Below are 55,922 nucleotides of genomic sequence, written 5' to 3'. Positions count from 1 at the left end.
TTGGATGATGGCGCTGAACTCCAGGTGTTGGGCCATGCCCTGCTGGACGCTGTTGACCAGGGCCAGTTCGGCGCTGCGCTGCGCCAGTCCGGCGTGGCGCTCGGCCAGCTGGACGTGCAGGGCTTCGATGGCGCGCAGCTGGGCGAGTGCGGCGGCAGCCTGGTCGGCCAGCCTGGCCAGCAGTTCGCGCTGTGCGGGCTCGAAGCGGCCGTGCCGCCCTTCGATGTCGGCGTAGAGGTAGCCCAGCAGCTGGCGCTGCGCCAGCAGTGGCGCGACCAGGCAAGAGCGCTGCTCGGCGCGCGGGGCGCCTTGCGGCCCGTGGCGCAGGCTGGCCTTGCGGCTGCGCCGCGCTTCGGAAAGCCAGGGTGCGATGGCGCGCAGCAGGTCTTGCGCCTCTTCGCCGCGCGGCAGCCGGGCACCGAGGATGTACGGGCCATGGTGCGCGTCTTGCACCAGCAGCACCCGCTGCGCGCCGATGAGTGCGGCGGCTTCTTCCAGCAACAGCTTGTGGAGCGCGCGCTCGTCGCGCGCCGCGGCCAGCCGCAGCCCGCTTTCGATCAGCCGGTCCCTGGGGTCGGGACTCGTTCTTGCGCCGGTACTGCGCGAGCCGGGGGTGGCCACCGATGGCCGCGGGCTGGACTGAGCCATGAGGAAGCAAACTCCTTGGGGCGAATGATGCGCATGGGTGCGCACCCGGCAGTCTAGCGGCGAAGAGCTTGCGCCGGCTAAGCCGCCACGACGATCGGAAAGCGGGTATTCCAGCCGTCGGCGCTGCGCTCGAAAGGCCGGGTCAGCGCCGCCCGGTCTTCCTCGGACAGGCTGCGCCACAAGAAGTCGCGCCCGTTGCCCGGCGCGCCTTGCACATAGAGCTGGGTGGTGAGCAGTTCGCGCGGGCCGAGCTTGACCTTGACGTGGATGTGCGGCGTGCGGCCGGTGTAGGGCACTGGCCGGATGGTGCGAAAGCGCCAGCGGCCCTGCGCATCGACCATCACCCGCCCAAAGCCCTGGAAGGCGCGGTCGGCGCGGTCGCCATCGCCCGGATGGTGGTAGTGGCCGGCCTGGTCGCACTGCCAGATTTCCACTGCCGCGCCGGCCAGCGGCTTGCCGTCCAGGTCGGTCACGGTCCCCTCGACCCAGGCTGCTTCGCCGGCGCCGTACCGCAGCGCGCCATTGCGCAGCAGGTCGTTGTCGCTGTCGGCGGGCAGCTTCGCCGGGTAGAAGGGGCCTTCGGTCTGCGCCGGCGTCAGTCGGCGCGCGGCCGGCGCCTGGGCGCGGGCCAGGCCGGTCCAGAGCGCGGGAAAGCCGATCAGCGCAGCAGTGACGCTGCGCCGCGGCAGGCCGCGGGGGTTGGTGCGACGGGGGCTGGCTTGCATGATGGGCGCCAGCATGGCCTGTTGCGTGGCCGCCATCAAGTGGCCGGCCACTTGCCCCTACTTGAGCTTGCGGTCTTCCTGCTTGGCTTCCGCCATGGCCTCGGGTTCCAGTTCCTCGGCGTAGCGGTTCATGCGGATGAACAGGCCCCAGCCGGCCAGGAGCAGGCCCACCGCGCCGATCAGCGCGGCCGCGTGCAGCATCAGCATGGGTTCGGAACGCGCCTTGAAGATGGCCACCAGCGCCTCGACCGCGATCGCCACCACGATCACCACCATGAAGCGCGACAGGAAGCGGCGCACCCGGGTCGGTGCGCTGATGTGGGCGCCACGGACCACTTCCTCCTCGGTGATGGTCTGCGAGATCTGGATCGCCACCACCGCGGCGGCAAGCACGCCCACCGCCTCGATCATGGCCTCGGAGGCCGCGTAGTCCCAGTCGCCGGTGCTGGCCAGCCAGCCGGCACGCGCCGCCGACACCACCAGCATCAGGCCGGCGCCGGCAAAGAGCAGGGCCATGAGGGCCTGGGCCATGGCGTAGAGTCGAAGCACGTATTTCATGGCGCGTCCTCCGTCGCGTCCGACAGCCAGGCGGATGCCGGTGCCAGGTCGCGCAGCCAGGCGTCCCAGGCCGATTCACGCCGCAACGGGTCGCCGCGCAGCAGCGCGGAAGGGTGCAGGGTGACCAGCATGGGCGGGCCGAAGCGGCTGTCCAGCCACTGGCCGCGAAGCTGCATGATCGACAGCGGGCGGCCGAGCAGCGCGCGTGCCGCCGTCGCGCCGAGCGCGATGAAGGCCCGCGGCCGGACCAGCTGCACTTCGCTTTCCAGCCAGTGCAAACAGGCTTGCGCCTCGCGCTGCCCGGGCGTCTTGTGCATGCGGCGCTTGCCGCGCAGCTCGAACTTGAAGTGCTTGACCGCATTGGTCAGGTAGAGCTGGTCGCGCGGCCAGCCGAGCTCGTCGAAGGCGCGGCCCAGCAATTGCCCGGCCGGCCCGACGAAGGGGCGGCCCTGCCGGTCTTCCTGGTCGCCCGGCTGCTCACCGACCAGCATCAGGGCCGCAGGCAGCGGGCCTTCACCGATCACCGACTGGGTGGCGTGCTCGCCGATGGGACATTCCCGGCAGGCGTCGGTGGCCCGCCGCAAGGCCTGGTGCGACGCGGCGGGCTTCAGCGGACGCGGGTTGGCGGACACCCGCTCATTACATCCGCCCCGCGCACGGCCGCGTTGCCGGAGAAGACCGACGCAGCGCGTCGGCGGCCACGCTAGACCAAACAGGCCCTAGTCCTTGTAGCCCGGATCGACGCGGTCCAGCTTGCGCAAGAGCGCCGGCCAGGCGAACTGGCCGCCCATGCCGCCGGTCTGCACCTTCAAGGCTTGCGCCACGCCTTGCACGATGCGCGGGTCGACCTGCACGAGCTCGCTGCCGCCGGACTGCGCGGCAATCTGGATCTGGCAGGTGCTCTCGAACACGTACATCGAGAGGAAGGCATCGGCGATGCTCGGGCCCACCGTCAAGAGGCCGTGATTGCGCAGCATCAGGAAGTTGGCGTTGCCCAGATCGGCCTGCAGGCGCGGCTTTTCGTCATCGCGGAAAGCCACGCCTTCGTAGTCGTGATAGGCGAGCGACGCCAGGACGAAGGTGGATTGCTGGCTGATCGGCAGCACGCCCGCCTTTTGCGCGCTGACCGCCACGCCGGCACGGGTGTGGGTGTGCAGCACGCATTGCGCGTCTTCGCGCACTGCATGCACCGCGCTGTGGATGACGAAGCCGGCCGGGTTCACCGGGTAGGGCGAGTCGATCAGCTTGTTGCAGTTCTGGTCCACCTTCACCAGGCTGGAGGCGGTGATCTCGTCGAACATCAGCCCGTAGGGGTTGATCAGGAAGTGGTGCTCCGGCCCCGGGATGCGCGCGCTGATGTGGGTGAACACCAGGTCGCTCCAGCCGTACATGGCCACCAGGCGGTAGCAGGCGGCGAGGTCGGTGCGCAGCTGCCACTCCTCGGGCGATACCTGGGTCTTCAAAGAGGTCGTGTTCATGGGCTTTGTCTCCTTCAGGCGGCTTGTTGATCCATGGCCGATTGGTACACGGTCTTGCGCGGTTTGGCAAAGACGCGGCGCAGCATCGGCTCGAAACGGGTGATCGGCAAGGTCTCGCCCTTGGGATCGAAAGCAGGGTTGTCGTAGAGCGCGCAGAACTCGGCCGTGCGCTCATAAGAGGGATGCGCCTTGAACTGGTCGCGCATGTCGCGGTCCATGCCGACGTGGTGAAAGAAGTAGTGGCCCTGGAAGATGCCGTGGTGCTTGACCATCCAGAGGTTTTCTTCCGAGACGAAGGGCTGCAGGATGGCGGCCGCCACGTCCGGATGATTGAAGCTGCCCAGCGTGTCGCCGATGTCATGCAGCAGCGCGCACACCACGTATTCCTCGTCGCGGCCGTCCTGCAGGGCCAGGGTGGCGGTTTGCAGGCAGTGGTGGTAGCGGTCGATCGGAAAGCCGCCAAAATCGCCCTGCAGCAGCTTCAGGTGGGCCAGGATGCGATCCGGCAGGCCCTGGGCCATGTGCATGAACTCGGCGCCGAGAATCTGCCAGTCTTCGCGGGTGCTCTGGTCCATGCGGGTGAAGCGGGCCTGGGGGCGTGGCGTATCGTGGCTCATGGTTCTTGGCAGTGGTTGCGGGAAGAGGGGCGATGATGCAAAGCACTGACCGCGCGAGACTGTCAGCTTCTTATCAATGCAGGGTTTGTCCCTGGCGCCTTCTCATTCCTCATGCAAGTTTTCGCCGACAACCCCTGGTTCCGCTGCCTGCCGCCCGGGCAGGCGCAGGCGTTGCTGGCCGTGGCCCAGCCGATCAGGGTGCCGGCAGGCACGGTGCTGTATCGCCAGGGCGACGTGCTGGCGCCATCTTCCGCCGCCTTCTTCGGCGTGGCGCGCGGCGCGCTCAAGCTGTCCATCCTGCATGGCGACGGCAAGGAGGGCATCCTCACGGTGATCGAACCGGGCAACTGGATCGGCGAGGTCGCCTTGCTCGACACCATGCAGCGCGCGCACACCGCCACCGCGCTGGAGGACAGCGAGCTGTACGCCGTCAGCGCCAGGAACTTCGAGGCCCTGATGCAGGGCGCCGACTTCGCGCGCGCCGTGGCCCGGCTGGTGGCCGGCCGGCTGCGCATGGCCTACGAGGCGCTGGCCGGCCTTGCCCTGCAAAGCACGCGCGAGCGGCTGGCGCGGCGCCTGGTGGCCATGGCGCATGGCGACGTGACGCAGTCGGCCGACCAACGCCGCCACATCAGCACCTCGCAGGACAACCTGGCGATGATGCTGGGCGTCAGCCGGCCCACGCTCAACAAGGAACTGCAGGCACTGGCCAAGCTGGGCGCCCTGAGCCTGCGCTACGGGCGCATCGAGATCCTGGACATGCAGCGCCTGCAGGAATGCGCCCGCATGGGCTGAATCAGGCCGCGGCGGCGACGCTTTTCTGCCCACGCGTGACCCAGACGCCGAAGGCGGCGGCAGTGAAGAACATGATCAGGCTGTAGATCGCGGCCGGCACCGACATGGCGCTGTTGTTCAGCACCGCCAGCGCCAGGTAGATGGCCAGCGTGCCGTTGTGAATGCCGATCTCGAAGGCGATGGCGCGGCTCTGGGCTTCGCCCAGGCGCGTCAGCCGGCCCACGTAGTAGCCGATGAACATGCTGGCCAGATTGAAGATCAGCGCGGCCAGGCCGGCCTGGCGGAAGTAGTCGGCCATGTGGGCGCGCTCGCGCAGCAGGATGGCCAGGATCAGCACCAGGAGGATCAGCGCCGAGGCGATCTTCACCGGCTTGTCCATCTTGCGCGAGACGGCGGGGAACCTGGCGTTGATGAGCATGCCCACCGCCACCGGCGCCAGGATCAGCACGATCACCTCCAGCGTCTTGCGAAACTGAAGCGGCACGTACTGCTGCTGGCCCATGAACAGCTCCAGCGCCAGGTTGACGATGATCGGAATGGAGACGATCGCCAGCACGCTGTTGATGGCGGTGAGCGAGATGTTGAGCGCGACGTCGCCCTTGAACAGGTGCGAGTACAGGTTGGCGGTGGTGCCGCCCGGCGAGGCTGCCAGCAGCATCATGCCTACCGCCAGCTCGGGCGGCATGGCAAAGGCCTTGACGAGGCCAAAGCACAGTGCCGGCAGCAGGATGACCTGGCAGCCCAGGCCGATCAGCATGGCGCGGGGCTCGCGCCAGATGCGGCGGAAGTCGTCCACCCGAAGGTGCAAGCCCAGCCCCAGCATGATGATGGCCAGGGCGATGGGCAGGCCGATGGTGGAAAGTGCGCTCTCTTGCATGTGCTCTTGTCTCGTCGTCGTTGTGGGACCGATCCGGGCGACGCCCGGATCGGTGGCGCGACTTTAAAGAGGCAGCGGGGCGCGAACTGTCAGCTTCTTATCAGTTAGGGGTATGTACCGAGCGATCGAGCGGGTCGGCTTGCAGCCTTACTGCGCGTCCTGCTCGCGCAAGCGGTGCCGGTTGAGCGCATCGAGCAGCGGGCCGACGATGTCCAGGGGCAGCGGAAAGACGATGGTCGAGTTCTTGTCGGCGGCGATCACCGTCAGCGTTTCCAGGTAGCGCAGCTGCAGCGCCTGCGGCTCGCGCGCCAGGATCTGCGCGGCCTGGGCCAGCTTCTCGGAGGCCTGCAGCTCGCCTTCGGCATGGATCACCTTGGCGCGCCGCTCGCGCTCTGCCTCGGCCTGGCGGGCGATGGCGCGCACCATCGATTCGTTGAGGTCGACATGCTTGATCTCGACGTTGGTCACCTTGATGCCCCAGGCATCGGTCTGGCTGTCCAGGATCTTCTGCAGGTCGAGGTTGAGGCGCTCGCGCTCGGACAGCATCTCGTCCAGCGAGTGCTTGCCCAGCACCGCGCGCAAGGTGGTCTGCGCCAGCTGGCTGGTGGCGGCCAGGAAATGCTCGACCTGGATCACCGCGCGCTCCGGGTCGACCACCCGGAAGTACAGCACCGCGTTGACTTTGAGCGTGACGTTGTCGCGCGAGATCACGTCTTGCGCAGGAACATCCATCACCACGATGCGCAGGTCGATGCGCACCATCTGCTGGATGCCCGGGATCAGGATCACCAGGCCCGGCCCCTTGACGCGCCAGAAGCGCCCTAGCTGAAAGACAACGCCGCGCTCGTATTCGCGCAGGATGCGCAGCGAGCTGGCGGCCAGCAGCACCAGCAGCAGAAGAAGCAGGGGAGGCGCAATCAGTTGGGTCATGGCGTACTCGCTTGTTGTTGCTGTTCATGGTTTGCGCCGGTGAGTGCTGGCGATGCGGCGGCGGGCCGCACCTCGAGCACCAGGCCGTCCACCCGCGCCACGTGGACGTGCTGCGCGTTTGCCAACGGCTGATCGGCGCGAATGCGCCAGCGCTCGCCCTCGAGCTCGGCCCAGCCTTCCCCGCTTTGCGGATCGAACTCGATCACCTGCGCGCCGGCGCCGATCAGGCGCTGCGTGCCGCTCACGACCGGCCGCGTATGGGCGCGCACAGCCATGCGGGCCACGATGATCACGAAGGCGGCCGAGAGCAGCGCCAATCCGCCGATCAGGGGCAGCGGAATGCCGAATCCCGGCAGTTCGCTGTCGATCAAGAGCAGCGCGCCGAACACGAAAGCCGCGATGCCGCCCAGCCCCAGCGCGCCGTAGCTGGGCATGAAGGCTTCGGCGACGAAGAAGGCGATGCCCAGCAGGATCAGCGCCAGGCCGGTGTAATTGATGGGCAGCATCTGCAGCCCCCACAGCGCCAGCAGCAGGCACACGCCGCCGATCACGCCGGGCGCGACGAAGCCCGGGTTCATGAACTCGAAGAGGAGGCCGTAGACGCCCACCATCATCAAGAGCAGCGCCAGGCTCGGGTCGCTCAGGGCGCTCAGCAGCCGGTCGCGCCAGTCGGGCTCCAGCAGCAGCACCGGCGCATTGCGGGTGGCGAGCTTCGCCGCCGGGACGCCGGCAGCCTCGAGCTCGCGCCCGTCGAGTTGGCGCAAGAGCTCGGTGCGGTCGGCGGCCACGAGGTCGATCACCTTGCGCGACAGCGCCTCGCTGGCCGACAGGCTGGCCGATTCGCGCACCGCCTGCTCGGCCCAGGCGACATCGCGCCCGCGCAGCTGCGCCAGGCTGCGCAAATAGGCGCTGGCGTCCTGCAGGCGCTTGGCGCTCATGGCGTCGCGGTCCGGCTTCTTGCCCTCCGCCTTGCCGGGCTCGTCCTTGTCTTTGTCCTTGTCCTTCGGGCGGGGCAGCGGCGGGCCGCCATCGTCGTCGCCACCGCCCGGGGCGCCCGGCATCCCGACGGCCACCGGCGTGGCGGCGCCCAGGTTGGTGGCTGGCGCCATCGCCGCCACATGGCAGGCAAAGAGGATGTAGGTGCCGGCGCTGGCGGCGCGCGCGCCCTGCGGCGCCACGTAGCCGGCCACCGGCACCGGCGAGGCCAGGATGGCTTGCACGATGCTGCGCATGGACGTGTCCAAGCCGCCCGGGGTGTTCATCTCCAGCACCACCAGTTGCGCCTTCTCGCGCACGGCGCGCTCCAGCGCGCGCTTGAGCTGGTCGGCCGTGGCCGGGCCGATGGCGCCGTCGATGCGCAGCACCAGTACTGCCGACGGGGCAGCGGCTTGCTCCCGCTGCGGTTCGACCGCCGCGGCGGCGACGTCCGGCAGCAGCGCCAACAGCAGCGCGAGCGCGCCGGCAAGGAAGCGGGAACGAAGCGTCACGGCAACCTCCGCGGCCAGCGTACACCGGCGGGCGTCAGCGTGCTACCCGGTCCGGGATTCCGGACACGGGGCAGGTGTTACATCGGGGGGAAAAGGGAGAAGCGAGAGAAGCCGAGAGAGGCGAGAAGCCTCAGGCCGTTTCCACGTCGTCCGGGAATCGGCTCTGGCCCTGTGCGGCGAGCGAGGCCTTGCGCAGGCTGGTGACCCACAGCCGGGCGTGGCGCTGCTCGCGGCTTTCGAAGCGTTCGGTGAACTTGCGGATGGCCGGGCGCTCGATCGCGGCCATGGTCATCCAGTCGGTGCCGGCGAAGGAGGGCGCGTCGTTGCTGCGTTGCGCCAGCGCGGGACGCAGGGCCATCACCCACTCGGTGGGCACGTGAGGATCCTTGTCCAGCATGCGCAGAGCGATCTTTGCCGCCTTGGGGCTGAGTACCTGTACCTTTTGATAGATGAAATCCAGATCCATTCTGCGCACGTAAGTTCGGGTGCGCGAGGATACGGGCAGGGTGTGGGGCGCGATATCGTGGTTCCACCCTACGAAGTTTGGCGATCAGCCGAAAGTATGGATGTGCCACTGAAGTGGCCTGCCCGGAGGGGATCGAACCCCCGACAACCTGCTTAGAAGGCAGGTGCTCTATCCAACTGAGCTACGGGCAGACAAGCCCGCAATTTTGCCATGCGACAGGAAGACCAGCCCGATGACGCAGCAAGAAGACGATCCTTACCACCTCGAACGCTTCACCAGCGCCCAGGCGCCGGTCTATGCGCAGGTGTGCGCCGAACTGGGCGCGGACGAGAAGCGCAGCCATTGGATGTGGTTCGTGTTTCCGCAGCTGGCGGCGCTGGGCCGCAGCGCCACCGCCAAGCATTACGGCATCGGTTCGCGCGCCGAGGCGCTGGCCTATTGGACGCATCCGGTGCTGGGGCCGCGGCTGGCGCAGTGCACGTCGCTGGTGCTGGCGGTGCAGGGACGCAGCGCCTTGCAGATCTTCCAGACGCCGGACGATCTCAAGTTCAGATCCTGCATGACCTTGTTCCATGCGCTGGTGCCGGACGAGCCGCTGTTCGGGCAGGCGCTGCACAAGTACTTTGGCGGACAAGGCGACCCGCTGACGCTGGAATTGCTGGACGCCATGGATTGAGCAGGGGAGGCGCGTGTCACGCACGCAGCTGCCAAGTAAAAAAGGCGGACGCAGAAAAAGAAGAAGCCGGGACCCTGGCCGCTTTGAAGAACAGACCAGACAGCCATCGACGCGAACGGATTCCTCAACCCCAGCCCCGGATCAGCCGCCAAACACCGGCTTGCGCTTCTCGACAAAGGCCGCAACGGCTTCATGATGATCCGCCGTCTGATGCGACATCACCTGGAACGCCGCCGACATCTCCAGCAGCGTGTCGAGGCGCGAATGCAGGGCCTCGCGCAGCAGGCGCTTGGCCAGCCGCACCGCATGCGGTGGGTTGGCGGCAATCTGCTCGGCGATCTCCCTTGCCGTGGGCAGCAGCTGATCGCGCGGCACCACGCGCGAAACCAGATTCCACTCCGCTGCCTGGCGCGCATCGATGGTCTGCCCGGTCAAGGTGAGTTCGGTCGCGCGCGACAAACCGATGATGCGCGGCAGCAGCCACGCACCGCCATCGCCCGGAATGATTCCCAGCTTGACGAAGCTCTCGGCAAACTTGGCTTCCTCCGCAGCCACGCGGATGTCGCACATGCAGGCCAGGTCCAGCCCGGCCCCAATGGCGTGACCGTTGACCGCCGCGATCACCGGCACCTCGAGGTTGAACAGCGCCAGCGGCAGCTTCTGAATGCCCAGGCGGTACTCGCGGCGCAGCTCCATGGCGGGCATCTCGGCATAGCGGCCCATGTCGCGCACGTTGCCGCCCGAAGAGAAGCTCGAGCCCGCGCCCGTCAGAATCACCGCGCGCACCGAATGATCGGCATGGATGCGGTCGATGGCCGCCAGGAACTCCGGAACCGCCGTGTTGCCGGTGAGCGGATTGCGGCGCTCGGGGTCGTTCATCGTCAGGGTGACGATGTGGCCCGCCTGCTCGTAGTTCAGAAAATTGCTCATGCCAGGATCTCCTCCATCACGAATTGCAGCACCGAGGGTGCGGTGCCGCCGAGCATCGTCTCGCCGACGACGCGGTTCCAATAGGCCTCCGAGCCGTCGGCCATGCGCCATTCGTGCAGGCGGCGGCTGTAGAGCTGGAGGTCGAATTCCTCGGTGACGCCGATGGCGCCGTGCAGCGCATGCGCCGTGGCTGCAACCAGCGGCACCGACGCACTGGTGCGCGCCTTCGCGGTGGCAGCGGCGAGCAGGGGCGGGATCTTCTTTCCGGCCTTGAAAGCCAGCTCGGCGGCCACACCCGCACACGCCACGTGCTCGGCCATCACGCTCAGCTGGTGCTGGATCGCCTGGAACTTGCCGATGGCCTTGCCGAACTGCACCCGGTCGTTGCAGTAGCCCAGCGTCATCGAGAACATCCGTTCCATGGCGCCCGCGATGGCGGCGGCGTGCAGCGCTGCGCTGAACACCGCCACCTGGTCCCCGTTGTCGCCGACCGGCGTTCCGATGGCATCGGAGGTCCAGTGCAGCGATGCGGCCAGGCTGCCGCGAATGCCGGTGAGCGTGCGCTGCGCGCCGGCGCAGGCTAGCAGTACGAGTTGCCCTTCAATGTTGGCGACCGCGTGGTCGGCGATCGCGCCAAAGGCGACGTTGCCGGCGCTGACCGAACCGTCGTCCGAACGCCGCGCGTGGCCGATGAGCGTGACCATGCCTTGCGGCGCGGCCACGTCACCCAGCAGTGCGCGTGCCGCGATGCTCTGCGCCGCCGGCACCGGCACCGCGTGCCGGCCAAAGGCCACGAAGATCGGGAAGATCGCCTCCAGGTCGAGCCCGGCGCCGCCCGCCTCCTCGCTGGCCATCAGTTCGAGAAATCCGCTCTCGGCCAGCGCGCCCCACAGCGGGGTGGCCGATCCGCCGTTCTCGATGGCCCGGATGGCGGCGGGCGCGCACTGGTCAACGAGGATCGCCTCGATGGCTTCTGTAAACATGTCGTTGTCTCCTTGATGCTGCGGGCTCAGCGCAGGCCCAGGCCGCGCGCGATCATGCCGCGCAGGATCTCGCGCGTGCCGCCGCGCAGCGAGAAGGTCGGCGAGATCTGGCTCAGGTAGGCGATGGTGCGATGCAGCTCGGCATCGTCAGCCGCGTTGCGTGTCGGGTCGGCCGCGACGGCCGCTTCGATCGCGGCCGGGATGGCCTGCTCGAACTCGGTGCCGATGTCCTTGACCAGCGCCGCCTCGACCACGGGGCTTTCGCCGCGCGCGAGCTTGGTGGTCACGGCCACCGACAAGCTGCGCAAGGTGGCGAGCTGGGTCGTGAAGCCGCCCAGCAGGGTGGCGTCAGTCGGCGAGAAGCCGGTCTTGCGCAGGCTCTGCATCCAGGTGTCCAGCAGCACCACGCTCGAGTACAGGCGCTCGGGGCCGCTGCGCTCGAAGGCCAATTCGGCGTTCACCTGCATCCAGCCGCTGCCCTCGTCGCCGATCAACGCGTCTTCCTTCAGGAAGACATCGTCGAAGGTCACTTCCGAGAAATGCGCATCGCCCGTCAGGTCGACGATCGGCCGCACGTGCACCCCTGGCGCCGACAGGTCGACGATCAGTTGCGACAGGCCGCCTTGACGGTCTTCCGGCGCTCCGGAGGTGCGCACCAGCGCGATCATGTAGTGCGAGCGCTGCGCATTGGTCGTCCAGATCTTGCGCCCCGTCAGGCGCCATCCGCCATCTACGCGCGTGGCACGCGTGCGCACGCTGGCCAAGTCGGAGCCCGAGTTGGGCTCGCTCATCCCGATGCAAAAGAATGCCTCGCCACGGCAGATTCGCGGAAGGTAGAAGTCCTTCTGCGCCTCGGTGCCGAACTTGTTGAGCAGCGGGCCGCTTTGTCGGTCAGCAATCCAATGGGCGGCAACGGGCGCGCCCGCGGCCAGCATTTCCTCCACCAGCACGAAGCGGCGGAAGGCGTCGAGCCCGGCGCCGCCGTATTGAGAGGGCAGGGTGATGCCGACCCAGCCGCGCTCGGCCAGCCGCCGGCTGAAGGCCGCGTCGAAGCCCATCCATGTGCGCGCGCGCACGGCCGGCGCCGCAGGTTCCAGGTGGGCCGCCAGGAATTCGCGCACCTCCTGGCGGAAGGCCTCGGCCTCGTCGGGGAGCCTGGCGAGGCGAAAGGCTTCGAGCAATTGGCTCATCTCAGGCCTCCGCAGCAGGAATTTCGCCGGTGGTCAGCGCGTTGGGCGCGGCCTTCTTCACCAGTTCGGGGATCAGGCCACCGAGTTCCAGGACCGTCCAGCGGCCTTGCTTCTCGATACGCGGACCGGCATGCCAGCCCTCGGCCACCGTGATGCGGCCGCCGCGTGCACCGAACACGCGCCCAGTGATGCCGCGCGATTCGCTGCTGCCCAGCCAGGCCACCAGCGGCGCGACGTTCGACGGGTCGAGCGGATCGAAGCCGGGCGCCTCGTTGCGGATCGCCTGCCACTTGGGGCTGGCGAAGATGTCTTCGGTCAGGCGGCTCATCGCCGTGGGATAGATGGCGTTCACCGTCACGCCGTAGCGGTCCAGCTCGCGCGAGGCGATCACCGACAGCGCGGCGATGCCGGCCTTGGCCGCGCCATAGTTCGACTGGCCGGCATTGCAGTACAGGCCCGAAGACGAGCTGGTGTTGATGATGCGCGCGTCGCGCTGGCGGCCGGCCTTCGATTCGTTGCGCCAGTAGGCCGCTGCATGGCGCGAGGGCGCGAAGGTGCCGCGCATGTGCACGCGGATCACCGCGTCCCAGTCTTCCTCTTCCATGTTGACCAGCGTGCGATCGCGCAGGATGCCGGCGTTGTTGACCAGCACGTCCAGGCCACCGAAGGCCTCGATGGCGGCGTCGATCATGCGCTTGGCGCCGGCCCAGTCGGCGACGTCGTCGCCGCTGGCAATCGCCTGGCCGCCCAGGGCCTCGATCTCGGAAACCACTTCCAGCGCCGGGCCGGTGGCCGAGCCGGGGGCGCCGTCGCCGCGCCCGCCCAGGTCATTGACCACCACCTTGGCGCCCTGGCGTGCGAACTCGAGCGCGTACTCGCGGCCGATGCCGCGGCCCGCGCCGGTGATGACGACCACGCGGTCCTTGCAAAGCTGATTCATCTCGTGTCCTCTTTCACTTCTGCGAGAGGTCGACCTGCTTTGACAGAGCGCGGTAGCGCGCGCTCTCCGAAGCGATCATCTCGCCCATTTCCTTGCTGCCGACGGTGTAGACCTCGGCGCCCGCCGTCTCGGTGACGTAGGTCTTGAATTCGGGCTGCGTCATGGCCTTGAGCAGCGCCGCTTCCAGCGTCTTCACCGCGGGTTCCGGCGTCTTGGCGGCAACGCCCAGGCCGATCCACACATACAGGTCGTAGTTCGGCTGGCCTCTCTCGCGCACCGTCGGCACGTTGGCCAGCTTGGGGTGGCGCTCCTTGCCGGTTACGGCCAGCGGACGCACCTTGCCCGCGGCGATCAGCGGCAGCGCGCCGCCAACGTCGAGCAGCGCCAGGTCGACCTGGCCGCCCATCAGGTCGGTCTGCACCTGGCCGGGCGACTTGTAGGGGATGTAGTTGAACTCGACGCCTGCGCCTTGCTGCAGCATCAGCGCGCCGATGCGGTAGTGGTTGCTGTAGCTGGCCATGCTGACCGTCTTGGGACTCTTCTTCGCCGCCGCCATCGCCTCGGCATAGGTCTTGTAGGGCGATGAAGCACCGGTCACCAGCACCGCGGCGCTGCGCAGCATGGTGGCCAGCGGGCGCAGGTCCTTCTGCGCGTCGTAGGGCAGGCTGTCGTTGATGAGCGGGTTGATCACCATCGACGAGGGCGAGAGCATCAGCACGCTGTAGCCGTCGGCCGGCGAGGCCAGCAGGCTCTGCACCGCCAGCACGGTGTCGCCACCTGGCTTGTTCTCGATGAAGGTGGATTGGCCATTGAGCTCCGGCGTGACCAGCCTGGCGACCAGGCGCGTGATCGTGTCCGAGCCGCTGCCCGGGCCGAGCGGCACGATGAAGCGCACCGGGCGCGAAGGGAAGGAGTCGGCGGCCTGCGCTTGCGGCAGGGCCACGGCCAGCAGCGAAGTCAGTGCGGCGCCCAGCAGGCGAAGGGTGTTGCGGCGGTTCATGCTTTGTCTCCGTTCGAGTTTGAAATCACAGGCGGGCCAGCCGCGCGGCTTGCGCGTCTGCGTCGCCGAACAACTGGTCGAGCACGTGGATGCGGCGCAGGCAGTGGCCCACGGCGTATTCCTCCGTCATGCCGATGCCGCCGTGCGACTGGATCGCCTGCTGGCACAACGCGCGCGCGTGGCGGCCGATGGCCAGCTTGGCGCGCGGCAGGTCGGTGGCAGCGTTGTCCGAGGCTGGGTCGTCGACGGCCACCGCAGCGGCGATGGCCATGCTGCGTGCCATCTCGAGCGCGACGGCCATCTCGGCCACGCGGTGGCGCAGCGCCTGGTATTCGCCGATGAGCCGGCCGAACTGCTTGCGCGTGTTGACGTAGGCGGTGGTGAGCGCGAAGGCGCTTTCCATGGTGCCGACCATCTCGGCGCAGACGGCGGCGGTGCCAGCCGCCAAGGTGGCGCGAATGGCGGCTGCGGCGCGTGCGGTGTCGCCGGTGTCGCCGGCATCGCCCAAGAGCTCGGCCGGGGCGCCGTCGAATGTCAGCTCGCCGGCCGGCGTGTCGTCGATCAGGCGGTAGCTGCGCAACTGCGCAGCGCCGGCATCGATCAGGAACAGCGCCAGGCCTTCTTCGTCGCCGGGCTGGCCGCTCACGCGCGCGCTCACCACGAAGCGGCTGGCCGCGCCCGCGTGCAGCACGAGCGACTTGGCACCCGACAGGCGCCATTGGCCGCCGTCGCGCGTTGCACGGGTCTGCACCCACAGCGCGTCGTGGCGCGCCTGGGCTTCGTCATGCGCCCAGGCCATGCGCATTTCGCCATGGGCCAGGGCCGGCAAGAGGCTGTCCTTCTGTGTCTCGTTCCCAGCCGTCAGCACGGCGGTCGCGGCGAGCACGTTGGAGGCCAGGTAGGGTTCCAGCAGCAGCGCGCGGCCAAAGGCCTGCATCACCGGCAGCCGGTCGCCCGCGCCGCCGCCCAGCCCGCCGAAGGCTTCGGGAATGCCCATCGCCATCACGCCCAGCTCGGCCAGCTGGCCCCAGGCGGCTTCGCTCCAGCCGGCTTGCGAGGCCGCGATGGCGCGGCGCTTCTCGAAGCCGCAGTGGTCGTCCAGCAGGCGCGCGAGGCTTTGCGCCAGGGCCTGCTGTTCTTCGTTCAGTTCAAATTGCATGGCTTATCCCAGGAGCGTCTTGGCCAGGATGTCCTTCTGCACCTCGCTGGAGCCGCCGTAGATGGTGGCTGCGCGGTAGAAGAAGTAGCGCGAGGCGGCGGCCGCCAGCGGATGCAACGCGGCATCGCCTTCGGCATCGCGGCGCTCGAGGCCGGCCGGGCCGGCGATGCGTGCGATCAGCGCGGTGAGCTCCTGCATCAGCTCCGAGCCCTTGAGCTTGAGCACGGAGGCAAAGCCCGGGTTCTTGCGGCTGATCTCGGGGTCGAGCAGGAAGCGCCAGTTGGTCAGTTCCAGCGCGCGAATATCCGCGCCCAGGGCAGCCAGCTCCGCAGCCAGCTTGGGATCGTCCTGCAGGCAGCGTTCGCCCTGGCGGGTCTGCGACGCCAGTTCGTGCGCGTACGCCAGGCGCTCCCAGCACAGGCCCACGTTGGCGATGTTGGTGCGCTCGCTGGCCAGCAGGTACTTGGCGCAGTCCCAGCCGCGACCTTCCTGGCCGACCAGGTTGGCCACCGGCACGCGCGCGTTGTCGAAGAAGACCTCATTGAGGTGGTGCTGCCCGTCGATGGAGACGATGGGCCGTACCGACACGCCCGGGGTCTTCATGTCGATCAGCAGGAAGGAGATGCCGTCCTGCTTGCGCGCCGCCTGCTCGGTGCGCACCAGCGCGAAGATCCAGTCGGCGTGGTGGGCCGAGGTAGTCCAGATCTTCTGGCCATTGACCACGTACTCGTCGCCCTCGCGAACCGCGCGGGTGCGCAGCGACGCCAGGTCCGAGCCTGAATCCGGCTCCGAGAAGCCCTGGCAGAACCACAGGTCGAGCCGGGCCAGCTTGGGCAGGAAGAAGCGCTTCTGCTCCTCGGTGCCGAAGCGCAGCAGCACCGGGCCGAGCATTGCGACGTTGAAGGGCAGGGGATGCGGCGCCGCGGCGCGTTGCAGCTCCTCGACCAGGATCAGCCGTTCAGCCGTGCCGAGCCCGGCGCCGCCGTATTCGCGCGGCCAGTGCGGCGCGGCCCAGCCGCGCTCGTGCAGGATGCGCTGCCAGGCCACGATGTCCTGCTTGCGGCCTGGGTGGCCCCGGTGCAGCCGCTCGCGGATCTCGGCGGGCAGGCGCTCGCGGATGAAGGCGCGCACCTCGTCGCGAAACGCGGCTTCGCTTGGGCTGAGCTGCAAGTCCATGTCAGTTCTTGCCGTACAGGGTCACCACGCAGGCGCCGCCCAGGCCCACGTTGTGCTGCAGGCCCAGGCGCGCACCTTCGACCTGGCGCTGGTCCGCGCTGCCGCGCAGCTGGTGCGTCAGCTCGTAGCACTGCGCCAGGCCGGTGGCGCCCAGCGGGTGGCCCTTGGACAGCAGGCCGCCCGAGGGGTTGACCACGACCTTGCCGCCGTAGGTGTTGTCGCCGTCATTGACGAACTTCTCGGCGCCGCCTTCCGGGCAGAAGCCCAGCGTCTCGTAGCTGATCACTTCGTTCTGCGCAAAGCAGTCGTGCAGTTCGCATACGTCGATGTCCTCGGGGCCGACGCCGGCGGCTTCGTAGACGCGCTTGACCGCGGCACTCGTCATGTGCGTGCCGATCCAGCTCAGCATCGAGGGCGGCTCGAAGGACTGCACCGGGTCGGTGACCATGGCTTGCGACAGGATCTGCACATCGCTGCGCAGGCCGTGCTTCTTGGCGAAGCGCTCCGACACCAAGAGTGCCGCCGCCCCTCCGCATGTCGGCGGGCAGGCCATCAAGCGCGTCATCACGCCGGGCAGGATCACCTGGTCGTTCATCACGTCCTCGGTCGTGACGATCTTGCGGAACAGGGCGAGCGGGTTGTTGGCCGCGTGGCGGCTGGCCTTGGCGCGCACGGCGGCGAAGGTCTCCATGCTGCAGCCGTAGCGCTCCATGTATTCGCGGCCGGCGCCGCCGAAGGTGCGGATGGCCTGCGGCATGCCGTCCATGTCGGCCGTCAGGCCGCGCAGCACCGGCAGGAAGCGCTCGCGCGTGGGCGGGCGGTCGTCCCAGTGGGACTTGAGCGCGCCGGCCTGCATCTGCTCGAAGCCCAGCGCCAGAACGCAATCCGCATCGCCGGAGGCAATCGCCTTGCGCGCCAGGTACAGGGCCGTGGAGCCGGTCGAGCAATTGTTGTTGACGTTGACCACCGGGATGCCTGTCATGCCCACTTCGTAGAGCGCCGTCTGGCCGCAGGTGGAGTCGCCGTAGACATAGCCCACGTAGGCTTCCTGCACGGCGTCGTAGCCGATGCCCGCATCGGCCAGCGCGCGGCGCACGGCCTCGGCGCCCATCTCGGTGTAGCTCAGGCTCTTGCCTGGCTTGGCGAAGGGGATCATGCCGACGCCGGCAACGATTACTTTTTCGGTCATGTGCTTGTCCTGTGGTGATTCAAAGCTTGCGGGCGATCAGGTCGCGCTGGACCTCGCTGGTGCCGCCGAACACGCGGGTGATGCGGTAGTCGGTAAAGGCGCGCGCGATCGGGTACTCCAGCATGTAGCCGTAGCCGCCGTGCAGCTGCACCATGTCGTCGATGCACTTCCACAGCGCCTCGGTGACGAAGAGCTTGGCGATCGCGGCCTCCTGCACGTCGATGCGGCGGCGCATGTGCTCGCCGATGTAGTAGTCGACCAGGGTGCGCGCGGCCACCGCCTGCGCCTTCACGTCGGCCAGCTTGAACTTGGTGTTCTGGAAGTCCCACACCGTGCCGTCGAAGGCCTTGCGGTCCTTGACGTATTCCAGCGTCTGCTCCAGCAGGCGCTCGAGCTTGGCGGCGCAGTACACGGCGATGATCAGGCGCTCCTGTGCCAGCTCTTTCATCAGGCAGACGAAGCCCTTGTTCTCTTCGCCCAGCAGGTTGCTGGCCGGCACGCGCACGTTGTCGAAGAAGAGCTCGGTGGTGTCGGCGGCGGGCTGGCCCACCTTGTCCAGCTTGCGCCCGCGCCGGAAGCCCGCGCGGTCGGCCTCGACCATGATCAGGCTCACGCCCTTGGAGCCGGCCGTCGGGTCGGTCTTGCAGGCCACCAGGATCATGTCGGCGTTCAGGCCGTTGCTGATGAAGGTCTTGCTGCCGTTGATGACGTATTCGTCGCCCTCGCGCACGGCGCTGGTGCGGATGGACTTGAGGTCGGAGCCGGTGCCCGGCTCGGTCATCGCGATGGCCATGATCGTTTCGCCGCGGCAGATCTTGGGCAGCCAGCGCTGCTTCTGTTCCTCGGTGCCGAAGTTGACGATGTAGGGCGCGGTGATGTCTGAATGCACCGACAGGCTGAAGCCCGAGACGCCCGAGCGGTGCAGTTCCTCGGCCACCACGCAGGCGTGGCCGAAGTCGCCGCCGCCGCCGCCATATTGCTCGGGCACGGTCACGCACAGAAGGCCTTCGCGGCCGGCCTTGAGCCAGGTCTCGCGGTCGGTGCGGCCAGCCTTGTCCCACTCGGCCTGCTTGGGCAGGCATTCGCGCTCGAAGAAGCGGCGCGCGGTCTCGCGCAGCATTTCGTGGTCTTCGCGGTAGACGGTACGGGTGATGTTCACGGGGTCTCCTTGTCGTGCAAGGATTCTGGAAGCCACCCCCCGCAACCCCACTACCCCGATCGGGTGGCGGAGGCACGACCAATGCCCCTTGCCTCGAAGAACGGGCGCGCCGTCAAGCGCTCCATCGAGGCGTTCAGCGAGCCAATCTCGTGAACTGCGCCCGCGTCAAGAGTCGCTTGAAGTCGCCATCGAAGGTCACCAAGTGCTCGCCCTGGTGCATGACTGCCGCAGCTAACCACGCGTCCGGAATATCGTTCGCAGTCAGTTGCTGTGCACTGCAAAGATCACGCAACAAGGTCCACTCGCCCCCGAGTTGCGGCCGCTCGACGCCGGGGGAGCCCAGCACCGCATCGGCAAATTCCAACGCGGCGGCAATTGGCGTGGGATTCAAGAAAACCTTCGCGTTCGTCACGAGCCGCAAGAAGCTCGCAATCACCATGGGCTGAATTGCCAGTGAAGGCCCAATACTGGCATCGGCGAGAGCCTTTTCCAGCCATTGGCGCGCGACCGCATGATGGGGATGGTCGCTGCGCGAGGCGGCCACCAGCACGTTGACGTCAGGCGTCACGGTCCGCCGCGTCCAGCATTTCCTTGTTGCTCAGGCCGCTGATGCCGTCAACGAGCCCTCCTTTGCCCCGAAACACGGGGAGGCGGACGGCCTTGGTGGGCGCTGGCGTCGATCGCAGTCGCAATTGCAGCCCTTCCTCGATCAGGCGGGTGAGGCTCGTGCGCTGCTGCGCCGCCAGCGCCTTGGCCTGGCTGAGCAGACTGTCGTTGAGGTTCAGGGTCGTTTTCATACTGCGCCCAAGAGGGTGATGCCGATACAGATATCTGTATTTTAGGTGCCGACCGCCGCATGTCAACTTGAGCGGCGCGTAGTGCCGATGTGGCCCGCGGGTCACAATGGCGCCAGACCCATGTCAAGCAAAGCTCAGCCACGCAAACCCGAGCGCCATCCGGTGGCCAATGAGCAAAGGTCGCTGGTCAGCACCAAGCTCGTCCCGCCCCGCAGCGCCGGGCGCGTGGTGGCGCGCGAGGCGCTGCTGGCCCGCCTGATGGAGGGCCGGCGCCGCCGCTGCGTGCTGCTGCAGGGCCCGGCCGGCTGCGGCAAGACCACCACCCTGGTCGCCTGGCGCCAGGCGCTGCTGCCGCTGGGCTTCGATGTGGCCTGGCTCACCCTGACGCCCGAGGACAACGAGCCCACGCGTCTGCTCGACTACCTGCTGGCCAGCGTGGCGCAGGTGGCGCCCGCCGCCACCCAGGAGGCGGCCGCCTACGCCGGCCGCGGCGTCGACAGCGAAGCGATGGAGCGCGCCCTGATCGCCCTGGTGCGCGGCATCGCCGCCCATCCGCGCGAGCTGGTGCTGGTGCTGGACGACCTGCAGCACCTGATGGACCTGCGCATCCACGAGGCGCTGCAATGGCTGCTGGACTACGCCCCGGCCAACCTGCACATCGCCATCGCCTCGCGCCAGGCGCTGCCGCTGTCGCTCGAGCGTCTGCGCGCCGAGGGCCAACTGCTGGAGATCGACGTGCGCGAGCTGCGCTTCTCAGCAACCGAATCCGAGCGCTTCCTGCGCTCGCAACTGGGCAGCATCGCGCCGCGCGACGCCCTGGCGCTGCACGAGCTGTGCGACGGCTGGGCGGCAGGCTTGCAGCTGCTGGCCATCAACTGGAAGAAGCGCCGGCAGGAGCTGGCGGCAGGCCCTCGCGGCGCCTCCGGCGGCGATGCGCAGCGAGAAGCCCACGCGCCGGACGACTTCGCCCGCGCCCACGTGCAAGATCCTCAGGCCTTTGCCGCCTACTTCGAGAAGGAGGTGCTCTCGCACCTTTCGCCCGCCGACCTGGAGCTGCTGACCAGCGTCTCGGCCTGCAGCCGCTTCTGCGCGCCGCTGTGCGCGGCCCTGCTCGGGCGGCCCGCCGACGACCCCGCCATGGGGCCGCTGCTGGCGCGGCTGGAGGCCGAGAACCTGTTCATCGTGCCGGTGGAAAGCAGCGCCGAACGCGAGACCTGGTTTCGCCTGCACCCGCTGCTGCGCGAGACGCTGCGGGAACGCCTGGGCCGGCGCAGCGAGGCTGATCAGCGCGAGGTGCACCGCATCGCCTGGCGGTGGTTTCGCGACCACGGCCTGATCGACGAGGCGGTGCGCCAGGCGGTGGCGGCCGGCGAGGGGGCGGCCGCCGCGGCGCTGGTGGAGAAATCGGCTCACGGCCTGGCCGTGCACGGCGAGCTGCGCAAGCTGATCGGCCTGGTGCGCCAGCTGCCGCCGGCCGAGGTGCAGGCGCGTATCGGGCTGCGGCTGTGGATGATCCGGGTCGAGCTGTTCGCGCGCGAGCTGGATGCCTTCTCCGCCAACATCGCGCGCCTGCGGCCCGACATTCCGCCGGACGACGCCATCAGCCACTTCTGGCTCACGCTGCTGGAAGCCTCGCTCGCCCTGCAGCGCGACGACACCGACGCCGCCCAAACGCTGCTGCCGCGCCTGCTGGCGGCGCCCGAGGGCGCGGACGCACTGGCCACGGGCGCGCGCGACAACCTCCTCACCTGGCTCTACATGCACCGCGGCGACTACGAGCGCGCCCGGCGGGTGCAGCACGACAACCCGATCCGGCTGATCGATGGCGTGCCGCTGCGCGGCACCTCGTCTGGCACCTTGCAGGGCCGCGCCCTGGTCGGCCTGAGCTATGCCGTGGAAGGCCGCATGACGCAGGCCGAACGCATCTACCGCGAGGTGCTGCGCGAGGCCAACGAAGGCGGCAGCGCCTGCGTCGACGCCAGCTACACGGCGAGCGCGCTGCTGGGCGAGGTGCTGTACGAGCACGACGAGATCGAGGCCGTGCTGACGCTGCTGGAAGACCGCGTGGACGTCCTGGAGCGCGTCTCCATCCCCGATTCGGTGCTGCGCGTGCACCGCACGCTGGCAGCCGCGCACTGGGTGGCGGGGCGCAGGCTGGAAGCCATGGCCTACCTGGAGCGGCTGGAGGACTACAGCGCCGCGCTGGGCCTGGACCGGCTGCTGGTGTTCAGCCTGACCCTGCAGGTGCACTACCGCCTGCAGATGGGCGACGTTGCGGCCGCCGAGGCCGTGCTGCAAAGGGTGAACGAGATCGACGCGCGACATGCCAACGCGCAGCACAGCGCGCTCGGCGAGATCGCCGTGGTGGCCGAACGGGCGCGCATCCGCTGGGCCATGGCGCGCGGCGACATGGACGATGCAGCGCGGCGCATCGAGCCGCTGATCGCGAACATCGAGGCGCGCGGGCGGCAGCGGCTGGTGGCGCAGTTGAAGCTGCTTCAGGCCCTGATCGAGCGGCGGCGGGGCAGGGCGGATGAAGCCAGGCAGTGCACGCTGGCGGCCTTGCGCAGCGGGCATCGGTTGGGCCTGGTGCGCAGCCTGCTGGACGCGGACCCGGCGGTGATGGAACTGGTGGGGGAGGTGATGGCGAAGGATGCTTCGCTGGATCCGGTGTTGGCGTTCTATGCGGAGAGGCTGGGGAGTGCGGGGCGTGTTCCTGTGGCAGCCGAAGCAGCCGTTTCAGAAGGCGCTGAGGCCGATGCCTCGAAAAGACACCCCGTGGAACCGTTGAGCGAGCGCGAGCGCGATGTGCTGGGCCTGCTGGCGCAGGCGATGCCCAACAAGAAGATCGCGCTGGCGCTGGGGCTGTCCATCGATACCGTGAAGTGGCATTTGAAGAACATATATGGGAAGCTGGGGGTGGCGGGGCGGGATGAGGCTGTGGCTTGGATGCGGGATTCGGGGGCGAGGGCGGCGTGTAGCTCCATTTCGCGAACCCCGAGCAAAGGCTAAGGCCGCGATCCGAGTTGATCGATGCCCACCAGAGCGCTGGGGCTGAAGGTGTTGCCCTCCCAGCGAGGAACTCTGCTTCTGGCGTCCGCTCGGATTTCCTCCAGCGCTTCGGTCAACTTACCGATGATCTTGACGCCGAGAAGCGGCAGGACACGTATGAGATAGGCGCTAGATGAGGCTCGCGCAAACACCTCAAACGGGCCTCGATGGTGGCCCACGTAAAGTAGTGTCTCTGGGTACCAGTTCTCATTGCCGGAGACTTCGGCGCGCATGTAGCAAATGAAGTCGGCCTGCATGACCGACTCGAACGAGATGCCGGATGTCTTCGAGCGTTGTTCAAGGAGGTCCGCCCTGAGCGAGAGCCTCCGCATATTCAGTCGACGGTTTCTACGCTCTAGCGACTCAACATACTGTCTGAACTCCTCGTAGGTAACTGTCTTGCTGTTCCTGCCTCTCTCGTCGCCAGAAACGAAGTAAGGCTGAGAGAGGATGTAGGTGGCGGATTCAAGGTGCTCCGCCTTCAGTAGGATCGCCAGGGTGTACAGGAACAGTTCGTGGACGATGAATCTGAAGTTGTCATGCCGGTCGACGAAACGAATCAACGATTCGAGGAACCGATGGAGTAACTGACCATTTGTCGTCGCGCTTCCGTACTGGGTCAGCGTCATCACGACCTGCAGGTACTCGTTGCGAGCTGGCAGGAAGTCCTCGATGGACTTCAAGACGGCATCGTCTAGCTCGTCACCTTCTCGAACCTGAAAGCGCGGCAGATTTTCGACAATGAGGTGGAGATACTCGTCAATTGCTCCACGCGCAAATTCTTTGCCGTTTCGGATGGCGTCGATCGCGCGCTTGGCGGCCGCAGAAGTCCCGAGAGCTGTAGCTGCAGGATCAATGATGTACGAGGGGGCTTTGCCAATCTCGGGCTTCACATTCAACGGCTTGTCGAAGATCCATCGGACCAGCTTTTCGAACTCGCCTGCATAGCGGTCGGATTGACTTAAGTCGATGTAGATGCGAGTGGACAGGTAGACCGGCAAATATGCGTTGCCCTCAGCGTCCCTCTCTGCCACCACAGCGGCATACTTGCTCTGTGACGACTTCTCGTACACCTTCTTCGAGATGATCTGAGTTTCCGTGCCGACGCCGCCGGCTCGGCCATCGGCCTTGTCTGCATAGATCCTGTCGCAAATCACCAAGACCTTCTTGATCGTGTCGTCGGTGACCATTGACTCCATGAAGGCGATGGCGTCGCCGCCTTCACGAAGGTCCCATTTGTCGAGAATGACTTCGACGCCGGATTGAACCAGCTCTGTAGCTAGGTCCATTACCCACTGTTCATGCTGAGGCGAAGACCAACTGTAGGAAATGAAGGCTTTGGGCGGTGACGAATCCGTCATGGTTATTCTTGTGAGAGGGCTGGCAAACCAACAGAGGCCTTACTGAAACGCGCCTTTGCTTCGTGCAAAGTGTTTCGACAGTCGCTCGTTGACGATCTTGAAGAGAGCTTCGAATCGTGCAGCGCTCTCAGCAGGGATCATCGCTGATGGATCATTCGCCATCTCCTTGAGTAGCAGCGAAGAGGGCCGTGTCTTATAGAACTTGATGCCCAGCGCTCTGAACGCGTCTTCGAACCGCTTCGCGATCCTCGGAATGTTCGCGTTCAAGGTGAGTTGCTTCCCTTGCAACTCAGTCTTGTAGCTCTCGCGCACCAGCGCCTCATAGACAGCAGGATCGAGGAGGTCCTCTACATCCGCCTCGGCCGGCGCGGATGCAAATGCCTCCGACACGAACACGACGTTCTGCTCGGCAATGAGCTTCTTGTTCACCAAGTCCTTCTTGGTTGCTTCGGCTTCCTTCTCCTGGTCGAGCAGCACAAGAACGTTTTGTTCTTCAGACGTCAACAAGGCCACCATGTAGGAGACCTTCTGGGCACCGCCAACCGGAGTAATGGTGAGCTCAGAGTTCAGTGAAACTTTCCCTTGCTGGGCGAGATATGACGACACCGATGAGAGAGTCCAAAAGTCAGTCACGCCCTCGACGATAAGGTTGTTCGAGCCAATGAAGAGGCTTTGCGCGATGTTGTAGCCAAGCGCCGCCTGCAATGGGAACAGGGTGTTCGCGTCGCCAGTCGGATCATTGGTGACAGTCGTTCCCGTAGCTTCGGAAATGTTGACGGTGCGCACGGATTCGAGGTGCTGTGTCGGCACCATGAATGGCGAGTGCGTCGTGTAGATGATCTGGTTATCGAAATCAGTCTCGAAGTGGGTCAAGAGGTCCGTCTGCGAGCGCGCATGGAGGTAGAGACCGGGCTCGTCGAGTAGCAAGATGGCGCTCTCGGCCTTGCCTCCCTGAGTGTCGGCCGTAAAGATCACAAAGAACGAAAAGAACCATTGCAGTCCGCGGCTCCGCTCGTTGAGATTCACTTCCACGTCATATACGGCGCTGGGATCGGAAACCAACGTGTCGAGGTATTGGGCGTCGAGGTTGAAGCGGATCTTCAGTGAACGATCTTTCCAGAGCCTGCGAATTTCACCGGTTACCACTGCGCTGGACCGATTGGTCAACTGGTTCCGAGTCTCGGCATCGTTCTGCGTCAGGAGATCCTGTAGCTGCTGTGGATTGAGGCCTGCCACCTTGCACAGCTTTTCGAAGTTGATATCGGCCTCATTGGCCTGCCCCTGAGCCCTTCGCTGGAGATACTCGGTGATGTTCTGATGGCCTTGCAGTTCGGCGTACTCGTCTACGTAGACGAACTTCGGTAGGGTGGTCTGCAGCCACTCGTGAGCTTTCGCTTGCGCGCCCTCATCGCCAATGATTGCTTTCGCCAGATCTTCGAGTTCGACGATTAGCTGGTCTTGCTTGTCAGTCAGCTCCACGTCTGCCGCGGCCATTGTCTTGCGCAGGACCTTGACGGCTGCATCAGCTCGCGTGGCCCACTCGACATGGTCGGGGTCTGGCACTAATGCCGCTTCAAACGCATCTGCCGCAATGGCCAGAGTGGACTTGACTGGGTCCTCCAGCTTGTCGGCAGCTGCCTGTACCGCCGGAACAATCTTCCGAATTTTGGCCTTGATATCGCCTGCCTCGTAAGGCAGTGCAGGCAAGCCATCGATTTGGACCCAGCGGTGCTTGCCATAGGAGCGGCTGATAGTGACCAACACGTCTGCGCCCTGGACTCTCGGCAGGATAGCGGCCAACTGCGACAGTTCATCACCATCCAGCGCCCACCGCGAGTCGACGACAGGCGTTCCGACCGTACATTCCTTTAGGTTCCGGTGGCGCGGAAAATCCTTGATTGGCGACAAGGCGGCAAAGCCTTCAGCAGGATTCAGGCTTCTGAGCCCGCGCAACAAGTTTGACTTGCCGCTCTCATTGCGGCCCAGCATCGCAGTGAGTTGTGCGACATCGACCCACCCGCTGTCATTGATCGAGCGGAAGTTCCTGATCCTGAATGACGTCAATCGCATTGCCATTTGCCCCTTGTTCTCGGAAGCAGATAGTAAGGCAATGTAAACAAGCAACTTACAGGTTATCGCCACTTCACGGTCAGCGCAGTGCTGGCTCAACCGTCGGCCATGGGGGCTGGGTAGCGGAAGGCATGTGACCGAACGCCCCCCAAAAGAGGTGGTCACACAAATGCATTCGGGCTGCTTACTTGAGCCCCTGTTCTAGAGCTGACGCGAGAAACCACGCCTAGCCGCCATGCACCCCGCATCCAACCCAACCCTTCACCAAGGCTCCACCTTCGCCGAGCTCTACCGCTCCGCCTTCAAGGCCTTCGCCACCCGCGAGGCCCTTGTGGGCAACGGCGGCGGCATGCGCATGACCTATCGCGAGCTGGAGCAACAGTGCCACCGCTTGGTCCGCTGCTTCCAGTCCCTCGGCCTGCGCCGCCAGGACGACATCGCCGTTCTGGCCACCAACCGGCCCGAGTCTGTCGCCACCATCATCGCGTCCCACCTGATGGGCCTGGTCTACACGCCGCTGCACCCGCTCGGCTCGGAAGAAGACCAGGCCTTCATCCTGGTCGACGCAAAGGTCAAGGCGCTGGTGATCGACGTGCCGCGCCATGCCGAGCGTGGCCTCGCGCTTGCGCAGCGGCAACTGGTGCCGCACGTGCTGACGCTGGGGCCGGCCGGCTACGGCACCGATCTTCTGGCGGCATCAAGCGGCCTGGACGGCGACACCGACATCGCGCTCGACGTGCAGCCCGACGACATCCTCAAGATCGCCTACAGCGGCGGCACCACGGGCCAGTCCAAGGGCATCGTGCATCACCAGCGCACGGTGGTGACTTCGGCGCTGCAGCAGCTCGCCTGCTGGGAGTGGCCCGAGGAGGTGCGCTTCCTGGCGGCCACGCCGGTGTCGCACGCGGCCGGCGCCATGATCCTCACCACTTTCCTGCAAGGCGGAACGGTGCATCTGCTGGATCGCTTCACGCCCGGCGGCTTCCTGCAGGCCGTGGCGGCCGAGCGCATCACCACGACCTTCCTGGTACCCACGCAGATCTACGGCCTGCTCGACTCGCCCGAGTTGAGTGAACACGATGTGGCGAGCCTTCGCCTGGTGCTCTACGGCGCCGCGCCGATGGCGCCGGCGCGCCTGCGCCAGGCGCTGGGCCGGCTCGGCCCGGTGTTCGCGCAGGTCTACGGCCAGGCCGAGGCGCCGATGACCATCAGCTACCTGCGCCGCGACGAGCATGACCTCGACCGCCCCGAGCTGCTGGGCAGCTGCGGCCGCAGCCTGCCGGGAAACCAGGTGCGCCTGCTCGATGCCGACCATCGCGAAGTCCCGATGGGCGAGATCGGCGAGCTGTGCGTGCGCGGGCCGCTGGTGATGTCGGGCTACCTCAATCGGCCCGAGGAAACGGCCAAGGCCTTCGCCGGCGACTGGCTGCACACCGGCGACATGGCGCGCCGCGACGCCGACGGCTACCTCTACCTGGTCGACCGCGCCAAGGACATGATCATCAGCGGCGGCTTCAACGTCTATTCGAGCGAGGTGGAAAACTGCCTCCCCGGCCGTGGCGCTGGCCGCCGTCATCGGCGTGCCGCACGAGAAGTGGGGCGAGGCGGTGATGGCGGTGGTGGTGGTGAAGGAGGGCGCCTGCGTCGATGCCGCGGAGCTGATCGCCTTCGTCACCGACCGCAAGGGCGTGGTGCAGGCGCCCAAGGCGGTGGAGTTCGTCAATGCCCTGCCGCTGACGGCGCTGGACAAGGTGGACAAGAAGACGCTGCGTGCCAGGTACTGGGCGGGGCGGGATCGGCAGGTGGGATAGATAGACGAGAAACGGCCGCACCGTCCATCACCCATCTCGATGTAACACTGCTTTACACCCTGGATCTCTCCACCTATGAATGAGCCGAGGAGCCGTCCATTCCGGATGACTCCCGCACTGGAGGAGACATACCCATGTGCAAACTCTGCGATCAAGGAATGCCACAAGACCATGCCGATCCGCTGGGTGGTTCTCCGACAAACCATTCACGGCGCAATTTCCTGAAAGCCGGTGCGTCAGGAACCGCTGCTGCGGCAACTGGGCTGGGCCTGTTCACCGAGCGTATTGCTGCAGCGCAGGATGATGATGATTCGCCCAGGGACAGCGGCCGATACGGACGGCGCTATGTCATTCGGGGCGGCCACGTCATGTCGATGGATCCGAACGTGGGCGACTTCGTGCAAGCCGACGTGCTGGTCGAAGGCAAGAAGATCCTCGCCGTCGGACCGAACCTGCCAGGGTCCGGCGGCGTGATCGACGCCCGCGCCAAGATCGTGATGCCCGGGTTCATCGATACGCACCACCACCAGTTCGAGACTGCGCTGCGCAGCTTCCTGGCCGACGGGCTGCTATTCAACGACGGCAAGCCGCACGGCGCCATCAACTACTTCGAGTACATCCTCGGCAAGTTCGCTCCGGTGTACCGGCCGCAGGACGTCTACATCAACGAGCTGTTCGGCGCGCTCAGCCAGATCGACGCGGGTGTCACGACGGTGCACGACATCTCCCAGATCCACCACTCGCCGCAGCACTCCGACGCCGCGATCAAGGGCCTGGCCGACTCGGGGCGGCGCAGCGTGTTCGGCTACTTCGAGAGCGCGGGCAATGTCCCCGGCAACCAGTACCCGGCGGATGCCGCCCGCATCAAGGCGCAGTACTTCAGCTCCGACGATCAGCTCCTGTCCATGACCATGGGCGGCGAGATCTACCTGCCGGGCTTCGAGGTGGCCTGGGCCCTTGGGCGCCAGCTCGGGCTGCAGGTGGTGGCGCACATCGTCGGCAGCTTCGGCATGTCCCCCACCTTCGATGCGCTCGCCGCGTCCAACCAGTTCGGCCCCGACAACTTGTTCATTCACATGACAGGGATGTCCGACATGAGCTGGCAGAAGGTGAAGGATGCCGGCGCGGGCGTCTCGCTCGCCGTCCCGATCGAGATGAACATGCGCCATGGCATGCCACCCATTCTCAAGACGCTGTCCATGGGCATCTCGCCCTCGCTGAGCGTCGACGTGGAATGCACCCTGACGGCGGACATGTTCACCCAGATGCGCAGCGCCATGGCGTTGCAGAGGGCCTTCGTCAACCAGATGGCGCTGGAGCAGAACAACCCGCCAACCCTGCCGGAACTGCTGACCACGCGCGACGTGCTGCGCTTTGCCACGATGGAGGGCGCGCGCGACCTGCGGCTCGATCGCAAGACCGGCTCGCTCACGCCGGGCAAGGAGGCCGACATCATCATCCTCGACGCCGAGGCGATCAACGTGGCGCCGCTCAACGTGGTGCCGGGTGCGGTGGTATCGCTGATGGAGCGCTCCAACGTCGAGACGGTGATCGTCGCTGGCAAGGTGCGCAAGTGGAAGGGGAAGCTGCTCGACGTCGACCTGCGCCGGCTGCGCCGGGACCTGGAAGCCTCGCGCGACTACCTGTTCAACGCGGCAGGCGTCCCGCAGAACCTCTTCCGTCCCAATTGACTCAGCCTCAATCCACCTTCGCGCCCGACACCATCACCAGCTTCTGGATCACCGGCCCGCTGGCGTCCAGGTTCTTCTTGAACTCGGCCGAGCTGTTGCCCATGCCCACCAAACCGAAAGCCTGGAAGCGGGCCTTCATGGCGGCGCCCTGAACCACCGCGCGCGTTCCTTCTCCAGCCGCGCGAGCACCGGCGTCGGGGTCTTGGCGGGGGCGGTCAGCATCACGCCGCCGATCGGCTCGAACTCCTTGTCGGTGAAGCCGGCCTCGGCCATGGTGGGCACGTTGGGCATGTCGGGCAGACGCTTGTCGCCGATGATGGCCAGCGGGCGCAGGCTGCCGCCGGCGATGTGCGGGGCCATCGTGCCCAGGGTGCCCAGGCCCATCGGGATCACGCCGCCGATCATGTCCTGGATCATCGGCGCTTCGCCCTTGTAGGCAACGTGCTCCATGCCCAGGCCGCGCGATTCGCTCAGGTAGGCCATCAAGAGGTGGCTCGACGAGCCGACGCCGAAGGAGCCGTAGTTGGCCTTGCCCTTGTGGGTCTGGGCCCAGCTCACCAGCTCCTTCATGTTGCGCACCGGCACGTCCTTGTTCACCGCGAACACCAGGCTGGCCGAGCAGATCTCGGTGATCAGGGCGAAGTCGCGCTTCACGTCGTAGGGCACCTTCGCGAACATGTAGGGCGCGTAGTAGATCGGCGTGGCGTGCGACATGAACAGCGTGTAGCCATCGGGCGCGGCGCGTGCCACCGCTGAGGCACCGAGCATGCCGGAGGCGCCGGGCTTGTTGTCCACGATGACGGTCTGCCCCAGGCGCTTGCCCAGCTCGTCGGCCAGCACGCGCCCCAGTACGTCGGTCGCGCCGGCCGGCGGAGCCGGGACGACGATCGTGATGGTGCGCGTCGGGTAGTCCTGCTGCGAGAAGGCGAGGGCGCTGGCCGCGATGGCGGTGATGCCGACGAGGCCCTTGATGAATATCGAGGAAGAAGCGATGCCCATGGTTTTTGTCTCCGTTGCTGTGGTTTTTTTTGAAATGGGGTCAGGCGCGCGCGACCTGCGGGCCGGGCTGCGGATCGAACAATTGCGCCGCCAGGTGGGCCCGGCGTGAGCGCGTGGCGGCCTGGTTGACGTAGCCCTTGTCCGCGATCTCGTTCGCGTCCATCGAGGGCGGCTCGGCCATCAGCAGCAGACGCTCCACGCGCAGGCTGGCACTGCCCTTGTCCGAGCGCAGGCGCTCGGCGATGGCGGCGACCAGGGCCGGGTGCGCCACCAACTCGTCGGCACCCAGGCCGGCCAGTTCAGGCAGCAGGCGCTGGCAGGCGGCCACGTTGGGCCAGGCCAGCGCGGCCACGTAGTTCTGGTCATGGCCGCAGATGACGGCGTCGGTGATCAGCGGCGCACAGCGCTCGACCAGGCCGAGGCGGATGGCGCCGGTGCGCACCCAGGTGCCGTTGATGAGCTTGAAGTCTTCCGCCACGCGGCCGTCGAAGCGCATGCCCTGGGCCGGGTCGTCCATGTCCACCAGGCGCACCGCGTCGCCCAGCTTGAAGAAGCCTTCCTCGTCGAAGGCCGCCGCCGTGAGGTCGGGTCGTGCAACGTAGCCGCTGAAGTTGTGTGCGCCGCGCACCCGGATCTCGTAGCGCTCGCCTTCCAGGGGCACGAGCTTGATCTCGGTGCCGGGCGGCGGCGCGCCGATGTTGCTCAGATCGTCGCTGGCCCAGTTGCGGTAGGTGCCGACGCCGGTGGTCTCGGTCGAGGCCAGGCCGGTGCCGAACACGATGCGCTCGCCCACGGTGCGCTCGGCCACGCGCTGGATGCGCTCGTTCACGTCCTTGGGCAGGCTGGCGCCGCCGTAGCCGAAATTGATGACGCGGGCGAACACGCTCTTCGCCAGTTGCGGGTCGCGCTCGAGTTCGGCGGCCAGCATGGTCCAGGCCGAAGGCACGCTGGTCAGCAGCGTGGGCGAGACCTCGCGCAGGTTGCGCACCGTGCGCTCGAACAGGCCGGGCAGCGGCTTGCCGTCGTCGATGTAGTGGGTGGCGCCCAGCAGTACCGAGCGGCCCAGGTTGAGCACGCCGCCCAGGGCGTGGTGCCAGGGCAGCCAGTCGAGGAAGACGGGCGGTTCGCTGTCTTCGGCGAGGCTGGCGAACATGTCGGCCAGGTTCGCCGCGGTGGCCTGCAGGTTGCTGTAGCTGATCGGTACGCCCTTGGGCACGCCGGTGGAGCCGGAGGTGAAGAGGATCCTGGCCACATGCTCCGTTCGGATGGCTGCATGCGCGGCAGCGACCCGGTCTTTGCGCTGCGTCGTCAGTTCCGCATTCGACAGCGTCTTCCACGACAACGCGCTGCCGGTGGCACCGTGCACCGCGATCACCGGCACGCCGGGAGCGCCGACGGCGGCCACAGCGCGTTCGAAGGTGGCGGCATCCTGCACGAAGAGCGCCGCCGGCGGCACCAGTTCGCACACGCCCTTCAGGCGCGCGAAATCGCGGCTCAGCAGCGAATAGGCCGGTGACACCGGCGCGGTCGGAACGCCGACGTACTCGGCCGCCAGCAGCAGCACGAGCTGCTCCAGCGAGTTGGGCGACAGCACGACCAGCGGCCGCCCCTGGCCCAGGCCCAGCTCCAGCAGGCTCGCGCCCACGGCCTGCACCTGCTGCCACAGGTTGCGCCAGGTGATGCGCTTCCATTCGCCGCTTTGCGCATCGCGCTCGCAGAAGGCCGGCAGGTCGCCGCGCCGGCTCGCCCAATGCGGGATATAGCCCGCAAAGCCCGTGCGGCCGGTGGCCTTGGGCGTCAGCGGGGAACGCAGGATCAGCGTGCCGTCGGCGCGCCGCTCGCAGGTGGCCTTGCGGATCGCATAGGGCACGGCCCGGTAGCGCGCCGTGGGGGGCGCGGCCGGGGCCTCGGCGGCGAGGGTTGTCATGCTTGTCGTGTCTCCGGAACTTCTTCTATCAACCAACCAACCTGATGCAGTGGAGGCAGCGGGCCCACTCTGCGCCCGCCGCCATTCCCACTCGGGCGCGCAGTTATTGCGGCGAGCCGGCCACGGCCACGACCTGGCCGGTGATGTAGTTCGACTCGGGCAGACAGAACAGGTACACCGCGCCGGCCGCCTCTTCCGGCGTGCCGCCGCGGCCCAGCGGGTTGCGCTGGGCGTGCGACTTGAGCAGCTCGGGGTTCAGGCCCACGCGGATGTCTCGGCCCTCGATGTTCACGGTGGCACCGGCCTTGGCGTCGGCGTTGGTCATGCGGGTGTGGATCAGGCCGAAGGCCACTGCGTTCACATTGACCTTGAAGCGGCCCCACTCGCGGCTGAGCGCGCGCGTCATGCCGATCACGCCGGCTTTGGCGCCCGAGTAGTTCATCTGGCCGGCATTGCCGTTGAGCGCCGAGGTCGACGACACGTTGACCACCTTGCGGAACACCTCGATGCCCTTTTCCTGGTCGGCCTGGGCCTGCGCCTTGATGACCGGGTAGGCGGCGCGCAGGATGCGGAAGGGCGCCGTCATGTGGCAGTCGACGATGGCGTGCCACTGCTCGTCGGTCATGCGCTGGATCACGTCGTCCCAGGTGAAGCCGGCGTTGTTGACGATGATGTCGATGCCCTTGAAGCTGTCCATCGCCGTCTTGATGTAGCGCTCGGCGAAGTCGGGCGCGCTGACGTTGCCCGCGCAGGCCACGGCCTCGGCGCCGCTCTTCTTCAAGAGCTCGACCGTCTCGTTCGCCGGGTCCGCATCCAGATCGTTGACCACGATGCGCGCGCCCTGGCTGGCCAGCTTCATCGCGATCGCCTGGCCGATGCCGCGGCCCGAACCGGTGACCAGTGCTACCTTGCCGTCAAGAGTTCCCATTTGTCTATCTCCAAAGAAAAAAGTGTTGGATGTGTTCAGAGCGCGACCACGGCATCGCCAACGATCTTGGTCTCGCCGTACTGGTTGCGCGTTTCGATTTCGAGCTTCACGCGCTGCTCGCCGTCGACTTCGAATTTCTCGACCACCTTGCCGCTGCAGGTGATCTGGTGGCCTAGATGCGTGATGCCGGTGAAGCGCACGCCGAAGCTGCGGATCTGGCGCTGGTCGACCCACTGCGTCAGCAATCTGCCCAGGTAGGCCATCGACAACATGCCGTGCGCGAACACGTCCACCATGCCGGCCTTGCGGGCGTAGTCGGTGTCGATGTGGATCTGGTTGTGGTCGCCCGAGGCGCCGGCGAACAGGGCCAGCGTGGTGCGGGTGATCGCCGGCAATGCCAGCGGGGGCAGGACGTCGCCGACGTTGACGGTGGCGAATGTGGGTTGTTGGCTCATGGTCGGTCCCTTCATGCGTTCTTGTGGACCAGGATGCTGCGCAGGTCCGCCACGTGCTCGCCACGCTGGTTGCTGACGCGCGACTCGCGCACCACGAAGCTCAGCGCGCCGCCCTTCTTGTCGTAGATGTCGGCGATGTGCGTCTCGAACTGCAGCGTGTCGCCGGCGTAGGCCATGCGGTGGTAGTTGAAGCTCTCCTCGCCGTGCAGGATGCGCGAGGTGACGATGCCCAGCTCGTCGCGCCAGGCGTTCGAGGGGATCTGGAACTCCAGCGAGAACAGGAAGGTCGGCGGCAGCGGCAGGCCGGGATGCCCGGCGTCGCGCGCGGCCGATTCGTCGAGGTAGATCGGGTTGGTCTCGCCGATGGACTTGGCGAAGAAGCGCAGCTGCCCCGCCTCGGCCGTCGCCTTGTAGACCGGCAGCTTCATGCCGATGTGCTTCTTGTCGATCATGACGCTCAGGCCTTCTTGTAGATGGTGACGACGCCCGCACCGCCCAACCCCAGGTTGTGCTGCAGTGCGACCTTGGCGCCTTCGACCTGGCGTTTGTCTGCCGTGCCGCGCAGCTGGTGCGTCAGCTCGTAGCACTGGGCGAGGCCCGTGGCGCCCAGCGGGTGGCCCTTGGACAAGAGGCCGCCCGAGGGGTTGGTGACCCAGCGGCCGCCATAGGTGTTGTCGCCGTCGTTGACCAGCTTCTCGGCTTCGCCTTCGCCGCACAGTCCCAGGCCCTCGTAGGTGATCAGCTCGTTCTGGGCAAAGCAGTCGTGCAGCTCGATGACGTCGATGTCCTTCGGGCCGACGCCGGCCTGCTCGTACGCCTGCTTGGCGGCCAGGGCCGTCATGTCGAAGCCGACGACGCGGATCATGTCCTTGGCGTCGTAGGTGCTGGGCAGGTCGGTGGTGAGCGACTGGCCGGCGATGAGCACGTCGGTGCGCAGGCCGCGCTTGCGGGCGAATTCCTCAGACACCACGATGGCCGCGGCGCCGCCGCAGGTCGGCGGGCAGGCCATCAGGCGGGTGATCACGCCGTCCCACAGCATGGGCGCGTTCATCACGTCCTCGGTGCTCACGACATTTCGGAACACGGCGAGCGGGTTGTTGGCGGCGTGGCGGCTGGCCTTGGCCCGGATGGCGGCGAAGGTCTCCAGCTTGGTGCCGTACTTCTGCATGTGCGCGCGGCCGGCGCCGGCGAACTGGCGGATGGCCGACGGGATCTCGGGGTGGCCCACCAGCTCGTCGACCACCTTCGCCGCACGCTCGAGCGCCGGGGCGCGGTCGTCCCAGCGCGACTTGAGCGCACCCGGGTTCATCTGCTCGAAGCCGAAGGCAAGCGCGCAGTCCACCGCGCCGCTTTGCACCGCCTGGCGCGCCAGATACAGCGCCGAGGAGCCGGTGGCGCAGTTGTTGTTGACGTTGAGCACCGGGATGCCGGTCATGCCCACGCGGTACACCGCCTTCTGGCCGCAGGTGGAGTCGCCGTAGACGTAGCCGGCATAGGCCTGCTGCACGTCGCTGAACGCCAGCCCGGCATCGGCCAGCGCCATGCGGATGGCCTGTTCGCCCATCACGTCGTAGGGCTCGCTGGTGCCGGGCTTCTTGAACTGGATCATGCCGACGCCGGCAACGAAAACCTTGTTTGTCATGTTGTTCCTTGGGAGGAGGGGGTTGAATCAGAGCTTGCGGGCGATCAGCTCGCGCATCACTTCGCTGGTGCCGCCGTAGATGCGCGTGACGCGCATGTCGACGAAGTCGCGGGCGATCGGGTACTCCAGCATGTAGCCATAGCCGCCGTGCAGCTGCACCATCTCGTCCAGCGCCTTGCCCAGCGTCTCGGTGGAAAAGAGCTTGGCGATGGCCGCCTCCTCGAGCGTGAGCCGGCGGCGCATGTGCTCGCCGATGTAGTAGTCGATCATGGTGCGCACGGCCACTGCCTGCGCCTTCACGTCGGCCAGCTTGAACTTGGTGTTCTGGAAGTCCCAAACGGTCTGGTCGAAGGCGCGGCGGTCCTTGACGTAGTCCAGCGTGTTCGCGAGCGCGCGCTCAAGCCGCGCGGCGGCGCCGATCGCGATGGTGAAGCGCTCCTGCGGCAGCTCGCCCATCAGGTAGGCGAAGCCCTTGCCTTCCTCGCCCAGGCGGTTGGCCACCGGCACGCGCACGTTGTCGAAGAAGAGCTCGGCCGTGTCCTGCGCGTACTGGCCCACCTTGTCCAGTTTGCGGCCGCGCCGGAAGCCCGCGCGCGACGCCTCGACGGCGATCAGGCTGATGCCCTTGGCGCCGGCGGCCGGGTCGGTCTTGCACACCACGATGATCAGGTCGGCGATGAGGCCGTTGCTGATGAAGGTCTTGCTGCCGTTGATGACGTACTCGTCGCCTTCGCGCACTGCCGTGGTACGCACTGCCTTCAGGTCGCTGCCGGTGCCCGGCTCGGTCATGGCGATGGCCAGGATGATCTCGCCGGAGGCGGCGCCGGGCAGCCATTGGCGCTTCTGCGCCTCGTTGCCGGCGCGAAAGATGTAGGGCGCGATGATGTCCGAGTGCATGCCGAAGGCCGGGCCGCTCACGCCCGACCGGGCGGTCTCTTCGGCGAACACGGCCGCGTGGCCGAAGTCGCCACCGCCACCGCCGTATTCCTCGGGCAGCGAGGCGCACAGCAGGCCCTCGCGGCCGGCCTTCAGCCAGGTCTCGCGGTCGACCTGGCCGGCGTCGTCCCAGGCCTTCTGGCGCGGCAGGCATTCGCGCTCCAGGAAGCGGCGCACCGTCTCGCGGTACATCTCATGGTCGTCTCGAAAGACGTTGCGGGTCACGTTCACGGGTTTGACTCCTCTGGGAAATCTGTGGGCTCTAAGTTATTCGCCGAGGGGCGCTTCGCCCCCACTCCGGATGGGTGGCGGGTTCAACCCGCGGCGCGGTCCCAGTCATAGGCGGCCGGCTCGCCGCGCAGGAAGCCCTCGACGGCGCCGTCGTGGTAGGGCGCAGTGGAGGCCACCGCCTGCGCGTTGCATTCGAGTTCGGCCAGGGTGGCGTACGAAGTCTCGAAGGATTTGTTCATCAGGGTCTTGGTCAGGCCCAGGGCTTCGCGTGGGCCGGCGCTGAAGCGGCGGGCGAAGCGCATCGCTTCGGGCAGCAGCGCGTCTGGCTCATGCAGCGCGTGGACAAAGCCCAGTTGCTTTCCCTCGGTGGCACTCACGCGGCGCGCGGTGAGTGCCAGTTCCTTCGCCATGGGCAGGCCCACGGCGCGCGGCAGGAAGTGGAAAGCGCCCAGGTCGGGGACGAGGCCGATCTTCACGAAGGACATGCAGAACACTGCACGGCTGGAGGCGAGGATGAAGTCCGCCGCCAGCGCGATCGAGAAGCCGGCGCCGACCGCCGGGCCGTCCACCGCGGCGATCACCGGCACCTCGAGCGCATGCAGGCGCTGAATCCAGCTGTGGCCGTCCTGCACCCGGCGGCGCAGCGCGTCGGGGGTTCGAAAATCCGGGTCGGTGCTGGTCAGGCGGCCCTTCAGGTCGCCGCCGGCGCAAAAGCTGCCGCCGGAGCCGGTGAGCACCAGGGCGCGCACGCGGCGGTCAGACGCGACCTGCGTGAGCATGTCCTTGTAGTCGGCACGCAGTTCCATCGACAGGGCGTTGCGCGCGGCCGGACGCTGGTGCGTGAACACGGCCACGCCGTCTTCTTCGATCGAAAGCTGCGATTCGCGCAGCAGCATGAGCTCGCTCGGCATGGGAGCCTCCAGGCGTTGGGGTGTGCCATGTTCGGCGCCGCCAGCTCCAAAGGCCCCACCCGTGGCGGGTGGCGCAGTGCTTCAGCCGCCCATTGCAGTGCCGGCGCCGTCGCCTTCGCCCGCCCCGGCTTCCCAGCCGAGGTCGCGCACCCGCGCCACCGCCTCGTCGCGGCCGGACACGCGCAGCTTGCCGTAGATGCGGCTCAGGTACCACTTCACCGTCTCGGGCGACAGGCCCAGGGCGCGGGCGATCTTCTTGTTGGGCATGGCCTGGGCGAGCAGGCGCAGCATCTCGATCTCGCGCTCGTTGAAGTCCTGCAGGCCGATCGGCGTGGCGCCCCGCGCGGGCGCCTTGGCGCCGGCGGCGTGCGAGGGCGCGTCGGGCCGCGTGCGCAGCGCCAGCAGCCGCTCGACGTAGAAGGCCAGCAGCGGATCGAGCGTCTCGGTCTGGGCGAGTTCGCCCAGCATGCGGCGCGCCGTCGGGTCGGCGTCGATCAGGCTGCGCAACAGGCCCAGGCGGTGCCCGCGCTGCAAGGCGTCCTGTAGCTTGCGGCGGGCGGATTCGTAGCGCCCGAGCTGGGCGTCGACCGCCGCGCCGCGCACCAGGAGATGGGCCACGCTGCGCTGCCGGCCGCGCGCCTCGCAGCTGGCGATCAGGGTGGTGAGCTGGCTGGCGGCGCTCTCGAGTTCGCCCAGCGTGACGGCCAGGCGGATGCGCGCGCGCTGCGTCATCTCGCCGATCTCCCCACGCGATCCCGTTCCGGAGGCCGCGTCCGCATGGCGAGCCTCGAGCGCCTGGAGCCGGGCGAGCGCGGCCTCGGCAGCCATCAGTTCGCCCAGCAGCAGGCGGCAATGCACCTCGTCGGCCAGGCGGTGGGCCATCAGGCGGTCCAGCTGGTACCGGGTGGCGTAGGCCTCCAGCCGCTCCAGGTGGGCGAAGGCGCCGGGCGGATCGCCGGCCTGCCAGCAGGCGGCAGCCAGCACCCGGTAAACGCGCAGCACCGCGTCGGGAATCGCGATGCGCTCGAGCATGCCGACCTTGTCCTCGAGCAGCGCACGCGCCTGTCGAGCATCGCCCAGCTCGTAGAGCACGTCGGCCAGCAGGGCGAGCGCGAGGTAGCGCGCATCGACGCAGGCCTTTCCGGCCTGCTCGGCTTCGGCCGCCACGGCGCGCAGGACGCGCTCGGCCTGCGTCATCTTTCCCTCCATCGCGTAGCTGAGGCCGACCAGGCAGCGCCCATGCAGGCTGCCGGCGGCTGTCGCCACCAGAGGTACGCCGTCGACGGTCAGCGGCGGCGCGTCGAGCTGCACGCGGCGCGCCTGCTCGTAGTCGCCCCGCTGCATGTAGAGCCACGACAGCACGTTGCGGTGCACGCCGACGGCAAGCGGATCGGCGTCCGCCGGCACCTCGAGCAGTCGCGGCAGCATTGACAGGGCCGTGTCGGTGTCGTCGCGCTGGACCGCCAGCGCGGCCTGCAGGGCCGCGACGTGGAAGCGATGGGCGGTGGCGTCCGCGGGCAGTTCGCGTTCGAGCGCGTCGAGCGTCTTCGTGCAGGCGTCCAGGTCGCGCTCGAAGTACAGGGCGCGCACCAGCCACAGCCGCATGCTGAAGCTGCCCTGCACCTGTTCGGGCGGGAGCTGGCGCAGCAGCGCCGTCAGTTCGCGCTGCTCGCCGCGCACGATGAGCGAGTGCGCGCATTGGTCCACCAGCGCGGCCGCCTGCGCCGGCTCGCCGGCCTGCACGGCATGGCGCACGGCGTCTTCCAGCAGGCCGCGGTCGCGGAACCAGGCAAAGGCGCGGGCGTGCACGGTCTGCCGCGTGGGCTCGTCGAGGGCGGCCAGGCGGGTCAGCAGCGCCTCGCGCAGCAGTGGATGCAGGCGATACCAGGTCTCGGCCGGCTGGTTCTCGACCTGGAGCACGAACAGGTCTTCGCTCTCGAGCCGCAGCAGCAGCGTCGCGACCTCGGCCACCCTGTCGTTTGCACCGACGAGTGCGGCGCACAGCGGCGCGCAGATGCGCTTGCAGGCCGCGGCGTGCACGAGGATCTCGAGTTCGCCCGGCGACAGGCGTGAACACACCGCCTGCTCGAAATACTGCGTCAGCGCGACGGCATCGCGGGCCGGCAGGCCGGCGAAGGGCTGGCCCGCTTCGGCACGTCCGGATTCCTGTTGTTTCTTCTTCCAGTCGAGCGTGAAGAGGCGCAGGCCGGCCACCCAGCCCTCGCTGAGGTCGTGCAGGCTGCGGGCGGTGCGGGCATCGACCGCCTCGCCCAGCTGCGACTTCAGGTACTGGGCGCTCTCGGCCGCCGTGAAGCGCAGGTCGCGCTGGTCGAGTTCCAGGGTCTTCGCCTGGCTGCGAAGCCGGTCGAGCGACAGCCGCAAGTCGCCGCGCGCGGCGAGCACCAGGTGCAGGTTGGGCGGCGCATAGTCCAGCAGGCACTGCAACGCGTCCAGGATGGCCGGGTGGCGCAGGTGGTGGAGGTCGTCGAGCACCAGGGCCAGGTCGCGCGGATGGGCCGCGACGCCGCGCACCAGGGAGATGACCAGCCGCTCGATGGCGTCGGGGTCGGTGTCGATGTCGGCGGCAGCCTCCTTGAGCGGCGCGGGCTCGACCTGCGCCACGCTGGCGAGCAGGCCCTGGAGGAAGCGCGCGGGCTCGTCGTCCTGCGCGCCGGGCGCGAACCAGGCGAGGTCGAAGCCCAGCGGCACCAGGGCCTGGCGCCAGGCCGCGATGAGCGTGGACTTGCCTGCGCCGGCCGGGCCGGTGACGACGATGCAGCGCAGGCGCCGCGCCTCGAGCAGGCGCACCAGCAGATGCTCGCGCCCGACGATGCCCACGCCCGAGCGCTGCGCCGCCAGCACATTGGCGGGGCTGCTGCTTGGTGCCGCTTCGGGCAGGGCCGGCGGCTTGGCGGAAGGGGAGGTGCGCGATGGCATGGCGGGGTGCAGCGCCGTCCGCAGGACGGGTGTCGCCGGGATTGTGCAGCAGCAGGGGCGCGCGGCAACGCTGGCGGCCGGCCCCTACCCGATGCGGGTAGGGGTGCGCGCGGGGCCCTCTGCTCTACTTCATCCAGCAACGAAATTGGAGACTTCCATGGGTGTTTTGTCCGGCATTCGCGTCCTGGAGTTCGAGGCCATCGGCCCCGGGCCCTTCGGCACCATGCTGCTCGCCGACATGGGTGCCGACGTGATCCGCATCGATCGGCCAGTGGCCCATGCGGACCTCGGCCCCAAGGCCAGCGGTCCGCGTATCGACATCACCGGCCGCGGCCGCCGCTCGGTCACGCTCGACCTGAAGCAACCCGCCGCGGTGGCCACGGCGCTTGAGCTGATCGAGCGGGCCGACGTGGTGATCGAGGGCTTTCGGCCCGGCGTGATGGAAAAGCTGGGCCTGGGCCCTGACGTGGCGCTGGCGCGCAACCCGAAGCTGGTTTACGGCCGCATGACCGGCTGGGGCCAGACCGGCCCGCTGGCCGAGCGCGCGGGCCACGACCTGAACTACATCGCGCTGTCGGGCGTGCTCTCGGGCATCGGCCCGGCCGGCGGCAAGCCGACCGTGCCGCTCAACCTGGTGGGCGACTACGGCGGCGGCGGCATGCTGCTGGCCATGGGCGTTCTGGCTGCCTTGCTGAACGTGCAGCGCGGCGGTGCCGGCCAGGTGGTCGACGCGGCCATGATCGAAGGCGCGGCCCAGCTCGGCGCGGTGTTCTGGGGAATGATCGCCGGCGGCAACTGGAAGGAAGAGCGCGGCAGCAACTGGCTTGACGGCGGCGCGCCCTGGTACGACACCTATCGCACCGGCGACGGCCACTACATGACGGTCGGCGCGGTCGAAGGACGCTTCTATGCGGAACTGCTGACCAAGCTGGGGCTGGCCGATGCCGGCCTGCCTTCGCAGCATGACCGCGCCGGCTGGCCGCGCCTGCGCGAAGAATTCGAGCGCGTGTTCGCAAGCCGCACGCGTGACCAGTGGAGCGAGGTCTTCGACGGCAGCGACGCCTGCGTCGCGCCCGTGCTCGGCTTTGCCGAGGCGCCCAGCCATGCCCAGAACCGCGCGCGCGGCAGCTTCGTGAAGGTGGGTGGCGTGATGCAGCCCGGCCCGGCGCCGCGCTTTTCGGCCACGCCTTCGGCCCTGCCGCGCAGCGCCCCGGCCCGCGGCGAGCACGGCGCCGCCGCCCTGCGCGACTGGGGCTTCGATGCCGACGCCATCGCCCGCCTGCAGCAGCAGGGCCTGGGCCTGAGGGCGGACAACACAACTACCTGATGGATATGGAGAGCAGCCAATGAAAGCACTGGTCGCAGTGAAGCGCGTCCTGGACGCGAACGTGAAGGCGCAAGTCAGCGCCGACGGAACCGGCGTGAACCTCGCCAACATGAAGATGAGCATGAACCCCTTCGACGAGATCGCCGTCGAAGAGGCCGTGCGCCTGAAGGAGAAGGGCGTGGTGACCGAGATCATTGCGGTCTCGTGCGGCGAAGCGAAGTGCCAGGAGCAACTGCGCACCGCGATGGCCATCGGCGCCGACCGCGGCATCCTGGTCGAGACCACCGAGGAGTTGCAACCCCTGGCTGTGGCCAAGCTGCTGAAGGCGCTGGTCGACCAGGAGAAGCCCGAGCTGATCGTGCTGGGCAAGCAGGCCATCGACGACGACTGCAACCAGACCGGCCAGATGCTGGCCGCGCTGCTGAACGTGCCGCAAGCCACCTTCGCCTCGAAGGTCGAGATCGCCGACGGCGCTGCCGTCGTGACGCGCGAGGTCGACGGCGGCCTGGAGACGGTCAAGTTCCGCCTGCCCGCGGTGATCACCACCGACCTGCGCCTGAACGAGCCGCGCTACGTGACGCTGCCCAACATCATGAAAGCCAAGAAGAAGCCACTGGCCACCACCACGCCGACGGAGCTGCGCGTCGACATCGCGCCGCGCCTGACGACCCTGAACGTGGCCGAGCCGCCCAGGCGCGGTGCCGGCATCAAGGTGCCCGACGTGGCGGCGCTGATCGACAAACTGAAGAACGAAGCGAAGGTGATCTGACCATGTCCGTCCTTGTCATTGCCGAACACGACAACGGCGCCCTGAAGAGCGCGACCCTCAACACCGTCACTGCGGCCATCGCCTGTGGCGGAGAAGTCCACGTGCTGGTGACCGGGCACGGCGCGGCCGGCGCGGCGCAGGCCGCTTCGCAGATTGCCGGCGTCGCGAAGGTGCTGCATGCCGACGCGCTCCAACTGGCCGACCAACTGGTGGAAAACGTCGCGGCGCAGGTGCTGGCACAAGCCGGCGACTACAGCCACCTGCTGTTTCCGGCCACGGCCCACGGCAAGAACGTGGCGCCGCGCGTGGCGGCTGCGCTCGACGTGGCGCAGGTCTCCGAGATCACCCGCGTCGTCTCGTCGGACACCTTCGAGCGGCCGATCTATGCCGGCAACGCCATCGCCACCGTGCGCAGCAGCGATGCCGTCAAGGTTCTCACGGTGCGCGGCACTGGCTTCGACGCCGCCGCCACGGGTGGCAACGCAGCGATCGAGAGCGTGGCAGCCGTGGCCGACACCGGCGCCACCAGCCTGGTGGGCCGTGAAGTGACGAAGAGCGACCGTCCGGAGCTGACGGCCGCGAAGATCGTGGTCTCGGGCGGGCGTGCGCTGGGCTCCAGCGAGAAGTTCGCCGAGGTGCTGACGCCGCTGGCCGACAAGCTTGGCGCGGCGCTGGGCGCCAGCCGCGCTGCGGTCGATGCGGGCTACGCACCCAACGACTGGCAGGTCGGCCAGACCGGCAAGGTGGTCGCGCCGCAGCTCTACGTCGCCGCGGGCATCAGCGGCGCGATCCAGCACCTGGCGGGCATGAAGGATTCGAAGGTGATCGTCGCGATCAACAAGGACCCGGAAGCGCCGATCTTCAGCGTGGCGGACTATGGCCTGGAGGCCGACCTGTTCACCGCCGTGCCCGAGATCGTCGGCGCGCTCTGAGGCGAAAGGGGAGCCAAGGCATGGCACTTCTTCGGCAATGCCTGATGGAGCTTCGCGCCGCGGAGGCGGCGCGGGCGTCTCGATCACGAGGCGGGGCGGCGGATTCGTCTAACCCTTCGCAAGCCCAGCAGCCGCCTCGTGGACGAGCGCGGATACTTCCTCAGGCATGGATGCCAGCGAAGCATGGCTCGCCGCCAGCGTGACCGTCTTTCTCGTGTTCATCCTTGTCGACATCATCGCCTGGTTGTCCGGATGGATCATCCGATCCTCGCTGGAGATCTGGTACCAGGTGGGCTTCTTTTTCCACGCAGGCGCCGTAACGGGATCGCCAAACGTGCTGGCCAGTGGCGCTTTCTGGGTTACCGCCATCACCAAGGCTTCGTCCGCAGTCAGGTCCTGGCAGAAGCTCTCGTGGAACTTCTCGGGCTTGATCCAGAGGTAGCCGTCGCTGTCGGGAGCGAGATTGGGCACCGCGGCGGGCGGATGCCCCTGGGTGATGCCACCGGGGCTTTCGCCGGCATCGGGAGCGAATGCCGCGATGTAGACAAGCCCGACCACGTTGGGCTGGTCGCCGGCTTCGGTGATGACCGCACCGCCGTAGGAGTGCCCTACCAACAAGACCGGGCCTTTCACCTGCGCCACCATCTTGCGGGTGCGTTCAGCATCATCGGCCAGCGAGGTCAATGGGAGTTCAACGGCACGGATCGACCCATAGCCTTTGCGTGCCAGTTCAACAATTACTTTGCTCCAGTGGGCCGCTCCGCCCCAGAAACCATGCACTAGAACGATCGTGGTTTGGTTGCTCATCGCTGACTCCTTGAAGTAGAAGACTCGCCGGCTGTCGTGGGTACCCATGGCCCGTCGGCGTTTGGCCATGCCTATGCGGGGAACCAGCGCGACCGCCGGTATCCTTGCTTCATGCTGCGCCTTGCGATGATGTCGCGCCTACGGTTGCTTGGGCGGATTGCTGATCGAGAAGGGGGCGGTCTGAAGGGGCATGAAGCGGCTCCGTGGTGGTCGGGTACAGCGTTTCGCCAGCGGATGTGTCAGTTTGCTTGGTGCATCGCTGGTAGGGGTCCACGGCGCGTGGGTTCAATCCATCCGAATATTCGCGTCCTTGACGATCTTCGCCCACCGCGGCGTGTCTCGCCGCATCACCGCCACAAGCTCCTCGGGAGTGCTGCCCACAGGCTCCATCCCCATGTCGGCGAGCCGCCGGCTCACTTCGGGGCCCTTGACCTCGGCCGAGATGACTTCCGCCAGCCGGGCGACGACCGGCGCCGGCGTGGCGGTCGGCACGAACATCGCCATGAAGCCGTTCGACTCGAAGCCGGCGTAGCCCAATTCGCCCAGGGTCTTGAGCTGCGGCAGCGGCTTGAAGTGCTGAGTGCCCGTCATCGCGATGAAGCGGATCTTGTCGCTCTGGAGCTGGGCGTTGGCGGTGGACTGGTCGACGAAGGCGGCGTCGAGTTGGCCGCCCAGCAGGTCGGTCAGCATCGGCGCGGCGCCCTTGTAAGGCACGTGGATCAGCTCGATGCCGGCACGCTGCCTGAGCAACTCGCCATGCAGATGCGAGGAGGTGCCGGTACCGTAGGAGCCGATGCTCAGCTTGCCCGGCTGCGCCTTGGCCAGGGCGATGAATTCGGGCAGCGACTTGGCCGGCAGCTTCGACGACACCGCCAGCAGGTCCGAGCCCAGCGCCAGCAGCGACACCGGCGCGAAGTCCCTGGCGAAGTTGACCGGGATGTTGGGCATCATCGCCGGCAGCTGGATCATCGAGGTAATGCCCAGGTACAGCGTGGTGCCGTCGGCCGGCGCGCCCAGCACGTTCTGCGCCGCCACGATGCCCGCGGCGCCCGGCTTGTTGTCTACCAGCACCGGCTGGCCCAGCGCCTTGCTCATGCCGATGGCAAGGCTGCGCCCCAGCAGGTCGGTGCCGCCGCCCGGCGGGCCGGGCACGACGATGCGCAGCGCCTTTTCGGGCCACTTGCCGGCGGCGCCGCCCTGCGCATGGGCGAGTGGCGTGATCAGCGCGGGCAGGGCGGCCAGCGAGAGCGAGGACAGCAGGAAGCTTCTGCGATCGGTGGATTTCATCATGTCGGTTGTCTCCGTGGTTTCGTGATTGGATGAATCAGTGGGCAGCGGCCGCGTGGCCGGCCTCCGGCCGGGCCGCCGTTCTGGCCTGCTCCAGCTCCTGCAACTCGCGCCAGGCGATCTTTCCGGTGGGGCCCTTGGGCAGGCTGGCGACGATCTCGACGATGCGCGGCGCCTTGTAGGTGGCCATGTGCTCCTTGCACCAGGTCAGCAGCTCGTCGGCGGTGTCGCGAGCGCCGGCGCGCAGCGCGATGACGGCCTTCACCGTCTCGCCGCGCTTCTCGTCGGGCGACGAGATCACGCAGGCCTCGAGGATGCGCGGGTGTGTGTTGAGGCTCGCCTCCACCTCCGCGGGCCACACCTTGTAGCCCGAAGCATTGATCATTCGCTTCAGACGGTCGCGCATGAAGACGTAGCCCTCCTCGTCGACGCTCGCCAGGTCGCCGGTGCGCAAGAAGCGCTTGCCGTCGATCACGATGAAGCTCTCGGCGTTGGCCTGCGGCTTGTTCCAGTAGCCCAGCATCACCTGCGCGCCGTGCACCACGATCTCGCCGACCTCGCCCTGCGGCACCGGCTGCAGGCTCTCGGGGTCGACGATGCGCAGGTCGACGCCGAAGGTGGGCACGCCCAGGCAGCCGCGCTTGGGCCGGTGGACCGGGTTGGTGCACAGGAAGGACGCCGTTTCGGTCATGCCGTAGCCCTCGACGTATTCCAGCCCGTAACGCTGCTTGAGGATGTCGTTGATGTGCTGCGGCGTGGCGGCGCCGCCGCCGGTCACGATGTAGAGGCTGCGCAGGTCGCGGTCCTCGATGCCTGGCTGGGCGAAGAAGTCCACCAGCATCGCCGGCAGCGCGGCCCAGAAGCTGACGCGGTGGCGCTCGATCAGCTCCGCCGCCGCCTCGCGCTCCCAGCGCGGCAGCAGCACGATGGTCGCGCCGGCATAGATCGCGGGATTGACGTTGGTCTGCAGGCCCAGCAGGTGGAAGAGCGGCGCCACCGCCAGGATCACCGACTCCTGATTGACGCGGCGCCACACGGTGCCGCCCACGAAGGAGGTCATCACGGTGCGGTGCGTGTGCACGCAGGCCTTGGGGGCGCCGGTGGTGCCCGAGGTGTAGGGCAGCATGCACAGGTCGTCCGGGCCGGCCTGGTGCGGCGCGGGTTTCAGGCAGCGGTCCAGTGCCGCCTGCCAGCGCCCGGCACCGGCCGGCAGCGGCGCCGCGGACGATGGCTGGCGCACCCAGGCGGGAACGGGCAGGCCCGCATCGGTGGAGCCCAGCGCATCGCCGTAGGCATGCACGACCACGTGGCGCAGGCAGGTTCGGCCGAGCAGCGGGCTGATCTGCGGCAGAAGTTCCTCGCCCACGAAAGCGGCCACCGCGCCGCTGTCCTCGACGATGTGACACAGCTCGTCTTCCAGCAGCATGGCGTTGACCGGCACGAAGCAGGCGTCCGCACGCAGGATGGCGAGGTAGGCGGCGATGAACTGCGGGCAGTTCTGGCTGAACACCACCACGCGGTCGCCGCGCTTGATGCCGCACGCCTGCTGCAGGTAGCCCGCCATGTGCTCCACGTCCTGCAGCAGCCGCGCATAGGAGATGGCGTTGCCGTAGAACTGGATCGCGGTCTTGTCGGGAAAGCGACGCGCCGAGATCGCCAGGTTCTCGAACACGCTGGTCTGCGGGATGTTCACCGCGCCGGGCATGCCGGCGGCCGCATGGCGCGGATCGACCCGCAGGGCGCCGGTCGGGCGCTCGATCACGCCCTCGGGCGTGGGATGGGGATGGCTGAATGACATGACTGGGCTCCGCTCTCAGAACGCCGTGTCGCCGTCGAGCAGGCGCCGGGCGATGGTGCGGCGCTGTATCTCGGAGGTGCCGTCCGGGATGCGCATGGTGCGCACGAAACGGTAGCCCTCTTCCAGCCGCAGCTCGTTGGTCAGGCCCATGCCGCCATGGACCTGGATGCAGCGGTCGAACACTCGGCCGGCCGCCTCGGTGGAGAAGGCCTTGACGATCGACACCTCCTTGGTCGCCGCCTGGCCTTGGTCGACCAGCCAGGCCACGTGCCGGATCATCGACTTCACCGCGTAGATGTCCATCGCGCACTCGGCCAGCATGATCTGCACCGCCTGGTGCTCGGCGATGGGCTGGCCGAAGGTCTTGCGCACCTTCGAATAGTCCAGCGCCTGGTCCAGCGCCCAGCGCGCCAGGCCGAGGCAGGAGGCCGCCATGCTCAGGCGCCCGGCGTTCACGCCGTCCAGCGCCACCGACAGCCCGCGGTCGACCGGGCCGAGCCGGTGCGTGTCGGGCACCCGCACCTGGTCGAGGCTCACGATGCCGATGTCGGCGCCCAGGTGGCCCATCACCGGGATCACGCTCGGCACCGAGAAGCCGGGCGCGTCGGTGGGCATCAGGAAGCCGGTGATCCCGCCCTTGTGCGCGCGCGCCTTCTCCTCGTCGGTGACGGCGAAGACCATGGCGAAATCGGCGTACGGCGCGTTGGTGATCCACTGCTTGGTGCCGGTGATCAGCCAGTCGTCGCCGTCGCGCACGGCGCGGGTGCGCATGCCGAACACGTCGGAGCCGGCATCGGGTTCGGACAGGCCGAAGCACAGCGTCTTCTCGCCGCTGGCGATTCGCGCCTGCAGGCTATCGAACACCGCGCGGTCCAGGTGTTTGAGCACCGGCGTCAGCCCGTTGGTGAAGGGCGAAGGCAGCACCACGGTCTGCACCAGGTGGCGCGAGGGGCCCACGTGGTGATTGAGCCGCTCTTGCAGGTACACGGCCGCCTGCGCGCCCAGGCCGCCGCCGCCCAGCGCTTCGTCGGACAGCGCGGTGTAGAAGCCCAGTTCGGCCGAGCGCATGCGCACCTGCCGGCGCAGCTGCATCACCTGCGGCGCATAGCGGCCGTCCTCGGTGTAGGCGCGGCGCTCGTTGTCCAGCAGCGCGCGGTGTTCGTGCTCGAGCGGTGCGACTTCGCGGTCGATGAACTTGATCAGCGAATCGCCGATCTCGACCCAGTCGGTGGGAATGTCGAAGTCCATGGTGTCGATTTCCTGTCTCTTGTCGTTGGAGGCGCGGCTGTCAGCGGAAGGCGCCGATACCCACCAGTTCGCGGCCCTGGATGAGCGCGAGGATTCCGTTCATGCCGTCGGGCACCTGGAACATGCGGGCGTCGCGCCACATGCGCTCGATGCCCAGTTCACGGCTGATGCCCATGCCGCCATGCACCTGCATGCACAGCTGGATGGCCCGCTCGCAGGCCTGCGTGGCATGGCGCTTGGCCATCGCCGAGCTGCCGTTGGCGCGCAGGCCGCGGTCGATGGCGTCGAGCGCGCTGTAGCACATGAGGCGCGCGCTGACGATCAGCGTCTCGACGTCGGCCAGGTCCTGCTGCACCAGCTGGTGCGCGGCGATCGGCTTGCCGAACTGCTTGTGCGCCTTGGCGTGTTCGAGCGCGAGCTCGAAGGCCTTCTGCGCCAGGTGCACGCACATCAGGCCGAGCAGCGGCCGGTTGCCGTTCCAGGCCAGGGTGAGCGTCTTGGCCGCGTCGCCGGCTTCGCCGATGATGTTGCCGGCCGGCGCGCGCGTGGCCTCGAACACCACCTCGCTCAGGTGGCCCTGCTGCAGGCCCATCACCGGTGTCTCGCGCACCTCGAATTCGCTCTCGCTGCGGTCCAGCAGGATGCGGCGCGCGATGTTGCGGCCGTTGTCGTCCTGGCCCAGGGTGCACGAGACGTTGATCACGTCCGCGACGGAGGCGTTGGTGATCCACATCTTGCTGCCCGTCACCCAGGCCTCGTCACCCTCGATCTTCAGGCGTGTGCGCACCGCCCCCGAATCCGAGCCGGCGCCGGCCTCGGTGTTGGCGGTGCAGGCGATCTTTCGGCCCGCGATCAGATCGGGCAGGTAGCGCGCGCGGATGTCTTCGGGGCAGCCGGCATGGATGCGCGAGATGGTGCCCTCGTGCGAGATGAGGGAGAGTGCCACCACCGGCGGCAACTGCTCGATCATCAGCCCGTAGTCCAGCATCTTCAGCCCGCCGCCGCCGGCCTCGACCGGGATGCGCGGCGCGGTGATGCCCAGCTCGGCCAACGCGGCATAGATCTCCAGCATCGCCGCCTTGGGCAGCGGCTGGTCGACGGGGTGGCGCGCCAGCACCGGCTCGATGCGCTCGCGCGCCATGCGCCGGGCGGCATCGACCATCATTTCCTGGTCGTCGGAAAGGGAGAAGTTCATGGCAGGGATGTCTCGTGTTCGGAAGGTCAGGCGCCGCGGTAGGCCGGCGGGCGCTTCTCTGCGAAGGCCTTGCGGCCCTCGATGCGGTCCTGGCTGTCGCGCAGCAGGCCCCAGTGCAGGTTGGACTGTTCGACAAAGTCGCGCGGCGCGAGGTGCGCGGTCTGCACGGCCAGGCGCTTGATGGTCTGCACCGCGAGCGGTCCGTTGGCCGCGATGCGCCGCGCAATGGCCATCGCGCTGTCCATCAGGGCCGCCGCCGGCACCACGTCGCTCACCAGGCCGATGCGCTCGGCGTTCTGGGCGTCGATGCGGTCGCCGGTCAAGGCCAGTTTCATCGCGTGGGCTGCGGGAATGGCGCGCAGCAGGTACTGCACGCCGCCCACCGCCGGAATGCTCGCCACTTTTGCCTCGGGCAGCGCGAAGGAGGCGTTCTCGGCCGCGATGCGCAGGTCGCACTGCAGGGCGAGCTCGAGCCCGCCGCCCAGGCAGTAGCCGTTGATGGCGGCGATGAGCGGCTTCCACAGCTCGAGGTCCGACAGGTCGATCAGGCGCGTGTAGCCGCCCATGCGCGACTCGGCTTCGCGCCCGCGCAGGTTGCCGGCGGCAAAGCCGGTCGCTGGCGGCAACGTCGCCTTGAGGTTGGCTCCGGTGCAGAAGGCCTTCTGCCCGCTGCCGGTAAGCACGATGGCGCGCACCGCATCGTCGTCGCGGCACTGTGCCAGGCACTCGCGCAGCGCCAGCAGGTCGTCGATGGCCAGCGCATTGAGCGACTGTGGCGCATCGAGCGTGACCACGGCCACGTGACCTTCTTCATCGAGGCGGTACTGGACGGCCATGGCGCTTCCTTTTTCTCAGACGCTGGGGCTGGACAAAGAGCGCCCGCCGCAGACGTAGATCGTCTGCCCCGTGATGTACGAGGCCTGCGGGCTCGCGAACATCAGCACGGCGTGGGCGATGTCGTCCGGCCGGCCGATGCGGCCCACCGGAATGGTCGCCATGATCTTCGCGCGCTGTTCCTCGCTGAGCGGCGCCAGGATCGGCGTGTCGATCGCGCCGGGGGCGATGGCGTTCGAGGTGATGCCGTGCTTGGCGAGCTCGATCGCCATCGTGCGCGTCAGGCTGATGACGCCGCCCTTGGCTGCCGAGTAGTTGGCCTGCCCGAAGCCGCCCAGCCAGGCGCGCGACGAGATGTTTACGATGCGTCCGTGCCCCAGCGCAGGCTGGGGCAGGGGGCCGGGCCGGGCATGGGTGGCGCGAAGGCCGCCGCGCTCGCGGCCCAGGGCGAACAGGGTCTGCACGGCGGTGGTGGCCGCCGGGCCCATCAGTTCCGTCAGGTGGGTGCACCCCTTGGCGCCGCCCACCAGGGCGCGGACTTTCTTGGTGAAGCCCGGCCCGATCTTCAGGCCGACCAGGGCGTCGTAGATGGCATTGCTTTCTGCGCACCAGGGCGTGGGGGCGGCCTCGGTGCGTACCTGGATGCCGCGGATCACCAGTTGGGCGTCCACCGTCAGCACGAGGTGCATGCGGTGCAGATCCTCGCCGGGCCTCAGCGGCTTGAAAAAAAGGTCGGAGCCGTTGGGCGAGATGTCGCGCATGGTGCTTTCCACGTCGACCAAGCCATCGTCGCGCAGGTAGCCGTTGCAGACGATCTCGCGGGTATGGACCAGGCGGCGCGCGGGGGCAGGGGGCGTTGGGAAATCCATGGGGTGTGTCCTGTGAGTCCTGTGCAGTGGGCTCCCGCATATTCCCCAAGCCGCGGCGTCCCGCCACTACCCCTGGCGGGTGGTCGTGCCACCCGATCGGGGTGGCCGCGCCGACGGTGGCGCGCGGTCTACTCGAAGCCATCCAAGAGACACGGCACATCCGGACGGCACCATGCACGCACCCACGAGCGCAACCCACCCTTGCCCCACGCCCCCTGGCGTGATCGAGCGCCCGGGCGGCGCCCTGCGCATCGACCCGGCGCGCGCCCGGGCCGGCCTCCCGCGCGAGGCCCATATCCCCGAGACCAGCCTGTTTCGAAACCTGGAGACCTCGGCCCGGCGCTACCCCGCCAAGATCGCGGTGCAATTCTTCGGCAATGCGGTGCGCTACGCCGAGCTGTTGGCCGAGGCCGAGACCATGGCCGGCTACCTCCAACGGGTGTGCGGCGTGGCACCCGGCGACCGTGTGCTCGTCTTCAGCCAGAACTGCCCGCAGTTCATCGCCGCCTACTTCGCCATCCTGCGGGCCGACGCGGTCTTCGTGCCGGTCAACGCCATGCTGGTGCGCAAGGAACTCGAGCACATCGTGCAGGACAGCGGCGCCGTGGCGGCCTTCGCGGCGAGCGAACTGCTGGATCGCATCGCGCCGCTGGTCGGCACCGGCGGGTTGCGGCATCTGGTGGTGCATGCCTATGGCGACGCGCTGGGCGACGCCGGCGAAGACCCCGACCTGGTGCCGCCCGACTGGGTGCGCACGCGCATGGCGCATGTCGCGCTGCCGCCGGCCGTCGTGTCCTGGCAGGCCGCGCTGGCACAGGATCGCGTGCCCGAGCCGCACCGCGCCGGCCCCGACGACCTGTGCATGCTGCCCTACACCTCGGGCACCACCGGCAAGCCCAAGGCCTGCGTGCACACGCATCGCACGGTGATGACCTCCTGCGTCGGCTCCTCGCTGTGGCGCCGCACGAATCCGTCGTCGGTCTACTTGGCCGTGGCGCCCCTGTTTCACCTGCTGGGCCTGCAGAACAACGTCAACTCGGCGATCTTCTGGGGCGGCACTATCGTGCTGATGCCGCGCTGGGACCGAGAAGCCGCGGCGCTGCTGATCGAGCGCCATCGCGTGAGCTTCTGGGCCGCGCTGCCGGCCATGCTGGTGGACTTCTTCGCACAGCCGGGCATCGAGCAGCGCGACCTGTCCAGCCTGTCGGTGGTCACCGGCGGCGGGGCCGCCACGCCGCAGCATGTGAACGACATCCTGAAGAACCGCTACGGCCTGGACTATGTCGAAGGCTACGGGCTGACCGAGAGCGCTAACTTCCTGTGCGCCAACCCCATGCACCAGCCCAAGAAGGGTTGCCTTGGCGTGCCGACCTTCGGCGTCGACCTGCGCATCGTCGATCCGCAGACGCTGGCGCCGGTGCCGCAAGGCGAGGTCGGCGAGATCGTGGTGCACGCCGCGCAGATCATGCTGGGCTACTGGAAACATGCACAGGCCAACGCCGAGAGCTTCTTCGTGCGGGACGGCAAGCGCTACTTCCGCACCGGCGACCTGGCCAGCATGGACGAGGAGGGCTACGTCTTCATGCGCGATCGCATCAAGCGGATGATCAATGCGTCGGGCTTCAAGGTCTGGCCGGCCGAGGTCGAGGCCGCGCTGCACGCGCACCCGGCCATCCTCGAAGCCTGCGTGATCGCCGCGCCCGATGCGCGCCGCGGCGAGACGGTGAAGGCAATGGTCACTCTGCGGAGTGGCAGCCAGGACGACAGCGCCAGCCTGCTGGCCTGGTGCCGCGAGCACATGGCGGCCTACAAGGCGCCGCGCATCGTGCAGATCGTGGATGCGCTGCCCAAGTCGGCCACCGGAAAGATCGCCTGGCGCGAACTGCAGGAGCAGGAAGCACAAGCGGCACAGGAGACGGCACCATGTCCATGACCCTTGCGCTGCGGCGCTCGATCCAGGCCACGCCCCAGCGCACGGCCACCGTGTTCCACCAGCGGCGCCAGAGCTTCCGCGCGTTCGGCGACCGCGTGGCGCGCTTGGCCGGCGCCTTGCAGGCCCTGGGCATGAAGCCGGGCGACCGGGTCGGCATGCTGGGTGTCAACTCCGACCGCTGGCTGGAGGTGCTGATGGGCGTCTGGTGGGGCGGCGGCGTGCTCAATCCGGTCAACACGCGCTGGAGCGTGCCGGAGATCGTCTATTCGCTGGACGACTGCGACACGGGCATTCTCGTGGTCGACGATCACTTCCTCGGCCGCGTCGAAGGCATTCGCGCCACCGCCAAGCGGCCGCCGCTGTTCATTCATGCCGGCGAAGGCCCCGCGCCTGAAGGCATGCCGTCGCTGCAGGCCCTGATCGAAGCGGGCGCGCCGATCGAGGACGCAGACCGCGCCGGCACCGACCTGGCCTGCATCCTGTACACCGGCGGCACGACAGGCTTTCCCAAGGGGGTGATGCACAGCCATGGGACGCTGTGGTCCATCGGCATCCAGCGCCTGGCGCAGACACCGATGCCCGGCGACAGCATCGCGCTGCATGTGGCGCCGCTGTTCCACATGGGCGGCATCGGCCGCGCGCTGGTGCAGTTCATCGCCGGCGAAACGCATGTGCTGGCCACCGGCTTCGACGCCCGCGAGGTGCTGCAGACCATCGAGCGGGAGCGCGTCACCGACGTGCTGCTGGTGCCCACCATGCTGCAGGCGCTCATCACGCATCCGGAGTTCGACTGCTTCGACCTGGGCAGCCTGAAGCGCATGGTCTACGGCGCCTCGCCCATCGCCGAGCCGGTGCTCGAACGCGCGCTGACCCTGCTGCCGGGCGTGGCCTTCACACACTCCTACGGCATGACCGAACTGGGCGGCGCCACGTCGAACCCGCCGGAGAACCACGGCGCCGAAGGCCGCGCCTCGGGCCTGTCGCGCTCGGCCGGCCGCGCCACCTTCGGTGTGGTGGTGAAGGTGGTGGATGCGAACGGCCAGGAGCTGCCGCGCGGCGAAGTCGGCGAGCTGATCGCGTGCGGGCCCAACCTCATGCTCGGCTACTGGAACAAGCCCGAGGAAACGGCGCGCGCGCTGCAGGGTGGCTGGCTCTACACCGGCGACGGCGCCCGCATGGACGAGGGCGGCCATGTCTTCATCGTCGACCGACTGAAGGACATGATCGTGAGCGGCGGCGAGAACGTCTATTCGGCCGAGGTGGAGAACGTCATCGCGCGGCATCCGTCCGTGCAGGCCTGCGCCGTGATCGCGGTGCCGCATGCCCAGTGGGGCGAGGCGGTGCATGCGGTGGTGGTGCGCAAGCCCGGCGCACAGCTCGACGACGCGGACCTGCACGCGCATTGCCGGGGCTTCATCGCCGGCTACAAGTGCCCCAAGAGCATCGAGTTCCGCGAAGCCTTGCCGCTGTCGGCGGCGGGCAAGGTGCTCAAGCGCGAGTTGCGCGAACCCCATTGGGCGGGGCAGTCCCGCCATGTGAGCTGATATTCAATGAGTTACATCGCCCCCTTGAAGGACACGCTGTTCAACATCGAACATCTCGCTCGCATCGACCAGGTGGCTCAATGGCCAGGCTTCGAAGACGCAGGCCTCGACACGGCCCGGGCCGTGCTCGAGGAATGCGCACGCTTCAACCAGGACGTGATTGCGCCGCTCAATGCCGTTGGGGATCGCGAGCCCTCATGGTTCAAGGATGGAGAAGTCAGGACGACGCCGGGGTTCAAGGAGGCGTTCGCGCAGTTTGCCGCCGGAGGCTGGCAGGGCCTTGCGCATCCGGTCGAGTTCGGTGGGCAAGGACTGCCCAAGACGGTGGGGGCCGTCTGCGCGGAGATGCTTCATTCCGCCAACATGAGCCTGGCCCTGTGCCCCATGCTGAGCGACGGCGCGATCGAGGCGCTGCTGATGGCCGGCTCCGACGCGCTCAAGGCCACCTACCTGGAGAAGCTGGTCACGGGCCAATGGACCGGCACCATGAACCTGACCGAGCCGCAGGCCGGCAGTGACCTGGCCCTGGTGCGCAGCCGCGCCGAGCCGCAGGCCGACGGCAGCTACAAGGTCTTCGGCACCAAGATCTTCATCACCTACGGCGAGCACGACATGGCGCAGAACATCGTGCACCTGGTGCTGGCCCGCG

51 protein-coding genes and 1 tRNA gene (1 of these 52 running past the window's edge) are annotated in these 55,922 nt (G+C 67.8%); 11 read left to right on the top strand and 41 right to left on the bottom strand.

What is annotated here, in order from left to right; all coding sequences use genetic code 11:
- The 6 genes from ACIPRI_RS22700 to ACIPRI_RS22675 all read right to left on the bottom strand — a co-directional run.
- Positions 1–648, bottom strand: partial view of a GAF domain-containing protein gene (locus ACIPRI_RS22700; protein WP_446623754.1) — the 5' portion only. The gene continues 3,645 nt to the left of window position 1, outside the view; only the first 648 of its 4,293 coding nucleotides appear in the window; it begins with the start codon at positions 646–648; its stop codon lies beyond the left edge, outside the window.
- Positions 649–725: 77 nt separating this feature from the next.
- Positions 726–1,409, bottom strand: coding sequence for a dioxygenase family protein (locus ACIPRI_RS22695; protein ID WP_446623753.1), 684 nt, complete (start codon positions 1,407–1,409; stop codon positions 726–728).
- Between the two features lie 21 nt (positions 1,410–1,430).
- Positions 1,431–1,931, bottom strand: a complete 501-nt coding sequence (locus ACIPRI_RS22690; RefSeq protein ID WP_446623752.1) for a hypothetical protein — start codon at positions 1,929–1,931, stop codon at positions 1,431–1,433.
- Positions 1,928–2,563 carry a UdgX family uracil-DNA binding protein gene (locus ACIPRI_RS22685; RefSeq protein WP_446623751.1) on the bottom strand — a complete coding sequence of 212 codons (636 nt, stop codon included), beginning with the start codon at positions 2,561–2,563 and terminating at the stop codon, positions 1,928–1,930. Before ACIPRI_RS22685 ends, ACIPRI_RS22690 begins: the two co-directional genes overlap by 4 nt.
- An 87-nt stretch (positions 2,564–2,650) precedes the next feature.
- Positions 2,651–3,409, bottom strand: a complete 759-nt coding sequence (locus ACIPRI_RS22680; RefSeq protein WP_446623750.1) for a class II aldolase/adducin family protein — start codon at positions 3,407–3,409, stop codon at positions 2,651–2,653.
- 14 nt (positions 3,410–3,423) lie between these two features.
- Positions 3,424–4,026: an HD domain-containing protein gene (locus tag ACIPRI_RS22675; RefSeq protein WP_446623749.1), complete on the bottom strand. Its 603-nt coding sequence runs from the start codon at positions 4,024–4,026 to the stop codon at positions 3,424–3,426.
- Positions 4,027–4,137: 111 nt separating this feature from the next.
- Between ACIPRI_RS22675 and ACIPRI_RS22670 the strand changes: the two genes are divergently transcribed.
- Entirely contained in the window at positions 4,138–4,821 is a 684-nt protein-coding gene (locus ACIPRI_RS22670; RefSeq protein WP_446623748.1) for a Crp/Fnr family transcriptional regulator, read from the top strand.
- Position 4,822: 1 nt separating this feature from the next.
- Here ACIPRI_RS22670 and ACIPRI_RS22665 read toward each other — a convergent pair whose 3' ends face one another.
- The 5 genes from ACIPRI_RS22665 to ACIPRI_RS22645 form a co-directional block, all read right to left on the bottom strand.
- Positions 4,823–5,731 carry a bile acid:sodium symporter family protein gene (locus ACIPRI_RS22665; protein ID WP_446623857.1) on the bottom strand — a complete coding sequence of 303 codons (909 nt, stop codon included), beginning with the start codon at positions 5,729–5,731 and terminating at the stop codon, positions 4,823–4,825.
- Positions 5,732–5,845: 114 nt separating this feature from the next.
- Positions 5,846–6,628, bottom strand: coding sequence for a slipin family protein (locus tag ACIPRI_RS22660; protein ID WP_446623747.1), 783 nt, complete (start codon positions 6,626–6,628; stop codon positions 5,846–5,848).
- Entirely contained in the window at positions 6,625–8,115 is a 1,491-nt protein-coding gene (locus ACIPRI_RS22655) for an NfeD family protein (protein ID WP_446623746.1), read from the bottom strand. The genes ACIPRI_RS22660 and ACIPRI_RS22655 overlap by 4 nt, the downstream gene beginning before the upstream one ends.
- Before the next feature lie 130 nt (positions 8,116–8,245).
- A complete protein-coding gene (locus ACIPRI_RS22650) occupies positions 8,246–8,581 on the bottom strand; it encodes a hypothetical protein (protein ID WP_446623745.1) in 336 nt (111 codons plus the stop codon).
- 114 nt (positions 8,582–8,695) lie between these two features.
- Positions 8,696–8,772: transfer RNA gene (locus ACIPRI_RS22645), tRNA-Arg, on the bottom strand.
- Between the two features lie 41 nt (positions 8,773–8,813).
- On the opposite strand from ACIPRI_RS22645, the gene ACIPRI_RS22640 reads away from it, so the two are divergent.
- Positions 8,814–9,257: a DUF1810 domain-containing protein gene (locus ACIPRI_RS22640; RefSeq protein ID WP_446623744.1), complete on the top strand. Its 444-nt coding sequence runs from the start codon at positions 8,814–8,816 to the stop codon at positions 9,255–9,257.
- A 141-nt stretch (positions 9,258–9,398) separates the two neighbouring features.
- Here ACIPRI_RS22640 and ACIPRI_RS22635 read toward each other — a convergent pair whose 3' ends face one another.
- From ACIPRI_RS22635 to ACIPRI_RS22585, 11 genes are all read right to left on the bottom strand, one after another.
- Positions 9,399–10,187 carry a crotonase/enoyl-CoA hydratase family protein gene (locus ACIPRI_RS22635; protein ID WP_446623743.1) on the bottom strand — a complete coding sequence of 263 codons (789 nt, stop codon included), beginning with the start codon at positions 10,185–10,187 and terminating at the stop codon, positions 9,399–9,401.
- Entirely contained in the window at positions 10,184–11,170 is a 987-nt protein-coding gene (locus tag ACIPRI_RS22630; RefSeq protein WP_446623742.1) for an acyl-CoA dehydrogenase family protein, read from the bottom strand. Before ACIPRI_RS22630 ends, ACIPRI_RS22635 begins: the two co-directional genes overlap by 4 nt.
- 26 nt (positions 11,171–11,196) lie before the next feature.
- Complete coding sequence (locus tag ACIPRI_RS22625) at positions 11,197–12,360, bottom strand: acyl-CoA dehydrogenase family protein (protein ID WP_446623741.1); 1,164 nt, start codon at positions 12,358–12,360, stop codon at positions 11,197–11,199.
- A gap of 1 nt (position 12,361) precedes the next feature.
- Positions 12,362–13,300: an SDR family oxidoreductase gene (locus ACIPRI_RS22620; protein WP_446623740.1), complete on the bottom strand. Its 939-nt coding sequence runs from the start codon at positions 13,298–13,300 to the stop codon at positions 12,362–12,364.
- A gap of 13 nt (positions 13,301–13,313) precedes the next feature.
- Entirely contained in the window at positions 13,314–14,300 is a 987-nt protein-coding gene (locus ACIPRI_RS22615; protein ID WP_446623739.1) for a Bug family tripartite tricarboxylate transporter substrate binding protein, read from the bottom strand.
- Positions 14,301–14,325: 25 nt separating this feature from the next.
- Positions 14,326–15,459 carry an acyl-CoA dehydrogenase family protein gene (locus ACIPRI_RS22610; RefSeq protein ID WP_446623738.1) on the bottom strand — a complete coding sequence of 378 codons (1,134 nt, stop codon included), beginning with the start codon at positions 15,457–15,459 and terminating at the stop codon, positions 14,326–14,328.
- Positions 15,460–15,462: 3 nt separating this feature from the next.
- Positions 15,463–16,635 (bottom strand): acyl-CoA dehydrogenase family protein, encoded by a 1,173-nt coding sequence (locus ACIPRI_RS22605; RefSeq protein WP_446623737.1) that lies wholly within the window; start codon positions 16,633–16,635, stop codon positions 15,463–15,465.
- Position 16,636: 1 nt separating this feature from the next.
- On the bottom strand, positions 16,637–17,824 hold the full coding sequence (locus tag ACIPRI_RS22600; RefSeq protein ID WP_446623736.1) for a lipid-transfer protein: 1,188 nt from the start codon (positions 17,822–17,824) through the stop codon (positions 16,637–16,639).
- 19 nt (positions 17,825–17,843) lie between these two features.
- Entirely contained in the window at positions 17,844–18,983 is a 1,140-nt protein-coding gene (locus ACIPRI_RS22595) for an acyl-CoA dehydrogenase family protein (RefSeq protein WP_446623735.1), read from the bottom strand.
- A gap of 133 nt (positions 18,984–19,116) precedes the next feature.
- On the bottom strand, positions 19,117–19,551 hold the full coding sequence (locus ACIPRI_RS22590) for a TA system VapC family ribonuclease toxin (protein ID WP_446623734.1): 435 nt from the start codon (positions 19,549–19,551) through the stop codon (positions 19,117–19,119).
- Positions 19,541–19,780: a DUF6364 family protein gene (locus tag ACIPRI_RS22585; protein ID WP_446623733.1), complete on the bottom strand. Its 240-nt coding sequence runs from the start codon at positions 19,778–19,780 to the stop codon at positions 19,541–19,543. Before ACIPRI_RS22585 ends, ACIPRI_RS22590 begins: the two co-directional genes overlap by 11 nt.
- A gap of 120 nt (positions 19,781–19,900) precedes the next feature.
- On the opposite strand from ACIPRI_RS22585, the gene ACIPRI_RS22580 reads away from it, so the two are divergent.
- The gene (locus ACIPRI_RS22580; RefSeq protein WP_446623732.1) at positions 19,901–22,792 is read left to right on the top strand and encodes a LuxR C-terminal-related transcriptional regulator; all 2,892 of its coding nucleotides are present in this window, start codon (positions 19,901–19,903) and stop codon (positions 22,790–22,792) included.
- Here ACIPRI_RS22580 and ACIPRI_RS22575 read toward each other — a convergent pair.
- Both ACIPRI_RS22575 and ACIPRI_RS22570 read right to left on the bottom strand, forming a co-directional pair.
- Positions 22,789–24,192 (bottom strand): SEFIR domain-containing protein, encoded by a 1,404-nt coding sequence (locus tag ACIPRI_RS22575; RefSeq protein ID WP_446623731.1) that lies wholly within the window; start codon positions 24,190–24,192, stop codon positions 22,789–22,791. The genes ACIPRI_RS22580 and ACIPRI_RS22575 overlap by 4 nt on opposite strands.
- 39 nt (positions 24,193–24,231) lie before the next feature.
- On the bottom strand, positions 24,232–26,268 hold the full coding sequence (locus ACIPRI_RS22570) for an AAA family ATPase (RefSeq protein ID WP_446623730.1): 2,037 nt from the start codon (positions 26,266–26,268) through the stop codon (positions 24,232–24,234).
- Between the two features lie 229 nt (positions 26,269–26,497).
- On the opposite strand from ACIPRI_RS22570, the gene ACIPRI_RS22565 reads away from it, so the two are divergent.
- Together ACIPRI_RS22565 and ACIPRI_RS22560 are read left to right on the top strand one after the other, a co-directional pair.
- Positions 26,498–28,156 (top strand): AMP-binding protein, encoded by a 1,659-nt coding sequence (locus ACIPRI_RS22565; protein ID WP_446623729.1) that lies wholly within the window; start codon positions 26,498–26,500, stop codon positions 28,154–28,156.
- Positions 28,157–28,207: 51 nt separating this feature from the next.
- Positions 28,208–29,764 (top strand): amidohydrolase family protein, encoded by a 1,557-nt coding sequence (locus ACIPRI_RS22560; RefSeq protein ID WP_446623728.1) that lies wholly within the window; start codon positions 28,208–28,210, stop codon positions 29,762–29,764.
- Between the two features lie 7 nt (positions 29,765–29,771).
- On the opposite strand, the gene ACIPRI_RS22555 is transcribed toward ACIPRI_RS22560, so the two are convergent.
- The 10 genes from ACIPRI_RS22555 to ACIPRI_RS22510 form a co-directional block, all read right to left on the bottom strand.
- Entirely contained in the window at positions 29,772–29,903 is a 132-nt protein-coding gene (locus ACIPRI_RS22555; protein WP_446623727.1) for a hypothetical protein, read from the bottom strand.
- Positions 29,900–30,763: a Bug family tripartite tricarboxylate transporter substrate binding protein gene (locus ACIPRI_RS22550; protein ID WP_446623726.1), complete on the bottom strand. Its 864-nt coding sequence runs from the start codon at positions 30,761–30,763 to the stop codon at positions 29,900–29,902. Before ACIPRI_RS22550 ends, ACIPRI_RS22555 begins: the two co-directional genes overlap by 4 nt.
- A 40-nt stretch (positions 30,764–30,803) precedes the next feature.
- Positions 30,804–32,690, bottom strand: coding sequence for a feruloyl-CoA synthase (locus tag ACIPRI_RS22545; protein WP_446623725.1), 1,887 nt, complete (start codon positions 32,688–32,690; stop codon positions 30,804–30,806).
- Between the two features lie 103 nt (positions 32,691–32,793).
- Entirely contained in the window at positions 32,794–33,618 is an 825-nt protein-coding gene (locus ACIPRI_RS22540) for an SDR family NAD(P)-dependent oxidoreductase (RefSeq protein WP_446623724.1), read from the bottom strand.
- A gap of 35 nt (positions 33,619–33,653) precedes the next feature.
- Positions 33,654–34,073 carry a MaoC family dehydratase gene (locus tag ACIPRI_RS22535; RefSeq protein WP_446623723.1) on the bottom strand — a complete coding sequence of 140 codons (420 nt, stop codon included), beginning with the start codon at positions 34,071–34,073 and terminating at the stop codon, positions 33,654–33,656.
- Positions 34,074–34,084: 11 nt separating this feature from the next.
- The gene (locus ACIPRI_RS22530) at positions 34,085–34,525 is read right to left on the bottom strand and encodes a MaoC family dehydratase N-terminal domain-containing protein (RefSeq protein WP_446623722.1); all 441 of its coding nucleotides are present in this window, start codon (positions 34,523–34,525) and stop codon (positions 34,085–34,087) included.
- Between the two features lie 5 nt (positions 34,526–34,530).
- Complete coding sequence (locus ACIPRI_RS22525) at positions 34,531–35,715, bottom strand: lipid-transfer protein (RefSeq protein WP_446623721.1); 1,185 nt, start codon at positions 35,713–35,715, stop codon at positions 34,531–34,533.
- Positions 35,716–35,742: 27 nt separating this feature from the next.
- Positions 35,743–36,882, bottom strand: coding sequence for an acyl-CoA dehydrogenase family protein (locus ACIPRI_RS22520; protein WP_446623720.1), 1,140 nt, complete (start codon positions 36,880–36,882; stop codon positions 35,743–35,745).
- An 83-nt stretch (positions 36,883–36,965) separates the two neighbouring features.
- On the bottom strand, positions 36,966–37,793 hold the full coding sequence (locus ACIPRI_RS22515) for an enoyl-CoA hydratase/isomerase family protein (protein WP_446623719.1): 828 nt from the start codon (positions 37,791–37,793) through the stop codon (positions 36,966–36,968).
- Positions 37,794–37,874: 81 nt separating this feature from the next.
- Positions 37,875–40,730: a LuxR C-terminal-related transcriptional regulator gene (locus ACIPRI_RS22510; protein ID WP_446623718.1), complete on the bottom strand. Its 2,856-nt coding sequence runs from the start codon at positions 40,728–40,730 to the stop codon at positions 37,875–37,877.
- A gap of 157 nt (positions 40,731–40,887) precedes the next feature.
- Between ACIPRI_RS22510 and ACIPRI_RS22505 the strand changes: the two genes are divergently transcribed.
- The 3 genes from ACIPRI_RS22505 to ACIPRI_RS22495 are packed head-to-tail and all read left to right on the top strand — an operon-like array spanning position 40,888 to position 43,758.
- Entirely contained in the window at positions 40,888–42,057 is a 1,170-nt protein-coding gene (locus ACIPRI_RS22505; RefSeq protein WP_446623717.1) for a CaiB/BaiF CoA transferase family protein, read from the top strand.
- A gap of 19 nt (positions 42,058–42,076) precedes the next feature.
- A complete protein-coding gene (locus ACIPRI_RS22500) occupies positions 42,077–42,826 on the top strand; it encodes an electron transfer flavoprotein subunit beta/FixA family protein (RefSeq protein WP_446623716.1) in 750 nt (249 codons plus the stop codon).
- 2 nt (positions 42,827–42,828) lie between these two features.
- Positions 42,829–43,758 (top strand): electron transfer flavoprotein subunit alpha/FixB family protein, encoded by a 930-nt coding sequence (locus tag ACIPRI_RS22495; protein ID WP_446623715.1) that lies wholly within the window; start codon positions 42,829–42,831, stop codon positions 43,756–43,758.
- A gap of 108 nt (positions 43,759–43,866) precedes the next feature.
- Here the strand turns inward: ACIPRI_RS22495 and ACIPRI_RS22490 are convergent, their stop codons facing one another.
- From ACIPRI_RS22490 to ACIPRI_RS22460, 7 genes are all read right to left on the bottom strand, one after another.
- Positions 43,867–44,565 (bottom strand): alpha/beta hydrolase, encoded by a 699-nt coding sequence (locus ACIPRI_RS22490; protein ID WP_446623714.1) that lies wholly within the window; start codon positions 44,563–44,565, stop codon positions 43,867–43,869.
- A 285-nt stretch (positions 44,566–44,850) separates the two neighbouring features.
- Positions 44,851–45,855 (bottom strand): Bug family tripartite tricarboxylate transporter substrate binding protein, encoded by a 1,005-nt coding sequence (locus ACIPRI_RS22485; RefSeq protein ID WP_446623713.1) that lies wholly within the window; start codon positions 45,853–45,855, stop codon positions 44,851–44,853.
- 34 nt (positions 45,856–45,889) lie between these two features.
- Positions 45,890–47,557, bottom strand: a complete 1,668-nt coding sequence (locus ACIPRI_RS22480) for a long-chain fatty acid--CoA ligase (RefSeq protein ID WP_446623856.1) — start codon at positions 47,555–47,557, stop codon at positions 45,890–45,892.
- A 108-nt stretch (positions 47,558–47,665) separates the two neighbouring features.
- Positions 47,666–48,898, bottom strand: a complete 1,233-nt coding sequence (locus tag ACIPRI_RS22475) for an acyl-CoA dehydrogenase family protein (RefSeq protein WP_446623712.1) — start codon at positions 48,896–48,898, stop codon at positions 47,666–47,668.
- Between the two features lie 40 nt (positions 48,899–48,938).
- Positions 48,939–50,093 carry an acyl-CoA dehydrogenase family protein gene (locus tag ACIPRI_RS22470; protein WP_446623711.1) on the bottom strand — a complete coding sequence of 385 codons (1,155 nt, stop codon included), beginning with the start codon at positions 50,091–50,093 and terminating at the stop codon, positions 48,939–48,941.
- A 26-nt stretch (positions 50,094–50,119) separates the two neighbouring features.
- Positions 50,120–50,929, bottom strand: coding sequence for an enoyl-CoA hydratase/isomerase family protein (locus ACIPRI_RS22465; RefSeq protein ID WP_446623710.1), 810 nt, complete (start codon positions 50,927–50,929; stop codon positions 50,120–50,122).
- Positions 50,930–50,944: 15 nt separating this feature from the next.
- The gene (locus tag ACIPRI_RS22460) at positions 50,945–51,796 is read right to left on the bottom strand and encodes an SDR family oxidoreductase (RefSeq protein WP_446623709.1); all 852 of its coding nucleotides are present in this window, start codon (positions 51,794–51,796) and stop codon (positions 50,945–50,947) included.
- Positions 51,797–51,968: 172 nt separating this feature from the next.
- Here ACIPRI_RS22460 and ACIPRI_RS22455 point away from each other — a divergent pair, with 172 nt between their 5' ends.
- The 3 genes from ACIPRI_RS22455 to ACIPRI_RS22445 all read left to right on the top strand — a co-directional run.
- The gene (locus ACIPRI_RS22455) at positions 51,969–53,729 is read left to right on the top strand and encodes a long-chain-fatty-acid--CoA ligase (protein WP_446623708.1); all 1,761 of its coding nucleotides are present in this window, start codon (positions 51,969–51,971) and stop codon (positions 53,727–53,729) included.
- On the top strand, positions 53,720–55,273 hold the full coding sequence (locus tag ACIPRI_RS22450; protein ID WP_446623707.1) for an acyl-CoA synthetase: 1,554 nt from the start codon (positions 53,720–53,722) through the stop codon (positions 55,271–55,273). The genes ACIPRI_RS22455 and ACIPRI_RS22450 overlap by 10 nt, the downstream gene beginning before the upstream one ends.
- Positions 55,274–55,279: 6 nt before the next feature.
- Positions 55,280–55,922 (top strand): acyl-CoA dehydrogenase family protein (locus ACIPRI_RS22445; protein ID WP_446623706.1); only part of this gene is annotated, 643 nt, incomplete at its 3' end.

Source organism: Variovorax sp. LARHSF232, assembly GCF_052871435.1.
Note: the sequence above shows the minus strand (reverse complement) of the source record. Positions and strands in the feature narration are given on the sequence as shown.

What these genes read in the sequence shown, in the direction of transcription:
- ACIPRI_RS22630 (WP_446623742.1), bottom strand. Translation starts at nt 11,170, where the DNA reads ATGTTTACAGAAGCCATCGAGGCGATCCTCGTTGACCAGTGCGCGCCC.
- ACIPRI_RS22450 (WP_446623707.1), top strand. Translation starts at nt 53,720, where the DNA reads ATGTCCATGACCCTTGCGCTGCGGCGCTCGATCCAGGCCACGCCCCAG.
- ACIPRI_RS22575 (WP_446623731.1), bottom strand. Translation starts at nt 24,192, where the DNA reads ATGACGGATTCGTCACCGCCCAAAGCCTTCATTTCCTACAGTTGGTCT.
- ACIPRI_RS22515 (WP_446623719.1), bottom strand. Translation starts at nt 37,793, where the DNA reads ATGCCGAGCGAGCTCATGCTGCTGCGCGAATCGCAGCTTTCGATCGAA.
- ACIPRI_RS22695 (WP_446623753.1), bottom strand. Translation starts at nt 1,409, where the DNA reads ATGGCGGCCACGCAACAGGCCATGCTGGCGCCCATCATGCAAGCCAGC.
- ACIPRI_RS22650 (WP_446623745.1), bottom strand. Translation starts at nt 8,581, where the DNA reads ATGGATCTGGATTTCATCTATCAAAAGGTACAGGTACTCAGCCCCAAG.
- ACIPRI_RS22670 (WP_446623748.1), top strand. Translation starts at nt 4,138, where the DNA reads ATGCAAGTTTTCGCCGACAACCCCTGGTTCCGCTGCCTGCCGCCCGGG.
- ACIPRI_RS22475 (WP_446623712.1), bottom strand. Translation starts at nt 48,898, where the DNA reads ATGGACTTCGACATTCCCACCGACTGGGTCGAGATCGGCGATTCGCTG.
- ACIPRI_RS22635 (WP_446623743.1), bottom strand. Translation starts at nt 10,187, where the DNA reads ATGAGCAATTTTCTGAACTACGAGCAGGCGGGCCACATCGTCACCCTG.
- ACIPRI_RS22580 (WP_446623732.1), top strand. Translation starts at nt 19,901, where the DNA reads ATGTCAAGCAAAGCTCAGCCACGCAAACCCGAGCGCCATCCGGTGGCC.
- ACIPRI_RS22560 (WP_446623728.1), top strand. Translation starts at nt 28,208, where the DNA reads ATGTGCAAACTCTGCGATCAAGGAATGCCACAAGACCATGCCGATCCG.
- ACIPRI_RS22600 (WP_446623736.1), bottom strand. Translation starts at nt 17,824, where the DNA reads ATGACCGAAAAAGTAATCGTTGCCGGCGTCGGCATGATCCCCTTCGCC.
- ACIPRI_RS22470 (WP_446623711.1), bottom strand. Translation starts at nt 50,093, where the DNA reads ATGAACTTCTCCCTTTCCGACGACCAGGAAATGATGGTCGATGCCGCC.
- ACIPRI_RS22510 (WP_446623718.1), bottom strand. Translation starts at nt 40,730, where the DNA reads ATGCCATCGCGCACCTCCCCTTCCGCCAAGCCGCCGGCCCTGCCCGAA.
- ACIPRI_RS22565 (WP_446623729.1), top strand. Translation starts at nt 26,498, where the DNA reads ATGCACCCCGCATCCAACCCAACCCTTCACCAAGGCTCCACCTTCGCC.
- ACIPRI_RS22480 (WP_446623856.1), bottom strand. Translation starts at nt 47,557, where the DNA reads ATGCCCGGCGCGGTGAACATCCCGCAGACCAGCGTGTTCGAGAACCTG.
- ACIPRI_RS22555 (WP_446623727.1), bottom strand. Translation starts at nt 29,903, where the DNA reads ATGAAGGCCCGCTTCCAGGCTTTCGGTTTGGTGGGCATGGGCAACAGC.
- ACIPRI_RS22545 (WP_446623725.1), bottom strand. Translation starts at nt 32,690, where the DNA reads ATGACAACCCTCGCCGCCGAGGCCCCGGCCGCGCCCCCCACGGCGCGC.
- ACIPRI_RS22505 (WP_446623717.1), top strand. Translation starts at nt 40,888, where the DNA reads ATGGGTGTTTTGTCCGGCATTCGCGTCCTGGAGTTCGAGGCCATCGGC.
- ACIPRI_RS22550 (WP_446623726.1), bottom strand. Translation starts at nt 30,763, where the DNA reads ATGGGCATCGCTTCTTCCTCGATATTCATCAAGGGCCTCGTCGGCATC.
- ACIPRI_RS22675 (WP_446623749.1), bottom strand. Translation starts at nt 4,026, where the DNA reads ATGAGCCACGATACGCCACGCCCCCAGGCCCGCTTCACCCGCATGGAC.
- ACIPRI_RS22615 (WP_446623739.1), bottom strand. Translation starts at nt 14,300, where the DNA reads ATGAACCGCCGCAACACCCTTCGCCTGCTGGGCGCCGCACTGACTTCG.
- ACIPRI_RS22660 (WP_446623747.1), bottom strand. Translation starts at nt 6,628, where the DNA reads ATGACCCAACTGATTGCGCCTCCCCTGCTTCTTCTGCTGCTGGTGCTG.
- ACIPRI_RS22460 (WP_446623709.1), bottom strand. Translation starts at nt 51,796, where the DNA reads ATGGATTTCCCAACGCCCCCTGCCCCCGCGCGCCGCCTGGTCCATACC.
- ACIPRI_RS22525 (WP_446623721.1), bottom strand. Translation starts at nt 35,715, where the DNA reads ATGACAAACAAGGTTTTCGTTGCCGGCGTCGGCATGATCCAGTTCAAG.
- ACIPRI_RS22540 (WP_446623724.1), bottom strand. Translation starts at nt 33,618, where the DNA reads ATGGGAACTCTTGACGGCAAGGTAGCACTGGTCACCGGTTCGGGCCGC.
- ACIPRI_RS22640 (WP_446623744.1), top strand. Translation starts at nt 8,814, where the DNA reads ATGACGCAGCAAGAAGACGATCCTTACCACCTCGAACGCTTCACCAGC.
- ACIPRI_RS22495 (WP_446623715.1), top strand. Translation starts at nt 42,829, where the DNA reads ATGTCCGTCCTTGTCATTGCCGAACACGACAACGGCGCCCTGAAGAGC.
- ACIPRI_RS22490 (WP_446623714.1), bottom strand. Translation starts at nt 44,565, where the DNA reads ATGAGCAACCAAACCACGATCGTTCTAGTGCATGGTTTCTGGGGCGGA.
- ACIPRI_RS22625 (WP_446623741.1), bottom strand. Translation starts at nt 12,360, where the DNA reads ATGAGCCAATTGCTCGAAGCCTTTCGCCTCGCCAGGCTCCCCGACGAG.
- ACIPRI_RS22465 (WP_446623710.1), bottom strand. Translation starts at nt 50,929, where the DNA reads ATGGCCGTCCAGTACCGCCTCGATGAAGAAGGTCACGTGGCCGTGGTC.
- ACIPRI_RS22610 (WP_446623738.1), bottom strand. Translation starts at nt 15,459, where the DNA reads ATGCAATTTGAACTGAACGAAGAACAGCAGGCCCTGGCGCAAAGCCTC.
- ACIPRI_RS22680 (WP_446623750.1), bottom strand. Translation starts at nt 3,409, where the DNA reads ATGAACACGACCTCTTTGAAGACCCAGGTATCGCCCGAGGAGTGGCAG.
- ACIPRI_RS22570 (WP_446623730.1), bottom strand. Translation starts at nt 26,268, where the DNA reads ATGGCAATGCGATTGACGTCATTCAGGATCAGGAACTTCCGCTCGATC.
- ACIPRI_RS22535 (WP_446623723.1), bottom strand. Translation starts at nt 34,073, where the DNA reads ATGAGCCAACAACCCACATTCGCCACCGTCAACGTCGGCGACGTCCTG.
- ACIPRI_RS22690 (WP_446623752.1), bottom strand. Translation starts at nt 1,931, where the DNA reads ATGAAATACGTGCTTCGACTCTACGCCATGGCCCAGGCCCTCATGGCC.
- ACIPRI_RS22455 (WP_446623708.1), top strand. Translation starts at nt 51,969, where the DNA reads ATGCACGCACCCACGAGCGCAACCCACCCTTGCCCCACGCCCCCTGGC.
- ACIPRI_RS22620 (WP_446623740.1), bottom strand. Translation starts at nt 13,300, where the DNA reads ATGAATCAGCTTTGCAAGGACCGCGTGGTCGTCATCACCGGCGCGGGC.
- ACIPRI_RS22585 (WP_446623733.1), bottom strand. Translation starts at nt 19,780, where the DNA reads ATGAAAACGACCCTGAACCTCAACGACAGTCTGCTCAGCCAGGCCAAG.
- ACIPRI_RS22485 (WP_446623713.1), bottom strand. Translation starts at nt 45,855, where the DNA reads ATGATGAAATCCACCGATCGCAGAAGCTTCCTGCTGTCCTCGCTCTCG.
- ACIPRI_RS22530 (WP_446623722.1), bottom strand. Translation starts at nt 34,525, where the DNA reads ATGATCGACAAGAAGCACATCGGCATGAAGCTGCCGGTCTACAAGGCG.
- ACIPRI_RS22500 (WP_446623716.1), top strand. Translation starts at nt 42,077, where the DNA reads ATGAAAGCACTGGTCGCAGTGAAGCGCGTCCTGGACGCGAACGTGAAG.
- ACIPRI_RS22605 (WP_446623737.1), bottom strand. Translation starts at nt 16,635, where the DNA reads ATGGACTTGCAGCTCAGCCCAAGCGAAGCCGCGTTTCGCGACGAGGTG.